Source organism: Fretibacterium sp. OH1220_COT-178 (assembly GCF_003860125.1).
In the GTDB taxonomy this organism is placed as follows: domain Bacteria; phylum Synergistota; class Synergistia; order Synergistales; family Aminobacteriaceae; genus CAJPSE01.
Genome location: NZ_RQYL01000005.1, coordinates 57,672 through 115,342, shown reverse-complemented (window position 1 = coordinate 115,342; position 57,671 = coordinate 57,672). Strand labels below are relative to the sequence as shown.

Genomic DNA, 57,671 nt, shown 5'->3' with positions numbered 1-57,671 from the left:
GGGCATCGCAAGCCTGAAAACGATGGCCGGTATCCGAAAAGAGGAGTACATCCGTGTCTTCACAGAGTTGGAGGCCATTGCAAAAATACAGTCCGTCAAAAGTTCCAATGCTATCGAGGGGATCGTCACCAGTGATGAGCGTATCGCGGCCATCGTCAATCAGAACAGCGCACCGTTGAACCACAACGAAGCGGAAATTGCCGGGTACAGGGACGCCCTGAATGCAATACATCTGGGGTACGAGCACATCCATTTCCGGCAGAGCGACATATTGCGTCTGCATGAAATGCTGCTGTCCGTCGCCGGGCATGAACACGGCGGACGCTACAAGACGGTCGACAACGTCATCCTGGAGGTCGATGCGTCTGGAAACCGAAAGGTGCGCTTTTCCCCCACACCGGCAGCCGAGACGGAGGCGGCCATGGAGCAGCTGGAGCTTGCCTATCTGGAAGCCGACAGCGACGCCGGCATCAATCCGCTTTTGTTGAGTCCCTGTGTGATCCTGGATTTTCTGTGTATCCACCCGTTCCGGGACGGAAACGGAAGAATGTCCAGGCTGCTCTCCCTCCTTCTGCTCTATAAAAGCGGCTATGACGTGGGGAAATATGTTTCTTTCGAGGAGCAGATCAACAATCGCAAGGCATTTTATTACGAGGCCCTGCGGCGGTCCTCCGAGGGCTGGCATACGAATGGAAACACCTATTTTCCGTTTATCGAAAATTTTCTATCCACCTTGTATATGTGTTACAAGGAGCTGGACAAGCGTTTCGCGGTAGTTCACGGGAAAAGGATCACCAAAAAGGCCCGCATCGAAGCGACGGTCCTGAACAGCCTGACGCCGCTCTCCAAGACGGAGATATGCAAGATCCTCCCGGACGTCAGTCCTACGACAGTGGAAGCCGTGCTGGGAGCGATGGTAAAGGACGGGACGATCAGACGAATCGGCGCCGGAAGGGCATCGAGATATATAAAAGCGTAAACGGCAGGCACAGGGCTCGAACATGAAGCGGCTTGCCGCGCACCCCTCGAGTCGAAGGGGTGACGAACGCAGGCGAAACCCCTCAAATATTTGGGGATCGGAAGGTCCGCGAATCGAAGATCGAGGAGGACAAGGGTACCGCCATCGCGGGGGCGAACCCCGGCGGCTCCGTATCCGTCGCAGCGCTTGCGCTCATTCCCTCAACGCCGTGATCGGGACCACGAGCACGCCGTCCAGACGACGGTAGGCCGCGTCCAGCACGCCGCAAAGGACGCAGAGGGCATCGGGCCAGATGACCTTGGGATCCCGGACTATCTCCCTCCGAATCCCCTTCAGGTTCACGGCCGCATCGTTGACCCGTTTCTCGCACAACACGATCGCAAAGCCGCACCAACGTCCATCCGGCCGCTCGATGACCGCGTCGAACCGGCGATTCCCATCATCCCGATAGTGGTAGAGCGCGGCCCCGAAGGACTCCGCATAGATGCGCAGATCCCGCGCACAAAGCGCCTCGAACAAACGCTCGAGCGTCTCCGGATCCTGCATCAGGCTTTCGTGCGTCGCCCCCAGCAGCGCACAGGCAAGGGACGGATCGGAAAAGTGCCGCTTCACCTTCCCTTTGACGCGGGCATACGAGATGATAGGGGCGAGAAACGGCGGCTGGTCGTCCGTAAGGGACAGCCGCCTGAAAAGGTCCAGACAGGCGCGGACGGTATCGAGGTCGACCTCCACGCCCTCGGCAGCCTTGATGTCCCGCATCAGCGCCTCGCCGTCGACGGCCCTGCTCTCGTTCCGGGCCAGCGAGCGCAACACCAGGCGCAGTTCGGATGGGTCGGGCCGGACGCCGTCGTTATGCCTCCGGGCCTGGTCGAGGACGACATTCAGGTATTCCTCCGGCAGACGCGCCGCCCGCTCCGGCGGAAGGTCCCGACTGCCGGGCCATCCGCCGCGGAGGATCAGGTCGACGAGGGTCCCGAGCTCCACCGCTCCGGTCATCTGCGGCCTCATATCCCCGTTGCACAGCTTTTCCAGGGAAACCCTGCCGCTGGAGTCGCCGGACGCGTAGAGGGACAGAGGCCGCAGCAACGCTCGCCGGCCCCCGCTCATCAGGCTGCCTCGCCTCTTCTTTTACGCATATTCAGGCCATACACCGCCAGGATGAGCGAGACCCCCACAAGGTCGCTCGTCGTCCCGGGGATCAGCAGCCCCAGTCCGCCGGCGACCAGGAGCAGGCGCCAGCAGGACCCGATCGGCGCGTTGAGGTAGCCGATCAGCCCGCCGCCGATGCCGAACAGGCCGACCAAGGCGGTCAGGATCATGGGGAGCGCCTCGGAGAAGGTCCCACCGATCATGATGAGCTTGGGGTTGAGCGCGAACATATAGGGCACCAGAAAGGCGGCGATGGCCAGTTTCGAGGCGTTGACCCCGGTTCTGAAGGGGTTGCTCTTGGCGATCGCCGAGCCGGCGTAGGCCGCCAGCGCCACGGGCGGCGTAATGTCCGCGATGATGCCGAAGTAGAAGCAGAACATGTGGGCCGCCAGCAGCGGGATCCCCAGCTGAATCAGGATCGGGGCCGCCACGGTCGAGGTGATGATGTAGTTCGAGGTGGTGGAGACGCCCATGCCCAGCACCAGCGAGGTGATCATGGCGCAGAGAAGCCCCAGAAACACGTTGCCCCCCACGACCTGGAACATCCCGGTGCCGATGCGCTGACCGAGGCCGGTGAGGGTCACCATCCCCACGATGATGCCGGCCGTGGCGCAGGCCGTGGCCACCGACACGATGTTCCGCGCGGACAGGGGCAGCGCCTCGAGCACCCGCCTGGGGGACACCCAGGTGCTCCTCCTCAGGAAGGGGACGACGGCGGCGATCGCGACGCCCCACAGGGCCGACCGGGTGATGGTGAAGCCCGACAGCATGAAGTAGATGATGGCGCACAGCGGCAGGACGAGATGCCCCTTTTGCAGGATGAGCGGCACGGCCGGCGGCAGCTGCGCGCGCGGCAGGCCCCTCAGCCCCTTGCGCCGCGCCTCGAGGTCCACCATGATCCAGATCCCCGAGAAATACAGGACGGCGGGCACGAGCGCCACCAGCATGAGGTGGGAATAGGGCACCCCCACCGACTCGGCGATCAGAAAGGCGGCCGACCCCATCACGGGGGGCATGATCTGCCCGCCCGTGGAGGCCGCGGCCTCGACGGCGCCGGCGAACTCCGGCGCATAGCCGAGGGATTTCATCAGGGGAATCGTGAACGCTCCCGTCGACACGGTGTTCGCCACGGACGAGCCCGAAACGGTGCCCTGAAGGGCCGACGACAGCACCGCCACCTTGGCGGGCCCCCCCACCGCCCACCCCGCCAGCGCGTTGGCGAGGTCGATGAAGAACTGCCCGATCCCCGTCTTCTCGAGGAACGCGCCGAACAGGATGAACAGGAAGATGTACGTCGAACAGACCCCGATGGGGTTGCCGATCACGCCCTCGGTGGTGATGAACAGGTGCGTGATGACGCGCGGCAGCTGATAGCCCCTCTGCGCGAGGAAGCCGGGCATCTCGACCGGGATCAATCCGCGCGAGCCCATCAGGCCGTAGAGGATGAAGCACGACGCGATGATCACGATGGGAGGCCCCACGACGCGCCAGCACGCCAGCAGCACGAGGAACAGCCCCACCCCCGCCATGACGGTGTCGAGGGTCGTGTAGTCGCCGGCGCGGAGCTGGAGGGCCTTGAAATTGCCGATGAAGTAGGCGACGACCGTCAGAAAGGCGACGGAGCAGAGCACGTCCAGGGGGTTGACCTTCCTGCGGCTCGATTTCCTGGTCGTGGGGTAGAGGATGAAGGCCAGGCTGATGGCGAAGCCGAGGTGCCCGTAGCGCAGGATCTGCTGCGGCAGCCGACCGCTCAGCGAGGCGTAGAGCTGAAAAACGGCGAAGAGCACCAGCACCGCCGAGATGAAGATTTCAGTGCGCCCGGAAAAGATGCGGTAGCGCGAGTCCCTTTCCAGCTCGGACAGGTCAACGTTCTCGGGAACTGCGTTCAACTTTTTTCGATCGAAAAAACTCACCCCTGCGGTCCTCCTGTACTGTAAATGAACGTCCACGTATCCCACACGGCAACAGTCAAAAAATCCGGCGGTTCACGGAAGGGTGGAGGGCATCCGTTGAACGGCCGGATTCGGACTCGAAAACAGCAAGCAAAAGGAAGAAAAGCGTCAAGCCCCGGGGGCTTACCTTCCGGGCACCTTCAGCCCCTTCTCCTCGTAGAAACGGGCCGCGCCGGGGTGAACGTTGCCGGGAATCCCGCGGAAGGGATTTTCCAAGGACATGTGCTCGGCCTTCTTGTTCACCGCACGGATCTCGTCGAGGTTCTCGTAGATGGCCGCGGTGATGGCGTAGACGTCGTTCTCGTCAAGGTCGTTCAGCGCGACGAGCATGGACATGACCGCCACCGAGGTCACGGGGTGGCCCAGCTTGTACTGATCGTCCGGGGTCGTGAAGGCGGCGTAGAAGGGGTACTTCTCCAGCAGCATCCCCACGTGCTCGTCGTCGATGGAGATCACGTCGATCCTGCCCGTCAGGGAGAGCTCGGTGACGTTGGCGTTGGGGTACCCGCTACACATGAAGAAGGCGTCGATCTGATCGTCCTGAAGGGCGTTCTTGGCCTCGGACTGGCTGAGGAAGCGCTCGTCGATGTCGTCGTAGCTCATGCCGTAGATGCCCAGGATCTGCCGCGCCGCAACCTCGTACCCCGAGCCGACGGCGCCGACGCAAATGCGCTTGCCCCGCATGTCGGCCACGCTTTTGATGCCGCTGGCCCTGCTGGCCACGATCTGGACCATCTCCGGATAGCAGGCGGTGACGGCGGAGAAGTTCTTCACGGCCCCGTCGGCAAACTGTTCGATCCCGTTCAGCGCGTAGTTGTTGACGTCGGTCTGCACCAGGGACATCTCGATATCGGCCTTCTTGAGGAGCCGCACGTTCTCCACGGACCCGCCGGTGGAGCTCACGGTGATGTTGGAGCCCGTGTGCTTGTTGACCACCTGTGCGAGCGCGTTGCCGAAAGCGTAATAGTTCCCCGTGGCACTCCCCGTGCCCATCAGGAAGCTTCCCGAAACCTTCGGGGGCTCCGCAAGCGACGCGCCGGCGCCCAGGATCAGGGCCACCCCCACGGTCCAGGCCGCCAATGCCTTAACCTTCATTTCCCTTCCCTCCCGAGTGAGTTCTTCAGTTCCAGCAATGGAAAACCGTCAAACGCGCAGAAGACGGCCCTCGAAATATACTATAGCGCGGCGGGCTTTTCAAGCAAGGGAGGACCGGCCAGAACCACCTTGCCTTTCTGTCCCCTTCCCGCGGATTCGGCGCCCGGCCCGGCGTCAGCGTCCCCGCTGCAACAGCGGGGACGAGACGGCCTGAAAATAGCCGTCCAGTTCCTCCGGCGTCTGCCTCATGCCGTTCTCCAGCCACCAGCGCACCATCTCGATGAAGCTCCCGGCGATGTGGTTGACCAGAAATTCCCGGGGAATATCGCCCGCCTCCCTCGCCTCCCCCGGAAGCTCCGTCCGGACCACCTCCTTGATGCCGTTCCTGAAGTCCCGCAGGAACAGGTCGTTGCTCTCCCCGGAGAGGAGGCTCAAAATGTTGCTGTCGTTCTCCCGGAGGTGCGCCAGAATATGGAGGAAGATCGAGACGGGCCTTTCCCCGTCCGAACAGAGCCCGTGCGTGTGCGTCCTGTCGAGGGCGGAAGTGATGATATGGTCGAAGAGCCCGCCGCACAGCGTGCGCAGCAGATCGTCCTTGGTGGCGAAGTGCGAATAGAAAGTGCTGCGGCCGATGTTTGCCCGGTCAATGATCTCCTGAATCGTGATCTTGTCGTAAGGCTCCTCCGCCAAAAGCCTGGAAAACGCCTCCAGCACCGCAACCCGAGTCTTCCGCTGCCGTCTGTCCAGTACTTGCTCCGGCATTCCAACACTCCCCTACAAAACATTTTTTCGGATGTGTCCCGTACGGAACACATCCCCCCAACTGATTCTTCCCCCTCCACATACCGATCATTATAATCGTTAACGAACAAGATGTTTGATAATGACGCCCTCTTTTTTATCCTATTGCCCTCGATCCCCCACGGGACGCCCCGGCCGCGGGAATCGGGCAACCTCTCCAGCCGAAAAGAAGGAGGCAAAATGGAGAATATCATACAGGTCGATGAACTTTGTCATTATTACGGCGAACGATGCCTCTACAGGAGCCTGAGCTTCGGCGTGGCGCCGGGGCAGGTCTTTGCTCTGCTGGGCAAGAACGGCGTCGGCAAGACGACGCTCATCAGCATTCTGATGGGGTTCCTCAGGCCCTTCGGAGGCACCTGCCGCGTCTTCGGGGAGGACTCCCACGCCCTGAGCCCGTCCGCACGCTCGCGGATCGGCCTGCTCTTCGAGGGCTACCTCTGCTACGACTTCCTGACCATCGCGCAGATCGAACGCTTTTATGCGTCCTTTTATCCCCGATGGAACGCGGAGCATTTTTTTGCGTTGATCGAGATCCTGGGGCTGCCGCACACGCACAGGATCCGGAACATGTCCTGCGGGCAGAAGTCGCAGGTGGTTCTGGGCCTGCTGATGGCCCAGGAGCCCGACCTGTTGATCCTGGACGACTACTCCATGGGCCTGGACGCGGGGTACCGCAGGCTGTTTCTGGACTATCTCAGGGAGTACCTGGGGCAGAGCCGGCGAACGGTATTCCTGACATCTCACGTCATTCAGGACATGGAGGACTTCGTGAACGAGGTCCTGTTCCTCAAGAGGGGAGGCGACCATCTGGTGACCTCGATGGCCGATTTTCGAAGGAAGTTTCGCTGCTATCGCCTGGAGCTCCGGGAGGAAGCCCAGGCACCATCTCCCGGCGGAATCATCGAGAACGTCGAACGGCATCGGGGGTTTGCCGATGTCTTCAGCTTCACCGATTTTCCCGCCGTCCGCGAGGCCCTGGCCCGCCAGGGGTTCGATCCGGCGTCCCTCCAAGAATGTCCCATGAGCCTCGAGGACGCCTTTATCGGCTATACGGGGAGGTACTGAATGATTCGGGCCGTTTTGATGAAGGAATACATCAAGCTGCGCTTCCACGGGCTCGTCCTGCTTTTGCTGCACCTGGGGCTGATGGGCTGGATCTGCGTGGAGACCCGCAGACTTTTTGTCCTCGACCACTCCGAGGAGGTATGGTTCAAGATCTTTTACCTCAGGGAGGTCTACTACGGCGGACTCAAATACGCCTTCCTGGTCTCGGGCATCGTGATCTCCTGCGTGCAGTACCTCTCCGAGACGGCAGGACAAAAGCTGCGCCTGTCACTGCATCTTCCCGTCAAACCCCATACGGTGATCTTTGCCCATGTCCTCGCGGGGGCCATGGCTCTGCTGATCCTGACGGGAGTGGACCTGGCCGTGCTTGCCGCTCTGACTCGGGTCTATTTCCCATCGGAGGCAGTCTCGCTGGCCGTGATAACCTCGGCCCCCTGGGCCATGGGAGGGTTCGCCGCCTACCTGGGGGCGACGCAGGTGTTTTTCGAGCCCGACTACCGATTGAAGCTGTTCGACCTCCTGTTGGGCGCAGGGCTGACGAACTTTTTCCTCTTCGACATTCCCCCGGGCCGAGGAGGCCACGTTCTGCTCTGGGGAAGCGGGATCCTGGTCCTTATGCTGTTTGCAGTCCTGCTGCCGGCTTACCGGTTCCGGTATCGGAGGGTCGCCTGATGTTCCGGGCTCCAATGCGCGCACTCAGCACGGCCGCCACGGTTCTCCTGGCCTTCTTAGTTTTTTTCCTGTACGTGCCCCGGCTTTACGACAGGATCTTCGTGCCAGAGGTCGAACGGACGCACCTGCTCTTCAGCCCCGTGAAGAAGCGCTTCGTCTACAGGGAGAGCATCGTCGGGCCCATTCCCGATGAGGCCAGGGCCATGGCCGAGGACCATCATGCGGAGATCGCCTACCGGGACGAGGACGGAGCGTGGTTTTCCCGCGTGGACTTCGAGAAGAGCCTGCCCTTCATCTATTACAAAAACATGGAGCTCTGGGGCCTTCTGCCCCTCACCCTCGAAGGACGCGTCTTCGACCGCGCCGAGATGAAGCGGGAACGCCAGGTTACGGAGCTCCGCAGCCGCGAGATCGCGGACGCTCCGCCTGCCCTGCACTTCCTTATGGACTCCCAGCCCGACGGGGCCCGGCTTGTCCTGCCGGACGACGCCTTCAGGATGACCGCCTCGGAGATGCAGTTCATAGGGACGGACACCAACGCGCCCGTACCGGACCTGACCCGCACGTTCACCGGCGCGCTTTCGGAAGCGGGGTTCGTCTTTCCGGCGCGCTCCGTCCACGCGAACACCAGCATCCTGAAGCCGGTTGATGAGGGGTTCTTCATGGTGGACGCGGAATACTCGGTCTTTCACGTGAAAAGGAGACGGGGCGACGCCGTCGTCGTGCAAACCCCCATCCCGAGAGAGCTAAAAACCCGCCATATCGCCCTGTCGGAGAGCACTCGGGGAGAGTATTATGGGTTGCTTCTGGACGGTTCGGGCGCACTGCACGTCCTGCTGTGCGAGCGGTATCGGACGGTCCCTCTGCCGCTCGAGGGGTACGATTTCAGGACGATGGACTTCAAGCTCATTGTGAATCCCCTCTATCGGGTGGCCGTCTATTCCGACGAGGAGACGATCTTCGGCATCGCCATGACCGCGGATTACGTTCCGGTTCGCTCCTTCCGGCACCGCATGTCCCGCGCCGAGGACACGCTCGCCAAAAGGGTGTCACGCGTGCTCTTTCCCTTCCGGTTCATCGTGGGGACGGAGGGCGAGAGGGCCTCATCCGTGAGTCTACTGATGCCATGGCGCTGACGCGTCGGCCTGCGGGGCAAGCGCAGACGCACGGGGAAGCCGCCCGGCGCACGACTTCATCCGTGCCGATCATCGGGAACATTTATATGGAGAAAGGATGGAAATGATGAAAGGGATCATTGGAACGAGGGCCTTGTCCACATTATGCATGCTCGGCGCCGTCCTGTTCGGATCCGCAGCCTGGGCTCACACGCCCGTCTGCATGTGCTGGGACAATGGGGACGGGACGATCTCCTGCGAGGGAGGCTTTTCCGACGGGTCCTCCGCCGCCGGGGTGGAGCTGAGGGTCGAGGACGAAAAGGGCAGGGTGGTGATTCAGGGCAAGATGAACGAGGACAGCGAGTTCACCTTCGACAAGCCCCGCGGGGAGTTCGTGGTGGTCTTCGATGCGGGCCCCGGCCATGTCGTCAAGATAACCTCGCGTAACATCAAGCAGTAGGACGGGGATTCGAACGGGCCGACCGCGAGGGCGCCATTTCGGAGCACCCCCGCAATCGGCCTGAGATCCCGCGGCATTACGCGGACGCGGCCCGTGGACGCTCCGTCCTCCGCCAGAGCAGGCGGCCGCCCTCCACGTGCGGCTCGGCCCGTCCCGCCTCCGCCAGCGCCGTCAGGTGCGCCCCGACGCAGCACAGGTTCAGGAGCAGGTGGGAGGCGTCCATCGACAACCCGTTCTCCACGGCCAGCCGGGCCAGCACGTCCTCCCGGCTCGAAGGGGACTCCAGGGCCGTCCAGACCGCATCGGCCACCCAGTCCAGCGCCTCCCGGTTCCGCCGCACCAGCTCGCGGATGTCCTGCGAGGCCGGGGCGTGGCAGGGCACGTACCAGGCGGCCGGCTCGCGCTCCAGCCACTCCAGGGTCTCGCGGCCGCGCCGCACGTCCAACATCACCATGAAGCGATATTTGTTCAGGACCGCGGGGTCGAACAGCGCGTCCGCCAGGAACAGCACGTCGTCCGGGGTCCGAACGCCGATCATGTCCAGAAAATGCCCCGGGAGCGGCACGGCCGAGAGCCGCGTGTCGCGGATGGGGCCCGAGTTCCCGATGAACGCCGCACGGGACGGTTTGGCCTCGACGAACTTGTCCCGAATCTGCGGGAACGGGAACGCCCCCCACAAAAACAGGGGCTCCAGGGTGGTGCACTCCGTCAGCGCCGCCTCGATGCGGGTCGCCCAGACCTCGCAGCCCGTGCGCCCCTGGATGAAGGCGTTGGCCCCCACGTGGTCCGCGTTCGAGTGGGTGTTGACGATCGCACGCAGCGGCACGCCGCGCTCCGACCGGATCAGGTTCAGGAGCCTGCGCCCCTGGTCGTCGTCCAGCCCGGAGTCGATCAGGTATCCCCGCCCCTCCTCCTCGTAATAGCCGACATTGACGCGGCCGGGAACGTACCAGGTGCTCGGCCCCAGCCGTCTCAGTTCCAGCTTCATCCCTCGTCCCCCCTCAAGCTCCCCGGAGGCCGGGACGCTAGTCCAACCGGAAGCCGTAACGCTCCGCGATCCAGGCGGGCAGCTCCACGCGCGCGGTCTTCAGGGGATCGACGACCTGGCACACCCTCAGGTCCGCCGCCGCGGAGAGCAGCATCCCCGCCTCGTGCGACTCGATGCCCAGACGCTCCAGCAGAAAACGGTGCATCCTTCGCGTGGCCTCGGCCGCCGCCTCGTCCAGCGTCTCGGCCGAGGCGATGGTCATCAGGCGGCCCCCCTCGGCCAGGAAGGGCGTCGGCAGCACGGCGCCCTTCAGGACCGAGACCCGGACGTCGACCTCGCCGGCGATCTCGACGCCGCAGACGACGATCTCGCCGTCCCCCATGACGGCGTGCAGGTCCCCCAGGGCCAGCAGCGCGCCGGGGACGTTCACCGGAAGGTAGAGGCTGGCGCCCTTCACGATCCTCTTGCAGTCCATGTTGCCGCCATGGTCGCCGGGCGTCCCCGTCACGATGGGGTCCCCCTTCGGGGCGACGCCGATCACCCCGATCATCGGGGCGACCGGAAGCTCGATGCGGTCGTTCAGAACCGCCTTTCCACCCTCGACCCGGACGATCTTCGTGGTCTCGCGGACCATCTCTCGATCCAGGACGCCGAAGCCCGGGACCGTCACCATGACCCCCTGCTCCGCCAACCGAATGTCCAGGATCTCCACCTTCAGGACGTCCCCGGGCAGGGCCCCTCTCACGGCCAGAGGGCCCGTGGCAGGGTTGATCTCGTTCCAGTCAATCGAGCTGAAGAGCTGGTCCGCACAGGCAAGGCCGTTGGCGAAGCAGTCCATGGTCTCGAAGGTGACGACGCTCCCCGACTCCACCTCGGCCGCCGGAGCATGCGCGGACGACAGGGCGAACACGTGATCCTTGGCTGCGATTCTCACTAAGAGCACCTCCTCGTCGATTGCGGGGATTCCCCCGTTCCATTCTATCAGCTTCCCCACCGTAACGACCGTAGGAGACGAAGCAAAAGAAACTATGGTTCATTTTATCTGGTAAAAGCCACAAAACGTATCTTTCATGATAAACTCGGACGCATATTCAATTCCTATCTCATTACCCCAAGGAGGTTCCACCATGAACGAGACGAAAGCCGCGCCCACCCTCAAGCGCTTCAAGATGCCGCACGTCCTGGCGTTTCTGTTGATCATGATTCTGATCATGATCGGCTTCACTTGGGTGATCCCCGCCGGAGAGTACAACCGCGAGGTCGTCAAGACGGAGCTGGGAACGCAGAACCGCGTCGTTCCAGGCTCCTACCACGCCGTGCCGCCGGCCCCCCAGCAGGTCTGGAAGGTGGCGCCCGCTCTGGTCAAGGGATTCCAGGACTCGGCCGCCATGGTCTTCATGGTGCTCTTCTGCGGCGCGGCCATCCACATTCTGGAGAAGACGGGAACGGTGCACGTCCTCTTCCAGCGCTTCAGTCAGAAAAATGCAGGGCAGGGAGCATCTGGCCATCTTCGCGGTGATGCTTCTGATGTCGGTGGGCGGGGCCGTGGGCGCTTTCGCGAACAACGTGCTGGCCCTGATGCCGCTGGCCATCCTGCTGGCGCGCGGGCTCGGCTACGACAGCGTCGTCGGGCTCGGCATGGTCTACCTCGGCGCCTTCGCCGGCTTCAACGTCGGGTGGGGCAACGTCTTTTCCATCGGGATCGCCCAGAACGTCGCGCAGATCCCGCAGTTCTCCGGACTCTGGGTCCGGGTTCTTTTCCACGCCGTCAACCTGCTGCTGACCTACGCTTTTGTCGCCCTCTACGCCAGAAAGGTGAAGCGCGACCCAACCAGAAGCCTGGTTTATGAGGAGAGCGAAATCCTTCCCGCAACGAACGGAATGGAGGATGCCGAACTTCGCTCCATGAACTGGCGACAGATCTGCTGCGCCCTGATCACGGTGGTGGGGTTCGGGGCCATCGTCTGGGGATCCGTCAGCTGGGGCTGGGGCGTCCCGGACTACTCCGCCGTCTTTCTGGGCATGGCCCTGCTGATCGGCCTTGTGGGCGGCCTGGGGGTGGACGGCACGGCGGACGCGTTCGTCAAGGGCTGTGCGACTCTCATCGTCGGCGCCTTCGTCATCGGCATGTCGCGCGCCATCTCCGTCGTGATGGTGGACGGCAAGATCATCGACACCATCGTCCATTACCTGTCGGAGCCCATTTCCCACTACGGCCCCATCGTGGGGGCCAACCTGATGTTCTACGCCAACACGATCATCAACTTCTTCGTCAACTCCGGGTCCGGCCAGGCCGTGGTCGTCATGCCCCTGATGGTGCCTTTGGCGGACCTCGCGGGGATCACCCGCCAGGTGGCCGTCCAGGCGTTCCAGTTCGGGGACGGGTTCTCCAACTGCCTCTACCCGACCTCCGGAATCCTGATGAGCGCGCTGGCCCTCGCGGGCATCCCCTACCAGAAGTACCTCAAGTGGTTCCTCCCGCTGCTCCTGCTCCAGACCGTCCTGGCCAGCGTGGCCCTGACGATTCTCCAGGCCATCGGCTGGAACTGACCTCCGAGTTACCAATCGATCGTATAGCAGATGTCGGGCTTTTGAGACTTTCAAAAGCCCGGCAGTCGCGTATGTGGCGCACGGCAGACTGCCGGCATGGACGACCGAAATAAACGCGCTCAGAGCCGGGGGATCCCGTCGGGCGTGCCGGATGCGGAGTAGAGGAGCTGAGAAAGATAGGAGGCCTCCAGCAGCAGGGTCCCGTTCCCCAGCAGGCCCGGGAACGAAAAGCCCATCGCCTCGGGGAGGTCGGAACAGAGGGCGCGCAGCTCCCCCTCCACCCGGTCGCCGATGCCGTAGAGCACGGCGAAGACCAGGTACTCGTCCCACAGCTCCACCTCGACGGCCCGGCGCTCGTTGATCAGGGTGAAATCCTCGAGGTAATTCCGGAATCCCCGCAGCTGGCGCAGCATCTCGAGCCCCCGGCGAGTCGCCCGGGGCTCCGAGGGCGCCGCGCGTCCCCGACGCAGCAGCCGGTTCCGCTGCACGATCCCGCCGTTCGACAGAAAGTATTCGAACCCCGCGTCCTCCACGCTGCGCCGCCAATCCTCGAACATCATTTTCAGCGCCTGACGGCGCCCCTCCTCGGCGAAATCGCGCCTCCTCGCATCGATGTCCTTGTCGCGACGGACCAGGGCGTCGAAGGCGGAGGAGAGCGACAGATCGAGGGGGACCCTGGTCCCGGCCTCCGCATCCTTGAGCCTGCGGAACGCCTTGAGCAGCTCCATCAGTTTTCTCTCGGGCTCGGAGCGGAGCCCCCTCTCGTCCTCGACGATCGGCAGGGTCGAGGACGAGGGCAGGAGGATCCCGTCCCGAAACCAGCGCAGCACATAGGCGCGGATCAGGTCCGTCAACCTCTTGTGGTCGTGGGAGACGACGTGAGGCTGCATCCAATTGAACAGGCTGGAGGAGAAGAGCTTCCGAAGGACGGAGGCACGGGGAACGGCGGACAGGCCGTAGAAGGCGGCGGCCAGGTCCCCGCCGCAGGGGATCGAGCCGAAGTAGGGCCGGTCCTCCAGCTCCTCGAAGAAGGCGGGCGACACCCGCAGCATCCTGGAGGGCGACCGCGACGCCGAGATGCGAAGAAACACCACGGCGAGGAAGCCGAGCGCAAGAATCCACTGCAGGTAATCGGAAAACTTCGAGAGGCGGCCGCAGACGGACGCCAAACGCACGAGGGACTCCCCGTCCGCATCCCGTCCTGCCCGGCCGGAGTCCCGCACATACTCGAAACGGCCCGACAGGACCTCGTGCGGGTGAAGCACCCCCTTGGGGAGGCGCAGCTTCACGGCGATGTAGTTATCCTCCTTCAGCGGCTGCGAGCTTCGCACGACGACGGTGCCGCTCACCAGCTGGGCGACGCCCCGAAAGCCGTGCGTGCGGACCTCGGCCTGTCCCTCCGCGAGGGGGCCGTCGGCCCGCCGGATACGGACCTGGACCCGACGAGGCATGGGGTCCGTCCCACGGTCGAGGAAGCGCACCAGGAAGCCGTCGGCGTCGTCATAGGCCTTGACCAAGCCCGGGACCGTCCAGGAGACGTAGCAGACGCGCCGCCCCGACGCCGCACGTCCCCAGCGCAGCTCCAGGCCGCGCGCGCCCCGAACGACCCCGCAGCGCCCCTCCTTTTCCGCGGCGCTGCGCTGCGGATTCCACCGCCTGCCCTCATTCTCGAACACGCGCCCCCACTCGTCCGCAACGGAGAAATCGGTCACCTTCACATCGGGATCGAGGGCCAGAAGGAACTCCGTCCCGCCGGCCGAGAGCTCGGCGTCCCACCGCTGCGTGAAGTGCGCGGTACCGTCGCGGTCGAGGGTCACGTTCACGTCCAGGGCATAAACGATGGAGCCCTCCGCGTGCGGAACGAAGGACATGACGGCGAGATAAAGCACCACGGCCAACGGAAACCCGCCCCAAATGCGCCGCCCCGAAGACGGCCCCATGACGCGTGAGCCCCTTTCAGGTCGTTGACCTTCCGTCGATTGAAAAGGAGGTTGAGAGAGCCCGGCAAGGTGTATTCCGGAGTGAACAGCGCCCCGATAGGCGTAATGGATGCCGATTTTGTTCATAGGAAAACCTCCTGTCCCTCGTCCCCGTTCAATCCATCCCCGGCAAGACGGTGTGGCGAGGCCCTCGGGCGGTGCAGCTCGCCGGGGCCCGACGCCGCCTACATCAGCTCCCGAGTGTTGCGATAAAGCGCTTTGTAGCGCTCGAACCCCTCCCCGTAGCGCGCCGCGTTCTCCGGATCCGGGACGTAGGGGTTCGGCGACCGCGTGACGATTCCCCTGCAGGCCGAGGAATACGAATCGAAACACCCCACGCCGACCCCCGCGTTGATGGCTGCCCCCAGCGAGGCCTGTTCCGACATATCGGAGAGGTAGATCTCCTTGTTCAGGATGTCGGCCTGCAGCTGAAGCCAGAGGGGGCTCCTGCTTCCCCCTCCAGAGGCGACGACCTCACGGACCCGGATCCCCAGGGCCTCCAGGACGGCGAAGCACTCCTTGAGAGAATAGACCACCCCCTCCATCGCGGCGCGGATCAGATGGCCCCTCTCGTGCTTCATGGAGAGCCCGAAAAACATTCCCCGGGCACCGGGGTCCATGTGGGGCGTCCTCTCCCCGAGGAGATAGGGCAGGTAGACGAGCCCCTCGCTCCCGGGCGGAACTTCGGCGGCAAGCGCGGCCATGTCCCCGTAGGAGAGCCCCGACAGGACATGGTCCCTCAGCCAGCGCAGGGACAGGCCGGCACACAGGGTCGCCCCCATGAAATACCATTGCCCACGGGCCAGATAATTGAACGTGTGGGAGCTCAGCCCCGGATCGTACCGAGGCTCCGTCAGGAGGCTCAGGACCTGCCCCCCCGTCCCGATGGTCACCGAGGCGACGCCGGGCTCCAAAATCCCGTTCCCCAGGGCCTGCATCACCTGGTCGGCCCCGCCATGAACGACCAGGCAGTCCGTGGACAGCCCCATCGCCTCGGCGGCCGCAGGGGCGAGGGGCCCCGCCACATCCGAGGGGGCGAGGACCTCCGGGAAGAGCTCCACATGCAGGCCCAGTCGCCCTAAAAATTCCTCGGACCAGCATCCCCGGGCCACGTCGAAGGCCAGGGTCCCCGCGGCGTCCGTCCAGTCCGTGGAAATCCGCCCCGTCATCCGGAAGCGGACGTAGTCCTTGGGCAACAGGACGGCAAAGGTCCGGGCGTAGTTCTCCCGTTCGTTCTCCTGCATCCATTTCAGGGAGGCGACCAGGGATCCCGTGTTGACCGTATTGCAGGTGTACCGCCCCAGCGCGGCCCCGAGGGATTCCCGAATGGCCCGAACCTGTTCCGCAGAGCGCTGATCGCACCAGATGATCGCCCTTCTCACGGGCTCTCCGGACCGGGTCACCGGAACCAGGCCGTGCATCTGCCCGGAAAAACCGACGGCCCCGATCTCCCCTCCGCCCAGCCCGGCCTGGCCGACGGCCCGGCGCGCCGTGCGGCAAACGGCGTGCCACCACACCTCCGGATCCTGCTCCGCCCATCCGATCTCCGGGATATCGAAGCGGTATTCCTCCCGACAGACCGAGAGAATCCGCCCCCGGGGATCCAGAATCAGCGACCGCACGCTCGAGGTTCCGACGTCTATACCCATGAGGGCCCGCATCGCAAACCCCCGCCTACCTCTGACCGGCCTTCATCCGCATCAGCCGCTCGGCCGCTTCGACGATGCTCTGCCTGTCGATGCCGTACTTCGCCTTGAGGTAGTCCACCGTGCCCACCTCCCCGCAGGTGTCGGGGATCCCCAATGTCACGAAGGGGACGTTCAGGCGTTCCCGGGCGATCACGTCGGCGACGGCAGCCCCCAGGCCGTTGAGCGCGTTGTGGTTGTCCACCGTCATCAACGCCCCCGTCCTCTCGGCCTGCCGGATCACGCACTCCCGATCCAGCGGCTTGAGCGTGAACATGTCCACCACCTCGGCCTCGATCCCCCGGGAGGAGAGGAGCTCCGCCGCGGCCAGGGCCTCGGGGATCGAGACGGCCCCGGCCGCGATGAGGGTCAGGTCCCTTCCCTCCCGTACCCGTTTGGCCCGTCCCAGCGTGAAGCGCTCCCCCTCAAGGTAGACCTGCACCTTGGTCTTGCGGAAAAGCCGCATGTAAAAGGTCCCCGGAGCGGAGAGGATCTGGGGAAGCACGTCGCGGATCATGACCGCGTCCGTGAAGTCGACGATCTGCATCCCCGGGAGGCTGCCCATGATGCCCAGATCCTCGTAGGCAAGGTGCGTGCCTCCGTTTGCGGCGTTGCAGATCCCCGGGTCGCTCCCGATGATCTTGACGTTCTGCCGCGAATAGAGGCAGGAGACGAAGACCTGATCCGTTGCGCGTCTGGAGGCGAAGGAGGCGAAGGAGTGCACGACGGGGACGAAACCCATGGAGGACAGCCCGCCCGCCACGCCCATCATGTTGGCCTCCTGCACCCCGCAGTTGAAAAAACGGTCGGGGAACCGCTCCCGATACCGGAACAGCCCCGAGGACCGCGAGAGGTCCGCGTCCAGGACCACGACGCTCTCGTCCTCGCCGGAAAGACGGCACAGCTCCTCCACCAACGCATCCCTGAGCTCCAGGGGCCCCTCTCCCAATCTATACGCCATCGTCGTTCGCCTCGATTTCGCCGATCCTCGCCGAGATCTCCCTCTCGGCAAGCGCAAACTGCTCCTCGCTTATCTTCAGATGATGGACGTTCGGCCTGCCCTCCGAGACGCTCCACCCCTTGCCCTTCACCGTCTCCAGAACGATCGCGGAGGGACGGGCCTCACCCTTGGCCGCCCCCACCGCATCGTAAATGGCCCGGACATCGTGCCCGTCGACCGTCCGGGCGTGCCACCCGAACGCCCGGAATTTTTCCTCCAGGTCCCCGACGTCCATGACGTCGCAGGTATAGCCGTCCAGCTGCTGGCGGTTCCGATCGATGAAGGCCACCAGGTTGCCCAGCTTGAAATGGGCGGCGAACAGGGCCGCCTCCCAGACCTGCCCCTCGTCGCACTCCCCGTCGCCCAGGATCAGATAGGTGTACCGCGACAGCCCCTTCAGGCGCATTCCCAGGGCGATCCCGGCGGCCAGGGAGGCCCCCTGGCCCAAGGAACCGGTGCTGATGTCGATTCCGGGCGTATCGAGGCAATTGCAGTGGCTGGGCAGCCGGGTGCCGTTCCTGTTCAGGGTCGTGAGCTCCCCGAGCGGGAAAAATCCCTTGAGGGCCAGTGCGGCATAGAGGACCGGGCCGCAGTGCCCCTTCGACAGCACCACCCGGTCCCGGTCCATGCGGCCGGGGTCGGACGGGAAACAGGTCAGGACATCCTCGTACAGCACGGCCGCCAGCTCGGCCGCCGACAGCACGCCGCCGACGTGTCCGCAGCCCTCGGAGGCCATGCACCTCATGCTTTCCAATCGGATCCTCTCGGCGAGGATCCGGGTTCGGCAAACGTTCACGGGCATTCTCCCCTCGATCGAATATGGTCTTGCGAGTATGGTGTTGCAGCGTCCGCTCCGCGTTCCGGCTATTTGACGATGACATCCGAGCCGGACTTGTCCGCGTTCAGGTTGATGGCAACGATGATGAGGGCGCCAAAGACGATCTGCTGCCAGAAGGCATCGACCCCCACGACGTTCAACCCGTTCTGAATGAGGATGACCAGCACGACGCCGATGAGGGTCCTGTGGACGCCCCCCCTCCCGCCGGTCAGGGCGGTTCCGCCCAATACGACCGACGCGATGGCCAGAAGATTCAGGGTCAGCCCGATGGTCGGCAGACTGCTTTTGAGCTTGATGGCGTAGAGCACGCCCGCGAGGGCGCTCCCCACCCCACTGGCCATGAAGGCGAAGAGCTTCGCCCGCTCGAGGTTCAGGCCCATCTTTCGGGCGGCGGGCTCGTTCGCGCCGACGGCGAAGATCTCACGCCCCAGCACGGTCCTGCGCTCGACAAAGTGAAGCCCCAGAAGGACGAGAAGGGAAAGGACGAAGAGGATGGGCATCCCGAGCACCAACGTTTTGGTCCAGGCAATGCGCGGCCATGCGGGGATCGGTATGCCCTTCGGGGCGCCTCCCGAGATCAGGAGCGCGAAGCACTGCCACACGGCCGAAGTGCACAGCGTGACGATGAAGGACGGCACCTTGAGCCGCGTGAACAGCAGCCCGTTCACCATCCCCGCGGCCAGCCCGACCAGGACCATCGCCGGGATGACGACGTTGCCGTAGTCTCCGATGTAAAGCCCCGTGATCACGCAGGTCAGAGTGCAGAGCGACCCCGTGGAGAGGTCGATCGACCCCAGCAGCAGCACGAGGGTCACGCCCGCGGACATCAACAGCAGAGGGGCGGTATCCGTAAGGATGTTCCTTACGTTGAGCGGCCCCAGAAAGTGAGGGTTGATCCAGGTGAAAGCGGAGGTCACGCCGACCACCCCCAGGATCCCGAGGTACCGGCTCAGGAAGAGCAGAACGCGATTTCGAGAGACGGACATACTCCGATGCCTCCTAGTTTCAAAAAACGGGACGAGCGGAAGACCCTTCTCGCCCCGCCCCCGCGGCGAGAGCCCGCGGAGAGGGCGAAGCCCCTACATCATACAGCGTACGATCTCGACCTGAGAGGGTTTTGCATCCGCAGGGCTGTCGAAGCTGCGGCTGACGAGCCCGTCCTTCATGACCAGGATGCGGCTCGAAAGCCCTATGCACTCGTCCAGGGTATCCCCCAACAGGATGACGGCGATCCTCCGAGCCGTCATCTCCCGGATCAGCTCGTAGATCTCCTCCTTGGACCCCACGTCCACCCCGCGGGTCGGATGGTTCAGGATCAGGATTCGGGCCCCGCTCAACATGGCCCGGGCGAAGACGACCTTCTGAGCGTTCCCGCCGCTGAGACGGCCCATGCGCTCGAAGATCCCCGAACATTTGATCCGGAGCTTGTTCACCCATTCCCCGGCGACCGAACGGCGCCTCCGCTCGGAGATCACCCCATAGCGGCTGACCGCCCCGAGGTTCGAGAGCACGATGTTGTCGGAGACGCTCATGATGTCGACCATCCCCTCGACGCGGCGCTCCTTGGGGATGGCCAGGACGCCCCTGCGCAATGCCTGACGCGGCGACCCGAGCCGACAAGGCACGCCCCCGATCGCGATGCTCCCGGAGCTGGGTCCGACATCGCCCACGAGGACGTCGCAGAGGGCCTCCTTTCCGGATCCCTCAACGCCGCAGATCCCCAGGACCTCGCCCTCATGGAGCCGGAAGGAGACGTCGCGGAACACGCCCTTCAGCGACAGCCCCTCCACCTCCAGCAGAACCTTTTCTCCGGGGATCGTCTGGAGGTGCGTCCTGAAATACCGATCCGTCGTCTCCCGTCCGACCATCTTCTCGTACAGGAGCGCGGCATCGGCGGCGGAACGGGGCAGGCAGTCGGCCCGCCGGCCGTCCTTCATGACATAGATGCGGTCCGAGATCTCGAGGACCTCGTCGAGACGATGGGAGACGAAGACCACGGAGTTTCCCGCGTCGCGCAGGCGGCGGACCTCCAGGAAGAGCTGTTCGACCTCCCGCTCGTTCAGCACGGAGGTCGGCTCGTCCAGAAGGATGAGCGCACGGCCGCCCGCGCCGGCGACGGCATTGAACACCTTGGCGATCTCCACCATCTGGCGCTGGGCGAAGCTCAGGTCCATGACCGGCCGCATCGGGTCGACCGAATCCAGCCCCATCTCGCGAAGGGCCTCCCCCGCGGCACGGTTCATCCTGGACCAGCGGATGAAGCCCCGCTCGCGGAAGGCATCCTCCCGCCCCAGATACATATTCTGAGCGACGGTCAGGTTGCGGACCAGGGACTGCTCCTGGAAGACCATGCCCACCCCCATGCGGTTGGCCTCGATCATGTTGCGGCACCGGAAGGGCCGCCCGCGAAGGGTCATGCTCCCCTCGTCGGCGGCCTCCACCCCGGCGAGGATCCGCAGCAGCGTGGACTTCCCCGCCCCGTTCTCCCCGATCAGCCCCATCACCTCTCCCGGCCGGATATCGAGGTCGATGTCCTTCAACACCGTATTGGGGCCGTAGCGCTTGGCGATTCCCTCCGCCCGAAACAGAATCTTCTCGTCCATCTCCGTTCCCCTATTTGACGACGACCCTGCGTCCCCGCGAGACGCTGAGGGCTACCGCAAGGATGATGATCACGCCCTTGATGGCCTCCTGTTTGTAGGGGTCCACTCCGATCAGGATCATGCAGTTCTGGATGACGGTGACGATGACGACCCCGACCAGCGCGCGGAACATGCCGCCGCTGCCCCCCGCGAGGGAGACCCCGCCGACGACCAGAGCCGTGATGGTCGTGAAGAGGTTGTCCTTGCCGATGATCACCTCGCCCCGATTCAGGCGAATGGCGCCGAGCACCCCCGCAATGGCGGCACAGCAGGCGCACCAGGCAAAAGCCTCGATCTTCACCCGATCGACACGGATTCCGTTGGAGCGGGCCACCGCCTCGTTGTCCCCGATCGCATAGACCGCCCTGCCGAAGGCCGTGGAGTTCTGCAGGAAGCACCCCGCTCCGAAGACGAGAAGGGCGATCCAGTTCAGGTAGGGAATGTGCAGGAACGAGCCCTGTGCGATGGAGGCGAAGAGGGGGTCGGTCACCGTCGCGGGCATCCCCCGGTAGGACAGGACCCCCAGTCCGGTGGCCACGCTCCCCATGCCGAAGGTGACGATAAAGGAGGGGATGCGGAGCTTTACGTGCAGAAGGCCGCTGAGAGCGCCGAAGAGCGTCCCCGCGGCGATCGTGATGGGGATCGCCCAGAAACCGAGGTCCATGGCGTTCTTGGAGTTCGCGACCATCAGGGTGACGATGGAGCCCGAAAAGCCCATCACCCCCTCGATCGAGAGATCGATGCTCCCGACCAGGATAACGAAGGCCAAACCGGTCACCAGAACCAGAGGGATGGAGGACTGGTTCAGAAGGTTTCTCAGATTGGCCAGGCCAAAGAACCCCTCCACGAAGACGGAGCCCAGGAGGGCCAAAGCGATCAGGACGATCAGCGGCGCCGTCCTCACCAGGTGTTCGCGCCTCCGCTCCGCGTTGATCCTGTCGACGAACTCCTCCGCGATCGTCTTCGCCTGCGGGGCCTTGCAAATGGATTCCTCTCTCATGCAAAAAATCTCCTTATGGAAAAGGGGGACCATCCGCAGAAGGTCCCCCCAAGGATCGTGTTGCTATTGCGCGAAAGCCGAACGAACGCGTCCTTTAGGTAATGAAGGGACCTGCGTCCTACTTTCCGTCCAGCGCCATCGGCCGGGCTATGGCGAAATCGAGGTTGTCGAAGTCGTAGACCGGCCGGTTCTCCACGAAATCCTTCCTGTAGGCAGCCAGGTTGTCCTTGTTGACGAAATAACCCTCCGTGTAGAACAGGCGCTTCTCGGCCGGCATCTTCGAGGGATCGATCTTGCCGGTGTGGGCCGCATACGTGTAGGCCGCGCCGTAGCCGCCCTGGAGGTAGCCGTTGTTCGCGACGGTACAGACCATGTCCCCGGCCTCGATGGCCTCGAGCGCCCCCGAGACGCCGTCCACGCCGCAAACCTTGACCTTGCCGTTCAGCCCCTTGGCCTTCAGCGCCTGGATGGCGCCCAGGGCCATCCCGTCGTTCGCGCACCAGATCCCATCGACCTCATTGAACTTGGCAAGCCAGGTCTCCGTGATGTTCAGAGCCTTCTGGGGGTTCCAGTCGGCGACCTGCATATCCAGCAGCTCGACGTCGGGGTTCTCCTTCAGGGCCTTCTGAAAGCCCTCGTAGCGTTCCACCGCGGAATCGTTGCCCAGCTGGCCCTGCAGCGCCAGAATTTTTCCCTTGTTGGGCGTCTTGAAGTTCCTGAAGAGATCGATGGCGATGTCGTAGCCCTGCTTGACGCCATCGACGGACTGATGGGCCACATAATACTTGTAGTTCATGGGGTTGAGCCCTTTGGCCAGGTGCCAGACGCTGGTCCAGTAGACCCCCGCATCCTCACAGACCTCGGCGATGACGGCCGTGTTGGGAGCGTTGCTGGGGTCGACATAAAGGATGCACTCGCCCGGATGGCTGGCGATGAAGGCCTTGATGCCGTTCAACTGTTTCTCGTCGTCGCCGTCGCAGGTCAGGACCTGCACCTCGGCAACGCCCTCGGGCAGGGTCTTGGCAAATTCCTTGCCCCCCTCCGCCTCCTGGTTCCAGTACTCGTTGTCCGTGGAATGGATGCACATGCCGATGTAGACCTTCTTGTCCGCCGCTTCGGCGGGAATCCAGCCGGACAGGGCGAGCAGAGCCAGGACGAAAAGGAATGCACACGAGAACAGAGCGCCTTTCTTCAGGAACATGGACTTTTCCTCCTCAGGATCCCTCGGAAAACGGGAATTTAAAAAACGCCGAACATCCCACCTCAAGTCCAAAAACTCATGAAGCCGCCTGCATTTTAGAGTAGATTCACCACACCGTCAAGCGAGGGGCGGAATCGCGCCGGTCGCAGGAACATCTTTCATCGCTCCGGCAGGGCGGGCCGTCTGCGGGCCGTCCGTCGCTACGCCCGCGGGCGGCACCTCCTGCGGCCCACCAGCCCGACGGCAAAGCTCAGCGCGCCGATCAGCAGCATCACCGGCAGGGTGATCCCCACCGGGGAGCTGTAGGGCAGGAGCAGCCGATAGAGGGCGAAGCCCGCCGCCCACAGGACGGCGTTCCTGAGGTCCAGCGCGCAGCCGGGATCGATCTCCCGCCTGCCGAAGAGCCAGTAGTCCGTGAACAGGATCGCGAACAGGGGGGCGAACACCGAGCCGATGAAGAACAGGAAGTTCTCGTACTGCGTCATGGGCACCGACGTGGCCAGAACGGTCCCGAGCACGCAAACGAAGACGGCGATCACCTTCTCGTTCAGGCTCTCGCTGAGGTTGGCCGCGCTCACCCCGGCCGAGTAGACGTCCAGGAAGGTCGTGGTGACGGTGGAGAACAGGACGATCAGCAGGGCGACGAGCCCCAGTCCCGCCGAAAGCAGGATCTGCGCGATGTCGGAGGTCCCCGCATAGAGGGCGGCCCCCAGGCCGATGGCGAACATCAGCACGCTTCCGGCAAAGTAGCCCAGCACGCTTCCCGCCGTGCCCGAGAACGGACGCCGGAGCCTTCGGGTGTAGTCGGAGATGAGGGGCAGCCAGGAGAGCGACATGGCGACGTTGAGCTCCACGGCCGCTCCGAAGGACATCGGCTCCCCCGCCGGAGCCCCCAGGGGCGGACGCCCGAAGACCGTGAAGCCCAGGACCAGGGAGAGCACGAAGAGCATCGTCACCACGACGACGTTGACCCGCGCCAGATTCCTGATGCCCATCAGCACCCAAAGGGCGATCAGAAGTCCGATGACTGCGCAGCCCAGGACCTCGTCCCGGAACCCCCAGAGCTCCCCCGTGATGCCGTCCATGGCCTTGGCCCCGCTGACGATCATGATGGCCGTCCAGCCCAGCAGCTGCATCAGGTTGAGGACGGAGAAGGCGTAGGAGCCGTACCGGCCGAAGGAGATGCGGACCGACCGCGCGGCGGACAGGCCGCTTCGCGCACCGATCAGCCCGGCGGGGAGGAGCAGTGCGGCCCCGATGACGTGCCCCAGCAGGATCGCCCCCATCCCCCTCTCCAGCCCGAGGGGCGCCAACAGCGCCCCGGTGAGGATCTCGGCGATGGAGACGGCGGCCCCGAACCACAGGAGCGTCTGGCTGAAGGTGGATACCCTGTCGGCCGTGGTCATGCCTCCACCTCCCTCTCCATCCCCTTCAATCCCTCACGGTAGAGATCGTAGAAATGGTGCGTGGGGCCATGCCCCTTGCCGATGGGCAGCGCGTGCTCGATGGCCGTGGTGACGTAGCGCTTCGCCCGTGCGACGGCCCCGGCGACGTCGTGTCCGAGCGCCAGGTTCGCGGCGATGGCCGACGAGAAGGTGCAGCCCGTGCCGTGCGTGTTCCTGGTGTCGATGCGACGCGCCTCGAAGCGCCGGAACTCCGTCCCGTCGAACAGGACGTCGACGGCGTCGCCGACGGCGTGGCCTCCCTTCACCAGAACGTTCCGGCACCCCATGGCATGGATGAGGCGCGCCGCCGTCTCCATGTCGGCCCGAGAGCCGATCTTCATGCCGGCGATCCGCTCGGCCTCCGGGATGTTTGGGGTCAGGACCTCCGCAAGGGGGACGATCGTCTCGATCAACGAGCCCACCGCGTTCGGGTCCATCAGGGCGCAGCCGTTCTTGGCGTACATGACGGGGTCGATCACCACATTCCGGGGCGCGTAGCGCCTCAGTCCCGCCGCCACGGCCCTCATGCAGTCCGGCGTGGAGAGCATCCCCACCTTGACGGCATCCACCTCGATATCCTCGAAGACGGCGTCCATCTGCTTTTCGATCATATCCGGCGTCACATCCTGGATGGCGATCACCCGGCTGGTGTTCTCCGCCACCACCGAGACGACGACGCTCATCCCGAAGACCCCGTGGGCCGAGAACGTCTTCAGATCCGCCTGGATCCCCGCCCCTCCGCTGCAGTCGGAGCCCGCTATGCTCAATACTTTCTTCATGGCGAAAACGCCTCCTTTCAATAATAAAAGGGCGCCCTCCGAGTCAAGGAAGGCGCCCCGAATCCAACGAAACGCTGTGCGCTTACGGCTTTGCTTCCCTGCGCCGGTATTAACCGACAGGTTCAAGGGGTCAGGTTTTAACCTTCTCAACGAACTTCAGTTCCCCCGCAAACGATATTCGACTGTGAGTCGAATTTTAGGGCAAGGCAGGGATAAAGTCAAACGCCGGGCCCCTTCCGTCGAAGGGAACGACGGGAAGCACGCCCGTTCTGCAGGGCCGGGATTCCCCCGGAAAACCTTACCTTGTCGGGGCCGTCGGCGTTTGATATAGTAGCGCTGCGCTGCGAGAGGCCCCCGACATCCGCGGGGGGAGCCCGAGGCCGCGGCGTGGGGAAGAGCTCGCCGCCCCGTTCCGACGGCAAAATTCGGAAGGAAAGAAGCTGATCCTTATGAATTACGGTCGCACGTACAACTTTTCCGCCGGGCCGGCCATGATGCCCGAGCCCGTTCTGGAGGAGATCGCCGCCGAGATGATGAACTGCCGCGGAAGCGGCATGTGCGTCATGGAGATGAGCCACCGTTCCAAGGCCTTCGAGGACATCCTGGCCGAGGCAAAGGCGGATCTGCGCAAACTCATGGGCATTCCGGACAATTACAGGATCCTTTTCGTCCAGGGCGGCGGACACGTGCAGTTCGCCATGGTCCCCATGAACCTGATGAAGAACGGCGTCGCCTGCTGCGTCGAGACCGGCGCCTGGTCCCAGAAAGCCATCGCCGAGGCACGGAAGTACGGCGAGGTGCGGATTGTCGCGTCGTCCAAGGACAGGAACTTCTCCTACATCCCCGACTGCTCCAGCCTAGACATCCCCGAGAATGCGGACTACGTCTATATCTGCGAAAACGAGACCATCCACGGCACCACCTATTACCGGCTCCCGGATGCCCGGGGCAAGGTCCTGGTCTCCGATCAGTCCTCCATGTTCCTCTCCCGCCCCTGCGAGGTGGACCGATACGGGCTCATCTGGGCCGGAGTGCAGAAGAACGTCGGCCCCGCCGGCATGGCCGTCGTCATCATCCGGGAGGACCTGATCCGGGAGGATCTGGCCCCGACCGTGCCGACCTACCTCAGCTACAAGATCCATGCCGACGCCGACTCCCTCTACAACACCCCCAACTGCTGGGCCATCTACTGCTGCGGGAAGATCTTCAGGTACCTTCTCGATATGGGCGGCCTGGCCGAGATGGACCGGCGCAACCGCGAGAAGGCCGCGATCCTCTACGATTTCCTGGACCGCAGCACTCTCTTCCGGGGCACGGTGTCCAAGGAGGATCGCTCCCTGATGAACGTGCCGTTCGCGACGCCCAGCAAGGAGGAGGACGCGGAGGTGGTGGCCGCCGCCAAGGCCACAGGGTTCGACAACCTCAAGGGTCACAGGAGCGTCGGCGGCCTGCGCGCCTCCATCTACAACGCGATGCCGAGGGAGGGCGTCGAGGCCCTGGTCGATTTTCTTCGGCAATACGAGGCTCGGCGCTCGTAAAAACTCCGTTCCGTCGGATTTTTTCGACTGCGGCGCCGTTTCGCGGCACGCTCCGGCGAACGGCCAAGACCGTTTTTTCGGAAAGGGGAATTTCCTATGTCCATGAGAATCTTGGTCACCGACGGGATGGACGCGGGCGCGGCGGCAAGGCTTCGCGCGGGCGGCCATGAGGTCGTGGAGCGGTTCTACGATCCGGAGGCCCTGGGGCCGGCGCTCCGGGAATTCGACGCCGTCATCGTCCGCTCCGCCACAAAAATCGAGCGGCCCCAGATCGACGCGGCAAAGGGGGGCCGCCTCAGACTCATCCTCCGGGCCGGCGTGGGCGTGGACAACATCGACGTCGACCACGCCGAGGCGGCGGGCATGCAGGTCCGGAACACGCCCCGCGCCTCCTCCAACGCCGTGGCGGAGCTGGCCGTCGCGCTGCTCTTCTCCTGCGCCCGCCACATCTCCATCGCAGGCCACACCATGAGGGAGAACAGGTGGGAGAAGAAGGCCTACTCCAAAGGCTTCGAGCTGGCGGGGAAAACCATGGGCGTGATCGGATACGGCCGCATCGGCCGGATGGTCGGGGAAAAGGGGCAGGCGCTGGGCATGAACGTCCTCTCCGTCGTCCACCGCAACAAGCCCGAGGGCGCGGAGAGCGGGACGATGCGCTTCGTCCCGATGGACGAGCTGCTCGCGCAGTCCGATATCGTCACCCTGTGCGCGCCCGGCGGGGACAAACCGCTGGTGGACGCCGCGAGCATCTCCAAGATGAAGGACGGCGTCGTCATCATCAACGTCTCCCGCGGGAGCAACGTGGACGAGGCGGCGCTGCTGGACGCCCTGAACTCCGGAAAGGTAAGGGCCGCAGGCCTGGACGTCTGGCTCGACGAGAAGGAGCCCAACTGGGCGCTCGCCCGGCACCCCTCCGTCTCCTGCACGCCCCACATCGGCGCCGGCACTGGGGAGGCCCAAAAGCGCATCGGCGCGGAGCTGGTGGACATCATCGAGGGCCTTTCCTGAAGCGATGCGGACGGAGGAGCGAACGATGAACGGAATATTCAGGACGGCGGACATCCTCGTCCCCGCGGGCTGCGACATGGCCAAATGGAGCGTCGTCGCCTGCGACCAGTTCTCCTCCCAGCCGGGCTACTGGGACGCTCTGGACGGGTACGTCGGGGAGGCGCCCAGCACCCTGCGGCTGATGCTGCCGGAGGCGTATCTGGATCGGAGGGACCCGCTTGCCGAGGCGAGGACCATCAACGCGACCATGCGCCGATACCTCGACGCCGGCGTACTCCGGGCGCTGCCGGACAGCTGCATCTATCTGGAGCGCACGTTGCCGGACGGCCAGGTCCGGCGGGGCATCGTGGCCGCGCTGGACCTGGAGGCGTACGACTACACGGCCGCCTCGGCCTCGCCCGTCCGGGCCACCGAGGGCACGGTCCCGGACCGTCTGCCCCCGCGGGTGCGGGTGCGGCGCGACGCACCGCTGGAGATGCCGCACATCATGGTGCTGATGGACGACGAACGGGACGACGTCCTGGGCCCGCTGGAGGCCGGAAGATCGGCGCTGCCGACGGTGTACGACTTCAGCCTCAACTGCGGCGGCGGGCATCTGCACGGCCGGCTGGTGAGCGGGGACGACGCGGCCGCCCTGCTCCGGGAGGTGGACGCCTACGCCCGGTCGATATGCGAACGCCGCGCGGGAGCGGCCCCGGCGGCCTTCGCCATCGGGGACGGCAACCACAGCCTCGCCGCAGCCAAAAACTGCTGGGAGGAGCTCAAGAAAAGCGGGCTCCCGCCCGAGCGGCTCGAGAGGCACCCCGCCCGCTTCAGCCTGGTGGAGCTGGTCAACATCCACGACGACGCCATCCGCTTCGAGCCGATCCACAGGGTGCTGTTCGAAACCGGCGCGCAGGGCTTCCTCGACGCCGCCAAGGCGTTCTGGTCCGAGCGCGGCCGGGCCTCGGGCTCCGTGCACACGCTCCGGCTGCTCGCCGGGCAGCGGGAGGAGCGCATCGCCGTCGGCGGCATGACCATCGGACAGATCATCGGGGCCGCGGAGGATTTCTGCCAGGGCTACGCCGCCGCGCACGGCGGGCGGATAGACTACATCCACAACGACGATACGGCCCTCGAGATGGGCGGCCGCCCCGGCGGCGCAGCGATCCTGCTGCCGAAGATGGAGAAGCACGAGCTCTTTGCGTCCATCGTCCGCTCCGGTCCGTTCCCCAAAAAGAGCTTCTCCATCGGCCACGCGGAGGACAAACGGTACTACCTGGAGTGCAGGAGAATTCAGGAAAGCTGACGCAGGCCCCGCAATTCGAGGCCCTCTCCACAAAAGGCGGGGCCCGGATCGAATGAAGTCCGGGCCCCTTGCGCTCCAAGAGGTGAAACCGCTATGCGGGAAGATTCAGGAACAGGCTGAAAGGCCGGCCCCCGACTCGGGGGGCCGCCTTTTTTTGTTTGCTGCCGTCACCGGCGCGCCCGGCGCCGGCGCACGCCCGGCAGCACCAGGGCCGCAAGGCCCAGGGAGCCCAGGAGGCCCCACCCCGCGCTGCACCCACCGCCGGAGCGCTCCGTCGCAGGCTCGGACCCCGGCGTGTCCGGCGGGGTCTTGCTCGGAGGCGTGGTGGTTGGCGGCGTGGTGGTCGGAGGCGTCGCGCCGCTCTGCCACGAACCGACGTCCGTGGGGCCGCTCGACGGGCGGAAGTACCCGCGCTGGTCCTTCGCCGGGACCACCACGGTGAGCCCACAAACGTGTGCGTCCCCACCGGCAGGCCCTTGCCGATCGCCGAGCTGTTCGTGCCCAGTGCGTAGAACCTCAGGTCGACGGACGCCACGTCCGGGCTCCCCCCCGGGGGGCCCAAAGCCGAAAACCGCCGCAAAATTCCCGCAACCCGTTCCTGCTTCCATTACAGGCCATCCCGGCGCGGCGCGCCACCCCCGCAGGGGTGGGGTTCGGGGTGGGTTTTGCCGCTTACGCCCTTTTGCTATAATGGCATCGGGCTCGAAGGGGGGCGGTGGCGATGGCCTTCAGGGATACGGCATCGAAAGATCAGGGCCAGACTCGGATGGACGGACGCGCGGAGAAGGCGGACTCGGACCTCTTCTACTCCCCTCGTTCCGGGACCAGGACGCAGATCCTCCGAGACATCGGCCGGGGGCGGGTCTGCCCTTTGGTCGACGTCCTCTTCAAGTTCCTCTTCGGGAGGCCGGACCGTTCGGAGCTCTTTCTCGACCTGCTCAATGCCCTGATGTTTCCGGACGGAGAGCGGGCCTTCTCGTCGGTCTCCTTCATCAACAACGAGCTGTCGCCCCTGCGCGCGTCCGGGAAGGGCAGCCGACTCGACATCGCTGCGCGCCTGGACGGAGAGCTGGTCAATCTGGAGGTTCAGGTCCGACCCGACCCGGACTACCTGAAGCGGACCCTCTATTACTGGGCCTTGCTGTACTCCGCGACCCTGGAGCGCGGGGCGGACTATACCGAAACGGTGCGGACGATCTCGCTGAACCTTCTGGACTTCGAGCTCTTTCCGGAGGAGCGGGGGTGCCGCAACAGCTACTCCATCCGCAACGACGCGAGCGGCCGCCGACTCTGCGAAGACCTTCAGATCGTGTATTTCGAGTTGCCGAAGGACAGGATGGAGAGGAGGGCCGGCCGGCGCCCCCGCAACAAGCTGGAGCGCTGGCTGGGCTATCTTGACGGGATGCGAGGTGACGAGATGGGCCGAATCGCGGAGGAGGAACCGAGGATCGGGGAGGCTCTGCTTCTGGAGCGCGAGTTTTTTCAGGACCGGGACCAGCGTTTGGCGTACATCGTGGACCTGATGAACCGGTGGGACGAAGACCGCTACAGGGAGAGGCTCGAGGCCGCAGCCCTGGCGAAGGGATGGGCCGAGGGCGAAGCCAAGGGAAGGGCCGAGGGTGAAGCGAAGGGAAGGGCCGAGGGAAGGGCCGATACCGCACGGCGGATGTTGGCGCACGGCCTGTCCTCGGAGCAGATTGCGGAGTACACGGGTCTGTCCCCGGACGAGGTGGAGTCCCTGAGGAACGCCCGGCCCTAACCCGTCCCGGCCGGCGAATCAGAACCACCGGCTGAGCCGGTGGTTTGCACCGGCCCTGTAAGGGCCCCATACCGGCAGCCCTGACGGGCCCTGAAGTTACGCCGCCCGCAACTTCGTCTCCGGCTGCCCCTAAAGGGGCCCGTTATTTGCCTTCTCTTACCACAGCTTCACCCGTAAACGGGTCATACATCTCCTTCAGGTTCAACTCATCATTGACCTTATCCTCCGACAACTGCGTTCGAATATACTCGGCTATCCGCTTTTGATTCCTTCCCACCGTATCCACGTAATAGCCTCGGCACCAAAATCGACGGTTCCCGTAGCGATATTTCAAGTTCGCAAATCGGTCGAAGATCATCAACGAACTCTTGCCCTTTACATAGCCCATAATTTCAGACACGCTGTTTTTCGGTGGGATGCTGACCAGCATATGAATGTGATCCGGACACAATTCCGCCTCGATAATCTCTATTCCCTTGCGCTCACACAAGGTCCGGATTATCTTGCCTATCTCCACTTTGTAGCGACCGTAGACTATCTGGCGGCGATACTTCGGCGCAAACACTATATGATATTTACAATTCCAACTCGTGTGTGCTAAGGTTCCCTTGTCCACCTTTTCCCTCCTGTATCGTGATGCGGATCGACGTCCTTTCACTTTACTTGAGGGAAAACTCTTCTCATAGCTAGAAGCTACCTGAACCCCCGGCGGAGCCGGGGGTTTACGAAAAGACAACAAAAGGACGGCCCCCGACTCGGGGGGCCGCCTTTTTTTTGTTTGCTGCCGTCACTGGCGCACGCCCGGCGGCACCAGGGCCGCAAGGCCCAGGGAGCCCCAGCCCACACTGCCCCCCACCGCCGAGGTGGGGTTCGGGGGCTACGGGGCCTGGCCCCGGCGTATTCCCCCGTACTGCAGGGGCCCGAAGCGGGGTTTTGCCGGTTGACGCCCCTCCGCGAGGCGGTCTATCATTACCTCCATCCTGCCGAAAGAACCAGGAAAACAGACTCCGGAGGCACGTTCGCCATGTGGTGGAGCACAAGACTTTTTCTGATCGACATCCTTCCGGCCCTGTATTTTCGTCTCGCCTTCAACCGTGCGGGGCAGGGCCACCTCGGCGCCCTCCTCCTGGGCGGGGCCGCCGATATCGGGGTCATCGCCCTCTGGGTCCTGACGACCGCCTCGCTTCAGGCCCGCACCCGCTCCAGGAGCGTCTCCGTCCTGTCCTCGCTCCTCCTGTGGGGGTACTACGGCCTCGTGACGGCCTACTTCTCGGCGATGCACGCCCTGCCGACCCCGGAGCAGGCAAAATACCTCCTGGACCCCCATTTTCTTCTCGCCTCCCTGGACGCCTCGGCCCTCCCCGCCCTCCTCGGCGCCGTCCTCCTCGGCGCGCTCCTTGCGCGCCTGGACCTGCGCCTCGTCCGGCTGCGGGGCCGGGCCCCGGCGGCGCTCGCCCTGCTCCTGTCGGCGTCCCTTCTCGTCCCCGGGCCCGGGGGGAACGGAAATCCGCTCGTCACGCAGATCCGGTCCTTTCTCTCCAGAGGCGCCGGCCTGCCCGGGGGCCTGCCTCGCCTCGCGCACGACCTCTCCGGGGTCCCCCTCACGGCGGGGCCGGACGAGCCCCCCAACGTCCTGCTCGTCGTTCTGGAGGGCATCCCCGGCGGCTACGTGAGCCAGAACGTGACGTTCGTGAACGGATCGTCGGACTTCACCATGCCAAAGACCAGCCGCTGGGCCGAGCGGGGCCTCAGGGTCCCCAACTTCCTCTCGCACCGGAACCAGACGATCAACGGCCTCTACTCGATGCTCTGCGCGGACTACCCCCGGCTCACCGACGGCACCCCCATCGTCCAGGAGCTGCTCGCCCGGCCCGAGACCGCCTCCAACGACAGCCTGCCGGGCGTCCTGGCCCGGAACGGCTACAACACGACCTACCTCCAGGCCGCCGGGCTGAGGTTCATGGACAAGGACCGCTTCATGAAGCGGATCGGCTTCGGCGAGGTCCTGGGCGAGGAGTGGTTCGAGCCCGACTCGAGCGCCTTTTTCACCCGATGGGGCATCAACGACCGGGACTTCCTCCTCCAGAGCCTGAGGAAGATCGGGGAGCTGAACGAGCGGCGCAGGCGCTCACGGGAGCGGGGAGAATCCGCGCCCTGGTTCCTGACGTTGCTGACCGTGGGGACGCACCATCCCTACACCCTGCCGGACGACTACGCCGGGGGCGAGGGGCTTCCCCCGAAGCTGAGGAGCGTCGCATTCCTGGACGACGCCGTCGACCTGTTCCTGTCCCGGCTGGAGGAGGAGGGCGTCCTGGAGGACACCCTGGTCATCCTCACCTCGGACGAGTCGCACGGCATGAACGCCGACATCCTGCTGGCCGGCAACTGGGGGCTCTGCGTGGCCCTGCCGCCCCGGAAACACGGCACGCCCCCCGTGTCCGCGGTCAACGAGGGGCTCTTCGGACTCGCCGACCTGCCCCTGTCGATCCTCGACTACGCGGGGCTGGCCGCCTCGGCCGACGCGATCGGAGGACGCAGCATCTTCCGCGACTACGCGGCCTCCGAACGGCGGGCCCTCCCCGGTTCCTGGGGGGACCGCTTCTTCATCGTGTCGGGCGACGCCCTCCTGATGAAGGACTTCGGCCCCGGGGATTTCGTGAAATACACCGTCTCCGGCTCGCCCTTCGCCCTCACGAACGGTGCGAAGGCGGAGCCCCTGGGGTCCGGGACGTCGCTGCTCTCCTGGGCGGCCCGGGCCTTCGAGCAGGACGCGGGGAAACGGAGCGGATCCGCGGTCTGGCGCTTCCTTCCGGACGGGTCGTCCTTCCGGGCCCCCGCCTGGGCCGCCTCCGAGGACCCGCCCGGCATCGAGTCCAAGATATGGCTCTCCGGTGGACAGTACATCCAGCTTGAGAAAGGCGGCCGATACGTTCTGGACCTCGAGATCGCCGCGCCGAGCTCCAACGACGCATCCGTACGGCTCGATTGGATGGTGCACGGACTGGACGGCCCCTGGCTCCTGTCCGGCGAGAACTGCCCGCTGCCCGTCCTGGGGCCGGGGGAACGGCTCAGGCTCTCCTGCTCCGTCGAGATACGCAAGGACTTCATGCTGGACTCCGCGCGCCTGGCCGCACGGGCGCTGGCGGGCTCCGCCTCGCCCGGCGCCCGGGTCGAGGTCGGGACCTTCGCGCTGCGGCCGGTGCCCCCGGAGGGCCCGGCGCCCACGGGCAGGACGCTCTACGACGGGGAGGAGGCGCTCCTGACCCTCGAACGGTACGAGGGGCCCAAGGGCGGGCTCCCGTAGCCCGGACTACCGTCGTCGAATGCTCACTGCACGCCGTCCGGCCGGGGCAGCAGGGCACGGCTCCAGACCCGCACCGTCGGGGCCGGGTGCTCCAAAAGCGCGGTCAGTCGCGCACGGAACCGAAGCGCGGCGGCCGGAAAGCGCTGTTTCATCGCGCTGAGCAGGGGCACCAGCACGCGGTCGTCGTCCTGGTGGATCAGGTGGAGCAGGGCCCCGTTCGACGGGGCCACCCCCTCGGGCCAATACCGCAGAATCAGGGCAACCCCGCTCGGCGCCACCCTGCCGAGATAGCGGTCCATAAGATCCGGGTCCGGCCGCTTCCCCATCCGCAGCCCCAGCAGGGCGGAGATCAGACAGTCCGGCAGGGCGTCGGCACGACGCACCAGGCCCTCCGCCAGGCGTCTTCGGCTCCCGGCACTCAAAGGGAGCCCCGCGACCAGCCGTGCCGTACGGTCGTCGACCTCCCACCGGCACAGGACCTCCCCGATGGCCTGAAGGACCTCGTCCCGGTCCGCCAGGGAGCCGAGGCTCCCCAGGACCAGGTGCCGTACGGCAAGGACCGAGGAACCCAGCCGGGAGACGATGTCCCGAACCTGGAGCCGGTCCGCGGCCCCCTCCATGCGGGCCAGACGCTCGGACAACGCCTCCTCGTAACGGGCAAAGACGCGGTCGATGCGCTCGTCCCGCACCCGGGCCCGGCGCTCCTCCTCACGCCGCTCGGCCTCCCGGGCGGCCTCAGCCTCCGCCTCGGCGCGTTCGGCGCGTCTGCGGTACCAGGCGAAGAGGTCGGGCCAATGGCTACCATCCGACTCCGACGGCCGCTCGGGGCCGGCGGAGGGAAAGCGCCTCAGCTCCTCCGCGGTCAGTCCCTTCAAAAACGTATAGGCCCCGGTGATCTCCTGGAAGCGATACGCCCCCTGCCCTCCCGCCACGTCCGGATGGCAGGTGCGCGCGAGCCGGCGGAACGCCGAGCGCACGTCCGCGGGCGTCGCCCCGGGGGCGAGCCCCAACACCCGCAAATTGTACGCGATCTCCGCCGAAAGATTCATGTGTTCCTCATATCAGGGCGCTCCGATCTCCCAACGCGCTTCCCCCGGAGGCTTCCGGAGCGCCCGACGGGGCAATGCCGCCGGCTCGGGGCCCGGCGGCGAACGCCCGGGAGGATGCGGCACGAAGGCGCTCAGGATACCGCATTTTCCAGGTCCTTGACAAGCCCCTCCATCAACGCCATGGTCTCGGCGTCGAAGGGCATCCCCTCGATCCGGCGCATCAGGGCATGCAGCCGGTCCTGCTGCTGCTCGGAGAGCGCGGTCTCCACGGCGGCCAGGGCCAATTTCAGCTCCTGCATCCGCCGCGCGCTCTCGGCCGCAACGTCCCTGGGCGACCCATTCCCCTTGGGGAACAGAGGGATTTCCACGCGTTCGCCCGTGTCCCGGCGAAGCTCCGCCTCGAGGCAGCCCGAGGCGGAGATCTCGCAGGTGAGGCGGAGCTCCTCGCCCGATCGGACGCCGAGCTCCAGCGAGGCCAGGCGCACCCCTCCCTCCCGCAGCTCGTTCGGGGACTGGATCAGCTCCAGCCTGGCCCGGCCGGAACGGACCGCCCTCAGGGGCACCACGGCGCGGACGGGCAGCGTCGAGTCCGAGGGGATGACCCGGGTCGGGACCCCTTCCCAGACCGCCGTCAGGTCCCCGGAGAGGGCGTCCAGCAGCAGGCGCTCTCCCCCCGAATGGGCGTAGAGCGCCGCGCCGCACACCACCGCGTCCTCGCCGCAGAGGCCGAAGCGCTCCGGGGCCGCCACCTCCTGCTCCAGGATCTCCCGAAGCAGGGGGATCCGGCTGGAGCCCCCGGCCAGGAGCAGACGCGCCGGATCGTGCCGCTCCCAAAGCCGGCGCACGATGTGGACGAGGCGCCGGATGGGGAAGCGCATCAGGCGCTCCATGTCCTCGCGCTGCACCGTCAGCGCGGGCAGGGGACGCTCCCCCAGGGGCGGCGGGATCCATTCGAAGGAGAGGCATTCGGACAGGGCGATCTTCACCCGCTCCGCCTCCATCACCAGGGTGCGCCAGCGCGGATCGCTGGGCGGCAGGGGCTCCAGAAGAAGACGCTCACGGAGCCAGTCCGCAAGCGCAAGGTCGAAATCATAGCCGCCGATGCCGTCGCTCCCGACGCTCTCCAGAACCTGCCAGACGCCATCCCCGCTCTCGACGACGGAGAGGTCCACCGTGCCGGCCCCGAAGTCCAGGACCAGAAACCGGCCCTCCCCGCCAAAGGACAGGGCGGCCGCGGTCGGTTCCGCCACGACGCGGGCCTCGTGCAGGCCCGCCGCCCTCGCGGCGCGGACCATGGCCTCCCTCTGGGTCAGAGAGAAACAGGCGGGGACCGCCAAAACGCAGGAGGAGACGAACGTGCCCAGCCGAACCTCGGCATCCTCCCTCAGGGCGGCGATCAGCGGCACCAGCAGCTCCTCCGCCGACCGTCGACGCCCCTTCACGACGGCCTGAAAGGGCGTGCCCACGCGCCGCTTGACGTCCCACCACACGGCCTCGGAACCGCGCAGGGCCAGGCGCACCGCATCCTCGCCGACGCGCCACTCCCCGTCCCACCCCACGACGGAGGGGGTGGACAAGGTTCCCCAGCGGTTCGTCACCGGCACCACGGCGCCGGCCCCGTCCACGAAGGAACAGAGGGCGCTGCGCGTGCCCAAGTCGATGCCGATGGAGACGCGCTCGCCCTTCACACGAGACATCCCCTCAGCTCCCCCCCCGCCTCGGACTCGATCCTGACCTCTAGGAGCCTGCCGGGGACCGCCTCTCCCGGCCAGGCCGCCTGCAAGAAGTGCGGGGTGTAACCCCGCCGTCGGCCGTCCTCCGCCAACACCGGGAGGATACGGCCGACGAAACGGCGGGCGTAGGCGCTCAGAAGCGCTTCGCCGAGCTCGATGGCCTCCCCCGCCCGATCGGAGAGGGCCGAGGCATCCACCCGCCCCCCGAACGCCGCGGCCGGCGTCCCCCGGCGCGGGGAAAAGGGAAAGACATGGGCCCGACCGATCCCCGCACGACGCATCACGCGGAGCGTGTTTGCGAAGGCGGCGGAATCCTCGCCGGGAAAGCCCACCAGGATGTCGCTGCTGATATGGAGGTCCGGCCCCAGCCGCTCGCGCACGCGGTCGCAGACTTGGATGAAGTCCGAGGCCGTATAGCCGCGCCGCATCCGCCCCAGGACCGCATCGTCCCCGCTCTGCAGGGGAAGGTGCAGGTGCGGACAGAAGATCGGACTCTCCGCAAGGGCGTCGAGGAGCGGAGAGTCCAGCGTGAAGGGCTCGATCGACCCCAGGCGCAGCCGCGCGAGCCCCGTCAGGCCCGAGAGAGCGCGCACCAGGGCCGCGAGCGACGACCCCGTATCCCTACCGTACATCCCGAGGTGGATCCCGGTCAGGACCACCTCGGAACATCCGGCGTCCAGGAGGCGCCGGACCTCGTCCATCGTGTGCTCCACGGGGCGGCTGGTGGATCGGCCCCGCAAAAACGGGATGATGCAGTAGGAACAAAAGTGGTCGCACCCCTCCTGAACCTTCAGGAAGGCGCGCGTATGAAGGCCCTGCCCCGAGGCGGGGAGCTCCTCCCATTCCCGGCCCCGGGCGAGGTCGGACCGGAGATCGCAGAACGAGCGCCCGTTTTGGAGCATCGACTCGACGGCCTCGGTCAGCTCGGCCTTCCTTCGGTTCCCCACCAGGACGTCGACCCCCAGGTCCTGGGCCTCGTCCGCCCCCACGCCCTGCGCCCAGCAGCCGCAGACCGCGACGATCCCCCGCTCTCCGACGGCCCGCCTCGCGCGCCGCACCGCCTGGCGGCATTTGCGGTCGGCCTCGGCCGTGACGGAGCAGCTGACGATGACGGCGGCGGAACAGCCCTTCGCCTCGCGCACCACATGCGCCCCCCGCGCCTCGAGATCCCCCGCCAGGAAATCCCCCTCGCAGAGGTTGGAGCGGCACCCCAGAACATGGATCCAGACGGGCAGGCCCCTCAGGCCGAGCGTGCGGTTTGCGCTCACGCGAGCCGAGCGGGCCGCGCCCGGCAGCCCCACCAGTCGCCCAGATGCAGCTCGCGCTCCAGGCTCAGCCCCGCGGCGGAGAGGGCGGGCAGGAAGACCTCGCGCTCCGCGGCCGTCATGCCGGAGAAGATCGCCGCCCCCTCGGGCTTGAGCACGCGGCGCACGTCCGGCAGAAGCGCCGTGTTGGGCTCCAGAAGGATGTTGGCCGTCAGGAGGTCCGCGCTCGTCTCCACGCCCTTCAGAAGGTCCCCGACGGCCAGATCGCACAGGATGGGGGCCAGGCCGTTCAGCTCCATGTTGCGCCGCACCTCGTCGAGCGTCGCCGGGTCCAGGTCGCGCGCCACGGCGTACGCCGCCCCCAGCTTCAGCGCGGCGATGAAGAGGATGCCCGTCCCCGTGCCGACGTCGACGATCGTATCGCCCTTGCGGACGACATCCTCCAGCAGATCCAGCGCGATGCGCGTGCTCTCGTGATAGCCGGTCCCGAAGGCCGACGCCGGATAGATCAGGATCGGGAGGCGCCCCTCGGGCGCGCGGTCCCTGTGCCACGGGGCCATGACCAGAAGTCCCTTCCCCGCCTCCAGCGGCGGGAAGGCGTCCAGATGCTGCGTGTGCCAGGGGCGGTTCTCCACCTTGCCGTGCGCGCGCAGGACGATTCCCGGAAAATGGACGAGGAGCTCCCCCAGCTCGGCGAGCAGGGGCCCGATCTCCCGGGAGCTGCGGTAGGCCGCACGAAGCACCGGCCGCCCCTCCTCAAGGACGATCTCCGACCCCATGGCCCCGGAGATCGAGGCCAGGTCGAACAGGCGCTCCTCCTCCCATGCGGGGTCGCCGCCCTCCTCCCCCGCAAACTCCACGCTCCACCAGAAACCGGGGCCCTCACTGCCGGGGCCCGGGACGTCGAACAGATCCTCTGAAAACAATCGAATCACTCCCAAAACGTCGGCCGTGCCGAAGGGAAGCCCCGACAGGCCATTTTCCTTATTTTTCCCTCTTATTTTACTACGCCCCGCGAGGAGCGGGGCCCGCGGCGCGGGCAAAAACACGACCCGCGGGGGATGGCCGCCGCGAGCCCCCTGCTCCCACGGACGCGGCCCCGTCGGAGCCCGGGTCCCAATTCACTCGCACATCTCGCCGTTTTTCCTCGAGCGGACATGCTGCAGCACCCGCTCGGCGGAGGCGTTCAGGATGAGCTCCTCGGGAAACCCGATCTCCTCCAGCATCGCCACGGCCGATGCGGTCCTCCCGACATTCCACGGCGAGTGCGCGTCGGAATTGACCGCGATGGAGACACCCCATCGGGCGCAAAGGGCCGCGATGCGCCGGGCGTTCTCCCTGTTCTCCCGCCTCAGGCCAAACGCATGGTGCTCGTTGAGCTCCACGATCTTGTTGTTCGCCCCCAGGGCCGGGATCACCCGCTCGGCATCGAAGGGAAACTCCGGTGAGTCGGGGTGTCCGATCATATCGATGAGGGGGTTCTCCGCCAAGGCCAGGTACAGGTCCGTGTAGGACGCCCCGGGCTCGGGAAACAGAACGTTGTCGTGCAGGCTCGCGATGACCCAGTCCAGCCGACGCAGAAGGCGGTCCGGGAGATCCAGCGCGCCCCGCCGGTCCAGGACGTTGGCCTCCACCCCCCGAAGGACCGTCACCCCTCCGACCCTGCGCGGAATGGATCCGAGATTGGAAAAATAGATGGCCTGACAGCTCCCCGGCATGGCCGGAGCGTGGTCGGTGATCGCGATCAGGTCCAGCCCCTTCTCGGCCGCCCCCTCGATCATCTCCTTGACCGAGCCGTAGGCGTGCCCCGAGGATATCGTGTGCGTGTGGAGATCGGCGCGCAGCGAGATCAAAAACATACCCCTTTCCTTGTCGAACGTCCCCGGTCGGGGACCTTTTTTTGCAACCCCTCCATTCTTTCACAGATCGAACCGACGCTCAAGGCTCGCGCCCAAAAAACGGGGAGCGGATGAGGTCCGCCCTCACCCGCTCCCCGCGGCAAACTCCGCCCTTCGCCGCCGGCCCGCCGCTACTCGAAGAGTTTTTTGTAGGGCCCATAGCCCTCCTTATCCAGATCCGCAACGGGGATGAAGCGCAGCGAGGCTCCATTGATGCAGTAGCGCAGCCCCCCCTTGTCCTTGGGACCATCCTCGAACACGTGCCCCAGATGGCTGTCGCCCGCGCGGCTTCGCACCTCGGAGCGCACCATGCCGTGGCTCGTGTCCATCAGCTCGCGGACGACCTCGGGGTCGATCGGCTTGGAGAACGCGGGCCAGCCGCACCCCGAGTCGAACTTGTCCGTGGAGGAGAAAAGCGGCTCTCCGGTTACGATGTCGACGTAGATCCCCGGCTCCCAATGCTTGTCCAGGGGGCTGGAAAAGGGCGCCTCCGTGGCGGAGTTCTGCGTCACCCTGTACTGGAGGTCCGTCAGCTTCTCCCTGAGCTCCGCGTCCGAGGGGCGGACATAGTCCGACCGCTCCTTGGGACGGGCCGGGGCCTCGGGGATATCCTTCAGGCGGTCGAAGTTGACGTGACAATAGCCGCCGGGGTTCTTCTCCAGGTACTTCTGATGATACCCCTCCGCGGAGTAGAAACTCTTGAGGGGCTCGAGCTCGACGGCCAGGGGCTGGCCGTGCTTCTTTCCCTCCTCCGCGAAGACCCGCTCGGCGACCGCCCGATCCTCCGCGGCCCAGGGGCCGGCCAGATAGACCCCCGTCCGGTACTGCGTGCCGAAATCGCCCCCCTGGCGATTCTTGCTGGTGGGGTTGATGATGGAAAAAAAGGCCGTCAGCAGCTTCTCGAGCGGCAGGCGGGAGGCGTCGTAGCGGACGCGCACCGCCTCGGCATGCCCGGTATCCCCGCGGCAGACCTCCTCGTAGGTCGGATTGGAAGTGGAGCCGTTGGCATAGCCGACCTCGGTCTCGGCCACGCCCGGAACCCTGTCCAGGAAAGCCTGAACGCCCCAGAAACATCCGCCCGCCAGGAAGACCTCCCTGAGATTTGCGGACTCGAACTTCAACCCCTCGTTCGGGTTCTTGGGAAGCCCTCTCCCAGCACCGCCTGCGCTCGCCATGCGTGTACCTCCCCAGAGCAAAAGAATCCCAGCCACCAAAAGCGCCGAAAACAAGCCATAACGCAAAACGCCATCTCCCTTCCTGCGGCAATCGCAGCCCGATGCCGCAAAGCCGGCGCGGCCCAAGGGGCCGCAACTCGTCTGCCCGGTAATTATGCCAGTCTCCCCGCCAACGCCCTTCCGTCGTTTTAAGGATATGAGGGCCCGCAAACACCAATATCCCGAAAACGGCGGAAGGGCGGCCGCAATACGGTAGGGAAAACCCTCCCGGACTGGATTACAAAACCGGCTGAAAAATGATAGAATGGGGCGGCTCTCATGAAATCTCCCACCCCCTTTTCCGCGAAGTCCGGCGGATATGGGCCAACACACGAAAAGGAGGAGCGAGGCATGCGAACGCCTCCCCATCGGCAAGGATCTGCCTAAAGCCCTGTCGTCCGAGGTCCGGGGAAAGTTTGCGCCGCAGGACATGAGGAAAAAAACTTCAGCTCAAGCCGACTCCAAGACGGAGAGCAACCCCAAAGCCCCCCTGGCGGAAAAGACGGCGGGAACAACGGAGAAGGGCCACGCCTCGGCTGCCCTGCCGACGGAGGCCCCTTCGCCGCGCCCCAGGAGAAGAAGGAAGCCCGCGGAAAAGGCGGCGGAAAGGACACAGGAGCCTCCGGCCCCCTCGCAGCAGCCGCCCGCAGAGCCCAAAGGCGCACGCACCCCGGACGGAGGCGCCTCTGCGTCCGCCGAGGCATCCCCCATGGGCGCGGATAAAAAGGGGGGCGCCGAATCGTCCCGCCCAGGAAGGCGTCCCTCAAAAAACAATACCGATACCAATAAGAATACCCTAAAGAGCATCAACCCTTTGCACTCCACCCCCCAAGAAGCAAACAAAAACAGTACCGGTAACAAAAACAACACAATCAAATCGATTGACAAAAACGATACCGGTATCGATAAAAAACAAAAAAAAGAGACGCAACCCCTCAGAAAAACAGAAAAAAACAATACCGGTAATGTAAACGACCGGAAAAAGTCGAAAGAAGATCCTCAGAGCGAGGCCCGCGACGACAAACCCCGCATCCAAAAAGAGAATAAAAACAATACCGGGCAAAAAAATAGCCCTCAAAAAACAAAGAGCGGCGGCCAACAAAGCAAAAAAGAGAGAGATAAAAGCAATATCGATATAAAAAACAAGACCCAAACCGAGAGCGATAAAACCGATACCGGTATTAAAAAAACCAAAGAAAAAGGAGCTTTTTTGCCCCACCCCACCTCTCCCCGGGAGGCAAGAACCGCGAGAGGGCGAAACATCAACAACAAAAACAATACCGGTATAAGGAATGATCCTCTGTCAGAGGACGGCAAAAGCAATACCGGTATTAAAAATACCGAGAAAAAAGAGGCGCTTCCACCCCGCCCCTCCTCGTTCCGGGAAGCGCGCCCCTCGAAGGGGCGAAAAATCGGCAATAAAAACAATACCGGAATCAATAAAGACACCTCGAACAGGAGTTCCGATAGCGATACCGGGAATAAAAACCCTACCGGAACACCTCCGCCTTCCCCTGCTCCGTCCGTTTCAGCCGTCCCCCCAAAGCCCTTGCCGACGCCGGAGGGAGCGGGCCGGGGGAGGAGGAAAAAGAATCCCTATGTGCCCACCGAATATGGGTCCGTACAGATGATGTCCTCGCTACACGGCTTTGCTCCGCTGGGCATGCTCTTCGTGTTGATGGACGTCCTGAAGGGAAGGGAGGAGGGGCTGATCCACATCAATCAGCTGGCTCAGGCTCTGTCCATAGGCAAGCCTTCCCTGCTGGCCCAGCTCGAGAACCTGGAGGCGGCGGGATTGCTGCGCACCCTCTCCAGCTCACGCATGGGACGGCACATCGAGCTGCTCTCCCCCAACATGGTGCGCCACGTGGAGGAGGCGCTCGACGAGGGCTCCGCCGTCTTTCCCAGCGTGCTCTCCAGCACCATCGTCATGGGCGGCGCCGACCCCGAACAGGAGGCCGGGGGGCAGTTCTCCGTCAAAAAGCTGGAGGGGCTCGCCCGATATCTCCAGAGGCGCGGCGTCGAGATCGTCTCCATACCCGACGAGTCCGACCTGGACCCGCGCGTTTCGCAACTCGCGGCCTTCCTGGGGAAATACCTCTCCTACGTCCTTCCCTTTTACGACACCCTGAAGGCCACCCTCAACGAGGGGGAGGAGTTCTCCTATTCCATGGCGGGGCTGCACAGCCGCGACGTGACCCATACCCTGAACTTCTGCCGGATGCTTCAGGAGGTGGATTTTCTGGCCTCGTACACCTACCGGCGGGCCCCTCACTGCAAGATCGTCGCCCGCGTCAACCGTACGCCGACGGCGATCAACTTCCTCACCGGAGGGTGGCTCGAGCACTTCATCCGCGACAAGGTCGTCTCCATCCTCACGACGCACCCCGCAACGCTCGACCTCCCCTACGCGTTCATGAAGAACCCGCGCATCATCCTGCCGGGCGAGGAGGACTTCGAGCTCGACCTCCTTTTGAGCATCGGCGAGAGGATCTTCTGGATCGAGGCCAAGACCGGAGAGTACATGGACTTCCTCCCCAAATACTCCCGGGTTTCGAAGGTGCTGGGGCTGAACCGCAACACCTCCATGCTGGTCAGCGTGGACACCCTGGCCCCGGCCGACAACCTCTCGGCCCGCTACGAGCTGAGTTGCTGCAACCTGGACGAGTTTGCCGACGTCTTCAGGATCAACCTGGTCCGGGAGCTCCAGCAGGGAGCGATACGGCGCCGGAGAGGCTGAGAGAGGAACGATGCCGCGAGGGGGGAAGCCCGAGGCTTCTCCCCTCTTTTTTGCGCCCGCAACGACCCCGGCCGGAGAAGCGCAAAAAAACTCCAAGCTCATTGCCAATGAGTCATAAACAGCCCTTTGTCATGTGGAGTATGGCAATGACTTACAGGTAAGACTTGCGATTACACAACTTGTATAGCGTAGCACAGTCATAGTGAAACCATCATCGGATACAAAACCGGTCAACCGTCCTTTGGCAATAACTTATCCGCGGGCTCCGCGTTTTGCTCTCCCGTGCCCTCGTCCAGGCAATAGAAGCTGATGATCGGCCTCTCGACCTCCTCGAACGCCCAGTGCACGTAACGCACGTAGTCGGCGACCTCGCGCGCCGTGCCGCGGGCGAAAAGAGCAAGAAGCCTGCGGTGCTGAACCCAATATTCCCTCTCCCATAGGGACAGGTCCGCCGACTCGGAGGAGAGCTCGCGGGTCGCCCAGATCGGAAAATGATAGAGGCGCTCCCGGTTGCTCCTTAAAATCCGCAGCAATTCGGCGTTGTCGCAGAGATTGAGCGCCACCTCGTGAAACGCCAGATTGTTTTCGTGGCAGCGGCTGTAATCGCCCTCGGCAATCAGGGCCTCCGTCCTCTCGATGATCTCCTCCATCCTCTTCAGCTCCAGCTCCCCGACCATCGGAAAGACCATCTCAAACGCCGCGGCCTCCAAGGCTCCCGATATCTGGTAGATATTTCTGATCACGTCCCGGGTCAGAGGATTGACCACCACCCCCTTGCAGGGAATGATGGAGACGAAACCCTCCGCCTCCAGCTGCATCAGCGAGTCGCGCAGAGGCGTTCGGCTGACGTCGAGTTTGGCCATCAATTCGGCCTGATTGACAAACTCTCCCGCCTTCAGCCTGCCCGAGATCAGCAGTTCGCGCAGATAATCGTAGACCTGCTTCCTCAATGGGGTGGGACGATCGAATCTCATGGGGAAATGCCTCCGGCACCACAAATTCGAAGCGGCATAGGCCTCCTCCCGCGACGCCGCCAATGGGATCGGCAACATCAGGGCTTCCGGGTATCCCCTTCGGTTCCCCTGGACTCGATGCCGGACTCATGACGCATCTCAAGCTCCGCGTCGCGGGCCTTCGCTATCTTCCCACGCGGCCCCCCTCAAGGTCAAGAGCATCGCTTTTTTAAGCGGCAGGAAAAGCATTTCGCTTTCCCGGAAAATGGGTATTTCTATTGACAAGAAATTAAATTGGAATTATCATGCGATATACAGCATATCGTTGAGCTTCTTCACATCTGACGGCATCACAAATCTATGGATACCACCATCCCCTTATCCCCGCCGGCGGACCGTCTCGTCCGTGGAGATGAAGGTCGATATCCGGGTTCGCTTCAGGAGGATCCTATTATGGATTGTGTCGTTCTGGACGGAAAGAGCCTATCCATCACCGACCTGGCCAATATCGCAAATCACGGGGCCCTCGTCGGCATCGACTCCAAGGCCATGGAGCGTGTCAAGGCGTCCAGAGAGCTGGTCCACAAGCTGTGCGACAGCGAAAAGCCCATCTACGGCTTCAACGCGGGGGTCGGATGGAACAAGGACGTGCGCATCGAAAGGGATTTCTACAGGCAATTCAACACGGACATGATTCGCTCCCATTGCATCGCCATTCCCCCGGAGGCCTCCGAACAGGAGGTCCGGGCGACCATGGCGGTGAGGCTGAACGCACTCCTATGGGGATGTACGGGCTCGAGCCCGGACATCCCCGTCTTGATGGCCGCGATGCTCAACGAGGGCATCCACCCGGTCATTCCGGAACGCGGATCGCTGGGCGAGGCGGATATCGGCAGCCTGGCCCACCTCGGGCTCGCCATGATCGGAGAGGGCAACGTCCATTACAGAGGCAAAAGGATGTCGGCCGCCGAGGCCCTTCGGGAGGCGAACCTGGAGCCGATCTCCACGGGGCCGAAAGACGGCCACGCGATCATCAGCTCCAACGCCCTCGCGGCCGGCCAGGGAGCCCTGGTTCTCCATGCGTTGCAGGAACTGATCGAGACCGCGGAGATCGTCTACGCCGTCTCCCTGGAGGCGTTCAATGGAAACACGACGCCGCTCGACCCAAAAGTTCAGTCCGTCCGCCCATTCAAGGGACAGAACGAGAGCGCCGCGAAGATCCGTTCGTATCTGAAGGGCAGCTACATTTACGACGAGGACCCCGACAGGCCTTTGCAGGACCCCTTGTGCTTCCGCGACGCGGCACACGTCCATGGAGCGGTCCGGGAGGCGATCGACTATGTGCGCTCACTGCTGACCGTCCAAATCAATTCCTCCGACGACAACCCCTGTCTTTTGCTGGAAGAAGGCAGAATCGTCTCGTGCGCGAATTTCGAACCTCTGCCCTGGGTGCTGGGCTTCGAAATGTTGGGGATCGCCCTGTCCCACGTGTCGAAGGCATCCTGCCTCAGGTCCATAAAACTCTGCACCCCCGCATTTTCGGGGCTTCCGCGATTTCTTTCCCCCCATCCCCGAACCATCTGTTTCGGGACGCTGCAAAAAACTTTCGTCAGCCTGGACAACGAGATCAGAAATCTCATCAACCCGAGTTCCATGGACGGATTTTGCGTTGCGGGCGAGATCGAGGACCGTTTCACCAACGCCCCCTTCGTCGTCCAGAAGATCCGAAAAGTATTGGACAACCTGCGTTACATCCTGGGGATGGAACTGATGCACGCCGTTCAGGCCCTCGACTTCAGAGGGGATAAACGGATCAGCGAAGCCGCAAAGGCCTGCCATGCCGAGGTTCGCCGATCCATCGCATTCTACGTGACCGACAGACCCCTGACCGACGATATCGAAAAGGCTCGTCGCCTGATCGCTTCGGGAGCCCTGTTGAAGGCCGTTGCAGACGTGCGATGACACGACCGGAGGGAAACGTCATGGATATCTCCTTCAAGATCAACGGGACTTCGATGACCCGAAAGGTCTCCCCCACAAAGAGACTGATCGACTTTCTTCGCAACGACCTGGGGATCACCAGCGTAAAGGAGGGGTGTTCCGAGGGGGAATGCGGCGCATGCACCGTGATTCTCGACGGAAAGGCCGTCACCTCCTGCACCGTGTTTACGGGACAGATCGATGGAACCGAGATTGTGTCGATCGAGGGACTGGCGCCATCGGGAGATCTGGATCGGCTCCAGGAGGCCTTCGTACGGAACGGAGCCATCCAGTGCGGCTTTTGTACTCCGGGCATGATTTTGTCCTGCAAGGCGCTCCTTATGGAGAATCCGCATCCCACATCGTGGGAGATCCGCAGGGCCATAGAGGGCAATCTCTGCCGCTGCACGGGCTATGAGAAGATCGTCAAAGCTGTGGAGGAACTGGTGCGATGGGACAATACCGAGCGCCCCGAACGATAGAAGAACTCGCCGGCCTCCTCTCCCGGGCGGACCCCGGCACCTTCTTCGTCGCGGGAGGGACCGACCTGACGATCAAGCTGAGGAAGCAAAAGACCTTCGACTTCAACCTGATCGACCTGTCGAGGGTGGAATCCCTCTCGGACATCGACAAGGATGAAGGCTCACTGCGCATCGGCGCTGCGGTCACGATGACCGATCTGGCCCGAAACCCCCTCGTCGTACAATCCCTCAACGCCATGAGGACGGCCGCCTCCCGGATGGGCTCGACACAGATCAGAAACCGGGCCACCATCGGCGGCAATGTAGCCAACGCCTCCCAATGCGCCGACCTGTTGACCGTCCTGATGGCCTGCGGGAGCCTCTGTGAAATTCTGAGCGGCAGCAAGGGGCTGCGAAAGGACAGGATCGATAACATCGTGATCGGCCTTGGCGAGACGACCCTGGCTCGAGACGAGGTCATCACGCGTTTCATCGTCCCCATCCCCGCCGGCCTGTCCGGCTTTGCCAAGATAGGGTCACGGAAGGCCGTAGCGATCTCCAAGTTGAATTGCTGTCTGATCGCCGAAGAGGAGGGCAAAAGGATCAAGAATCCCGTCATCTGCCTCGGCGCCGTAGGGCCGAAGCCCGTTCGGGCCTCCCTGCTGGAGGCGGCCCTCGAAGGCAGGCCCTTCAGGGGAGAGGTCGTCCATGGCCTTCAAGATGCAATCCGGCGACAGATCGAGACCCTGATCCCGACGCGGGCGTCCAGGCATTACAAAAAGGAAGCGGCCATCGGCCTGCTCGAGGATACCATCGACGACTGCCTTGCCCTTGAAGGAGGAATGGGCCGTGAATGACCTCAAATACGTAGGAAGGAGATTGGTGCTGGAGGACGCTGTCGAAAAAGCCACCGGCAGGACACGATACATCTGCGACATGAACCGTTACGGTATGCTCCACGCCAAACTCCTCTTGAGCGAAAGGCCCCATGCGGACATCCGCATCGACAAAACGGAGGCCCTCGAGACGGAGGGGATCGTAAAGATTTTTACCCACGAGGACGTCCCGAAGGTCAAATACAATTCCAACCGAAAATGGTTCAAGGGCTTCGAGACCCCGGAGGACGAATACATCCTGAACGAACGTGCGCGTTTCGTCGGGGACCGCCTGGCGCTTGTCGTCGGAGAATCCATGGATGCCGTCAACCGGGCACTCTCTCGCCTCAAGGTGGAGTACACCGACCTCGAGGCCGTCGTCAGCATCGAGGAAGCCAAAAGGGACCGCGTCAAAATACACGGCCGGTCGAACTTGTGTTTTCAGAAAGAATACAGCTGCGGCAACTGGGAAGAGGCTTTGAAGCAGGCGGATTACATCGTGGAGGACCGGGGATCCACGCCACGGATACACCACGCTGCAATGGAGCCCCACATCTGCCTTGCCGAGATCGACGACGGCGGCAACCTCGTCGTCTGGACGCCCTGCCAGTTCATAACGCTGTCGCAGTACACCATCTCTCATTGCCTGTCGATCCCCCTCGAGCGGATTCGAGTCATCAAGGCGACGATGGGCGGTTCCTTCGGAGGAAAAAGCAATTCCATCCTGGAGCCGGTGTGCGCCTTTGCCAGCCACACCCTCAAACGCCCCGTAAAGCTCTGGATGGACCGGCAGGACGCGATTGTCGCAACCCGCGTCCGCAATCCCACGGAGATGAGGATCAGAACGGCCATCCGTAAGGACGGACGCATTCTGGGCCGGTCCATCGAGGCGGATATCAACGGCGGAGCGTACTATACGAACGCCACGGCGATCGTGACCACCATAGGCAAGAAGGCCTTTCGTCTCTACGACATCAAAAATCAGGTCTTCCGCGGAAGGTCCTATTACACCAACACCCAGATCGGCGGAGCGTGCCGCGGATACGGTTCCCCGCAGCTCCAGGGGCTGACCGAGATCAATATCGACAATGCCGCCGCGAAAATTAAAATGGACCCCTGCGAATTCCGCCTAAAAAATCTGGTCTATCCGGGCATGGAGGATCCCCTCGGGGCCCCGTCCGTCGGCAACGCCCGGATCCGGGACTGCATCGAGCTGGGCATGAAGGAATTCCGCTGGCTCGAACGCAGAAAAAACGTAAGGGAGCGGAACACCCCGCGCTACGCTTTCGGCGTCGGCATGGCCTGCGGCGTCCATGGCAATGGCTACATGGGGGTCTATCCGGAGTTCACCGATGTCCTGGTCTCCATGACAAAGGGCGGCCACGCGATCTTCAGGGTCGGCCTGCACGAACAGGGCTGCGGCACCCTGACATCGATGCGGCAGATCGCCGCCGAGGTCCTGGACATGCCTATCGAGAGGATATCCGTAACCGAGGCGGACACCTTCATTACCCCCTACGACGCAGCCGGGACCCAGGCCAGCCGGGTGACGTTCGTTTGCGGAGGAGCCGTAAAAATGGCCGGAGAACGGATGAAGAACGAGCTCATCGACTGCTACTGCAGATTGACCGGCTCCGTCCGGGAACACGTCGTCACCGACGACGGATTCATCCGCAACACGGAGAACGGTCGGTCCCTCTCCTACGGAGAGGTCGCCGCGCTCTCGGAAAGAGAACTTCTGAAAACGCTCGATCAGCACGTGCACTACGAGGCCCCCGCAAATCCCGGGAGCTACAGCGCATGTTTTGCCGAGGTGAAGGTCGACAGGTTCACCGGACTGGTCGAGATCACGGATCTGCTTGCGGTCCAGGACGTGGGCAAGAACATCAACCCGACTCTGGTGGAGGGGCAAATCGAAGGAGGAGCCCAGTTCAGCCTGGGAATGGCACTCTACGAAAACCTGGCCGTCGACGAAAAGGGCTATGTACGATCCCGGAACTTCTCGAAATACCACATCATCAACGCCCCCATCATGCCGCAGGTCAGGGTGCGCACCATCGAAGCACACGAACCGGAGGGGCCGTTCGGAGCGAAGAGCGTCGGCGAGCTGGCATCGGTCGCCCCCGCCCCCGCCGTCCTGAACGCCATCAACTTCGGCCTCGGGACGAACATCACCGTCTACCCGGCCACCCCGGAGCGTATCGTCACCGCCATCCGACAGCTCGAGACCGAGAGGAGGGAGGGGTAGAGGACAGGACTCGCACTGCATCTTCATGCCGTAAGCTCCCAGGCGCACCGAGAGAAAAGAGCAGCAGAGGCAGGAGGAGGATCTCATGTTAAACGTCGTGGACAATATCGTCATCGTTGCAGCAGTGGTCATTATCGTCGCCATAGGCGCCTACTTCTCGAAGGCGGTCACCGATATGGAAAGTTACTACCTGGCGAACCGGAGTCTGCCCTGGTCCCTGGTCGTGGGGACGCTGATGGCCTCGTGGTACGGCGGAACGGGCGTTGTGGGAACGATCGGCTACGCCTCGGTATTCGGCCTTGCCTCATGGTTCATCTGGTCCTTCGGAGCCCATGCCGTTCGTTTTCCGCTGGCGCTGTGGGTCGGTCCCAGAATCCATATCCGCGCGGACGTGACGATCCCGGATATGATTCAGGCCCACTACGGTAAATTCGCGGCCGTCTTCTGCTCCTGTCTTCTGTTCTTCTATTGCACGTCCATAGCGGAGATCACCGCCACCGGCTATATCGGCATCGCCGCCTGGAACGCCAACCGCTTCCTGATCGGCCTCATCGTCGTCGTCATCACCCTTCTGCTGACCGTCCTCGGAGGCCTGATGGGCGTTGCGGTGACCGACATGATCTTCTTCTTCCTCATGGTATTCAGCGTTTGCGTCGTCTTTCCCCAGATTTTTTCCGATGCCGGCGGCATGCAGGGCATTCGGACGGCACTGGCCTCAAAGCCCGAACTGGTGCATCCCATAGCGGGCATGCCCTTCACAAAAGCGGCCATGCTGCTCGGACTTTGTCTGAACGTCTATGCCGACCCCAGCTTCTATCAAAGATTTTCCGCCTCCAATTCGGCCAGGACGGGCCGCCGCGCCATGCTGACCTGCTTCGTCATATGGCTGGGCTTCGACCTCGTCGCCATCATGTGCGGCGTCATCACCAGGGTTCTTCACCCGGACGCCATCCCCGAGGTCGCCTACGTCCACATGGTCCTGTCCAAACTCCCCCAAGGCGTCCGCGCACTCTTCATCATAGGCTTGTTCGGCGCCGTCATCTCGACCCTCGACAGTTACTACCTGATCGGCGGGACGACGCTCGCGAAGGATATCTATGGCAGAATATTCTTCAGAAAAGACGTGGACGACAAGAAACTGATAACCCTGAGCCGCATCGGAGCCCTGCTCCTCGGAGGGATGGGGTTGACCCTCGCCTTCCGGTTCAAGATGGTCTTCGACGCCGTCGTGTTCCTCTCCAGCCTTTGGATGTCCACCGCCTTCGTACCCGTCCTCATGGCCATCATGTACAAGGGGAAAAAGACGGTGTGGTCCGGAAGATGCTCCCTCGTCCTGGGGTGCCTGACGTTTATCGTCATCAGGCAGCATCCCATCCCGCTTCCTGGGGGCCTGGGAACGCTCGAGCCACTGCTGGCGGCGATTCCGGTTTCCTTCCTCGCCTGGTTTGTCGGCAATCGATTCGGCACGGATATCAGCGATCGCAGGAACATCATTATAGGAGGCTGACGACAATGCAGGACGAAAAACTCAATACGACCCCCTCTGTCGGCGACGAGAAAATCCAATGGTCCGGCCTGGACGGTTTTCTGGTATTGCTCTACTTCGTCGAAGCCCTCGTCTTCGGGTACTGCCTGCTGTACGACGTCGATTTCATGATCGGAACCGTGGCCCCTTATTTTACGTTGGGCGTGACCACAATGATCTTTCTGAAATACATCCTGGAGGTCTTTTCCTTCTCCCGCCAAACCCGGAAGAGCGCATCCAGGTAAAATCCTTGAGGACGTCGCCCGCCCCACGAGGGACTGTATTGAATCCTCGTCGCCCCCTCGCGGGCGACGTCCTTTCATGCTTTCGAACGGGACTGTGGAGACCAAGATGAAAATTCGAGCGTTCGCAGAAAAGCTGAGCCTGGAAGAGGCACAAAAGAAAGCGAGCAGGGGCAACGGCTTCTTCGGGCGTCTTTTCCTCGGGAAAGACGTCGCGGTCCACATGAAGACGATCTATATCGAGAACAAGATCATCACGTACAGAGTTTCGTCCGCACCCAACTGGATCTCCCGAATCGTACGCAGGTCGGAGTCCGGTCGGCACTCCGACTTTCTGATTCAGATGATCGCCAACGGCTCCACTTGCGGGGTCTCCTATTACGATCCCCAAGGGGTGGAGATAACCGACATGGATGTCGACGAGGAACAGATCCAGCTTTCGGATTTTTCGGACTCGGCTCTGGCCGTCCGGGGCAATGCTTTGGCCAGAAGGATCCTGAAAAGGCGGATCGGCGGACACATCACCCTGGAGGTGGAGAGTATCGAGAGCGTATTCAGGCCTTATCATGTCGCCTTTTACGGAGAACTTCGCGAGGGGGCCAAAGTCCGGTACATCCCCTTTCCTGCGGACGGGTGCACCGTGAAGCGCACCTTCTGACGGGGAAAAGCGTGGGCGTCCTTACCGGCCGGACGCCGGCAAACGAGGGATAAAACCATCGTGAAAACGACTCCCTGCCCCCATCGTATCGGTGCACTCCGTTTGCGAACGAGCAGGAAGAAAAAATACAGCCCAAGAGAAACGCCCATCAATCATGGCAGAGGGAGGAGTGAAGGGAATGAAGATCTGGGAAACGATCGTCGAAACTTTCGAGATTCCGGAGGAGGCCCGCCCGTTCATAGAGGTTTACCTGACGGATACCGATGTCAAGGCCATCGAGCTCATGGGGGCCGGGAGCTATCTGCCCGAGGACCTGTTCCGTCTCCTGAAGCCCATTGTCGAAGATCCCCAGGCCTACACCCAGGACGCCTATTCCCGGGGAATATTCAACAAGACCGCGGAACTGGGAGAGATCGGCTACAAGGTGGGCACCTTCGCCAAATGCATCACCTACCTGGCTCAATACGATCCGGAAGCCTGGAAAAAAATTCCTGCGGAGGTCCGGGAAAAAATCGATGTCTGGTACGTGAACAAGTACGCGGAGGAGGCAAAGCCCCGACTCGAGGAATCCCTGCGCAATCCCTCGAAGCTCATAGAAAATGCTTTTTTCTACACGCTCGAGGAGACCCTGGCCCTGATCGATCGGCAGGAGCAGGAGGAGTTCTGCGTTTTTCCCTGCAACTGCAAGGCCCTTGCTTTGAAGTGCGAGGGCAGGAAACCGTCGAATGTTTGCCTCGGCTTCCATTACAAATCGATCAATTCGGATTACGACAGGGGGCACGGCAAGCTCATCACGAAGGAAGAGGCCAAGGCCTTGGTGCGCATGGCCAATAAAAACGGACTGATGCAGACCACGGAGACCGAGTGGGGCATCTGCAACTGTTGCGGATGCTGTTGTTACCCGATTCGTTCCTCGCAGCAGATCGGAGCGAAGGGGCTTTGGCCCAAAAAGATCTACGACATCGTCTGGGATGAAGAAGCCTGCATCCGCTGTGGAAAATGCGCCAGGATATGCAATTTCGGCGCCTTCACCCAGGATGCCGAAAAAAGGATCTCCTTCGATCGGGAAAAATGCTGGGGCTGCACCATTTGCATGAACAATTGCCCCAAGGGCGCGATATCCATCGTCAAGGCCCAATAGGCCCTATGCCCCACGGCACCGGCACCGGAGGTTTGGCGTGAGCCTGGAAAGATCGCCGAATGGAGCCCATGGCCTTGTTTCTGAGGATTGAAGATTCATCGAGCACGATTCGGCATCGAACGAAAGGGGACGAAAATGCGGGCGGGAGAGATCGGGACGGTCACGCTGGGAGATCGGCTGGCGCTTTCGGACGTTGTGGCGGTGGCCCGCTGCGGAGCGCACGTCGAATTCTCCCCGGAATACAAAGAAAGGGTCTCTGCCTGCCGCAGGTTGGTGGAGCGCTTCTCCGACGAGGAACGAGTGGTCTATGGCGTCACCACCGGGCTTGGCGATAATGTCAATCACTATGTGAGTAGGGAAGAGCGCGCTCGTTTTCAGCGCGACACCATTTTGTCCCACGCGGTGTCCGTGGGAGAACCGCTCGAAAAAGAGTGCGTCCGGGCCATGATGTTGGTTCTGCTTCAACATTTGGGAACGGGGCATACCGGAATACGTTTGGAGACCGTGGAGGTTTTGAGGCGCATGCTCAATGCCGACATTGTGCCCCATGTCCCGGGGCACGGTTCGGTCGGGTATCTCGGGTTGGAAGGGCACATCGCTCTCGTCCTGATCGGCGAGGGCAGCGCCTGGTACAGAGGGAAACGACTTCGGGGCGGCGACGCGCTCGTGCAGGCCGGAATCCAACCCATCGACATCGGAGCCAAGGAGGGGCTGAGCCTGGTATCGGGGACCACTTCGGTCACCGCGCTGTCCGCATTGGCCGCTTACGACGCCTCCATCCTCGCCCTGACGAGCGATGTGATCGGGGCCATGTCCCTCGAGGGACTGAAAGGCAACCTGGGCGCGATGCATGAAATGCTCATGGGGACCAGGCCGCACCCCAACCAGGGAGCCGCCGCCGCGAACGTCCGGAAGGTCCTGGAGGGGAGCGGGATACAAAAAAAATACGCTGGTTACAGGGTTCAGGATGCCCTCTCCCTGCGCTGCATCCCCCAACTCCATGGCGCGGTCCGCAAACTGATCGGCGACAGCGTGGAAACGCTGGAGATCGAACTGAACTCCACGGTGGACAACCCGCAGATTTTCGAGACGGAGGACGGTGCCGGAACGGCTTTGATGGGGTGCAACTGCGACGGAGCCTATGCGGGAACCGCCGCGGATGTCCTTTGCATCGCGATGGGCAATCTGGCCAAGATGTCGGAACGCAGGCTGGACCGGCTGGTCAATCAGCACGTCAGCGAACTTCCGGCCTTTCTGACCCCCACCCCCGGCATAAGCAACGGCTACATGATTCCCCAGTACACGGCGGCCGGGCTGCTCGGAGAAATACGACTGAAGGCCCACCCCGCGACCGTGGACAGCGTGCCGACCTGCGCCCTTCAGGAAGATTACGTTTCCATGGGATACAACGCCGCCATCAAAGCCTACGAAAGCGTCGGGCTCGCACGGTACATCCTGGCCATCGAACTGATGAACGCCTGCCAGGCACAGGATTTTTACGACGACCCGAACCCTTCCCCCGCGACCAAGGCCGTACGGGATCTCGTGCGCGAGAAGGTGCCCTTCCTGACGAAGGATCGCGCCATGCACGAGGACATGGAGTACATCGCCGCACTGATACGGGACGGGACGATCCTCGACAGGGCGGAAGCGTTTGCCGGCCCTCTTCGCTTCTGACGAAAATTTTCCGGTCCCGCCCTCTCCGGCTCCCGCCGCCCCAAGCCATTTCCAATACGCCGAAGGCCTCCCCGGGGGGAGCGGGTGGCGGACCGGCAGGGCCAGGCGACGGACGCGGGGTCGTCGCCCCGCGTCCGTCGCCTTTTCCGGCCGAACGAAACGGTCCCCCTGCCGCGGCTATCGTCCCTCCTCCGGGAACGAGCCGGGGAAGAGCCGCTCGGGGGGCAAAGACCCATCGCTCCGCTCCCAGTACCCCATGCGCATCTTCTCGTAATAGGCCTGCGCCCGATCGCGCAGTTCGGCCTCGTCGACGCCCGGGATCACGCGGTCGCGCATCACGAAGCGGCCATCGATGATCGAATGGCGCACCTCCCGCGAGGTCCCGGAGTTGACGATGGTCCGCAGCGGGTCGTCGATCGTACCGACGTCCAGCCCGTCGAGGTCGAGGACGATCATGTCCGCCCGTGCCCCCACCGCGATGCGGCCCAGGTCCTCGCGGCCCAGAGCCAGCGCGCCCCCCAGGGTGGCCGCCTCGAAGAAGTCCGCGTAGGTGTTGCCCTCCAGGGAACGATCGACGCGGCGCGCCATGATGCTGCCAATGCGGATGTTCGCCAACATGTCGGGCGGGAAGGTGTCCGTGCCCATCGCCATGTTGACCCCCGCCCTGCGGTAGCGCCCAAACGATTCCAGCGCCACCCCCGATCGGGCGTAGACCAGGGGACAGTGGATGACGGTCGTCCCCGTGCGGGCCAGCAGCGCCACGTCGTCGCCCGAAGGCCCATCCTGGATGTCGCCGTATCCCGGAACGTACAGGGCGTGCGGGATCAACGTCGTCCGGCCCAGAAAGCCTATCTTGTCCAGATACTGGAGCGGCGTGAGCCCTTGTTTCCTACGGATCCAGCCGTACTCGAAGGAGCCCTGGGCCGCGTGCAGACGAACGCCACAATGTACTTTGCGCTCAGTTTTGTCCTCAATTCCGAAAGCCGCTCCTTTCCCGACAAGGGCCCGAAAGCCGCCTAAGGCCGGCTCGGGAGCGAGTCGTAATCCACCCGCTGCTCGTCCAGCCAGCCCTGTGCGTGCCCCCAAAAGGTACTCGGCAACGCCATGTGCCGTTCCAATCCGGCGCGCTCGATCAGACGGCGAGCCTCCGCCTCCCCCTCGCTCAGCACCTCGTCCTCGTCCACGGACAGAACGCGGCGCCCCTCCATCAGCACGCGTCCGGCCACGACGACGGTCTCCACGTCGTGCCCCACGGACTCGCAGATCACGCGGTGCACCGGCATGACGTTGGGGACCAGGTGAGGCTGCCATAGGTTGATGACGGCGATGTCCGCCTGCTTCCCCGGCTCGAGCGAGCCGATCTCGTCGTCCCAGCCCAGCGCCTTGGCGGCATCGATCGTGATCATCTCGAGCGCCTTGCCGTTGGGAATCAGGAAGGGGTCGCGGCAGAGCATCCGCTGGATCAGCTGGGTCTGCCGGGCGGCCTGAAGGAGGTCGAACGGCGTGGACGGCGAGTTCCCGTCCGTCGTGATCGCGACGTTGGCCCCCAGCCCGATCAACTCGGGGATCGGACAACGCCCGTTGATCTGTCCGTAGCCGGGCGCGCTGGTCACGTGGGTCCCCGTCTCCGCCAGGATCATGGCCTCCTCGAAGGAGATGCCGGTGCAGTGCTGGATATGCACATCCGGCCCCAGGAGGGCGTGCTCGCAGCGCCGCG

50 protein-coding genes, 1 pseudogene and 1 riboswitch (2 of these 52 cut by a window edge) are annotated in these 57,671 nt (G+C 63.9%); of the genes and pseudogenes, 22 read left to right on the top strand and 29 right to left on the bottom strand.

Annotation, left to right across the window (positions count from 1 at the left end; translation table 11 throughout):
* Positions 1-979 carry the 3' portion of a Fic family protein gene (locus tag EII26_RS03610; RefSeq protein WP_124887779.1) on the top strand. It extends 68 nt beyond the left edge of the window, so 979 of the gene's 1,047 nt are visible here — the last part of the coding sequence; its start codon lies beyond the left edge, outside the window; its stop codon occupies positions 977-979.
* 192 nt (positions 980-1,171) lie between these two features.
* Here EII26_RS03610 and EII26_RS03605 read toward each other — a convergent pair whose 3' ends face one another.
* The 4 genes from EII26_RS03605 to EII26_RS03590 all read right to left on the bottom strand — a co-directional run bounded on the left by EII26_RS03605 (position 1,172) and on the right by EII26_RS03590 (position 5,937).
* Positions 1,172-2,065, bottom strand: a complete 894-nt coding sequence (locus tag EII26_RS03605) for a DUF4143 domain-containing protein (protein WP_158612136.1) — start codon at positions 2,063-2,065, stop codon at positions 1,172-1,174.
* 20 nt (positions 2,066-2,085) lie between these two features.
* Positions 2,086-4,041, bottom strand: coding sequence for a TRAP transporter permease (locus tag EII26_RS03600; RefSeq protein ID WP_124887777.1), 1,956 nt, complete (start codon positions 4,039-4,041; stop codon positions 2,086-2,088).
* A gap of 162 nt (positions 4,042-4,203) precedes the next feature.
* Positions 4,204-5,175 carry a TAXI family TRAP transporter solute-binding subunit gene (locus EII26_RS03595; RefSeq protein ID WP_124887776.1) on the bottom strand — a complete coding sequence of 324 codons (972 nt, stop codon included), beginning with the start codon at positions 5,173-5,175 and terminating at the stop codon, positions 4,204-4,206.
* 174 nt (positions 5,176-5,349) lie between these two features.
* Positions 5,350-5,937, bottom strand: a complete 588-nt coding sequence (locus EII26_RS03590) for a TetR/AcrR family transcriptional regulator (RefSeq protein WP_233572584.1) — start codon at positions 5,935-5,937, stop codon at positions 5,350-5,352.
* Between the two features lie 219 nt (positions 5,938-6,156).
* Here EII26_RS03590 and EII26_RS03585 point away from each other — a divergent pair, with 219 nt between their 5' ends.
* The 4 genes from EII26_RS03585 to EII26_RS03575 all read left to right on the top strand — a co-directional run bounded on the left by EII26_RS03585 (position 6,157) and on the right by EII26_RS03575 (position 9,291).
* Positions 6,157-7,044, top strand: a complete 888-nt coding sequence (locus tag EII26_RS03585; protein ID WP_124887775.1) for an ABC transporter ATP-binding protein — start codon at positions 6,157-6,159, stop codon at positions 7,042-7,044.
* Positions 7,045-7,716 carry a hypothetical protein gene (locus tag EII26_RS13070; RefSeq protein WP_158612135.1) on the top strand — a complete coding sequence of 224 codons (672 nt, stop codon included), beginning with the start codon at positions 7,045-7,047 and terminating at the stop codon, positions 7,714-7,716.
* Positions 7,716-8,852: a DUF4857 domain-containing protein gene (locus EII26_RS13065; protein ID WP_158612134.1), complete on the top strand. Its 1,137-nt coding sequence runs from the start codon at positions 7,716-7,718 to the stop codon at positions 8,850-8,852. The genes EII26_RS13070 and EII26_RS13065 overlap by 1 nt, the downstream gene beginning before the upstream one ends.
* A gap of 148 nt (positions 8,853-9,000) precedes the next feature.
* Positions 9,001-9,291 (top strand): hypothetical protein, encoded by a 291-nt coding sequence (locus EII26_RS03575; protein WP_124887773.1) that lies wholly within the window; start codon positions 9,001-9,003, stop codon positions 9,289-9,291.
* A gap of 76 nt (positions 9,292-9,367) precedes the next feature.
* Here the strand turns inward: EII26_RS03575 and EII26_RS03570 are convergent, their stop codons facing one another.
* On the bottom strand, positions 9,368-10,279 hold the full coding sequence (locus EII26_RS03570; protein WP_124887772.1) for an MBL fold metallo-hydrolase: 912 nt from the start codon (positions 10,277-10,279) through the stop codon (positions 9,368-9,370).
* 37 nt (positions 10,280-10,316) lie between these two features.
* On the bottom strand, positions 10,317-11,213 hold the full coding sequence (locus EII26_RS03565; protein ID WP_199735046.1) for an acetamidase/formamidase family protein: 897 nt from the start codon (positions 11,211-11,213) through the stop codon (positions 10,317-10,319).
* A 136-nt stretch (positions 11,214-11,349) separates the two neighbouring features.
* Here EII26_RS03565 and EII26_RS13660 point away from each other — a divergent pair.
* Positions 11,350-11,709, top strand: a pseudogene (locus EII26_RS13660) (hypothetical protein); the annotation flags it as partial.
* 52 nt (positions 11,710-11,761) lie between these two features.
* Positions 11,762-12,829 carry a YfcC family protein gene (locus EII26_RS03555; RefSeq protein WP_124887770.1) on the top strand — a complete coding sequence of 356 codons (1,068 nt, stop codon included), beginning with the start codon at positions 11,762-11,764 and terminating at the stop codon, positions 12,827-12,829.
* Positions 12,830-12,948: 119 nt separating this feature from the next.
* On the opposite strand, the gene EII26_RS03550 is transcribed toward EII26_RS03555, so the two are convergent.
* The 10 genes from EII26_RS03550 to thiD form a co-directional block, all read right to left on the bottom strand.
* Complete coding sequence (locus EII26_RS03550; RefSeq protein WP_233572592.1) at positions 12,949-14,721, bottom strand: DUF2207 family protein; 1,773 nt, start codon at positions 14,719-14,721, stop codon at positions 12,949-12,951.
* Positions 14,722-14,993: 272 nt separating this feature from the next.
* Positions 14,994-16,457, bottom strand: a complete 1,464-nt coding sequence (gene xylB, locus EII26_RS03545; protein ID WP_199735044.1) for a xylulokinase — start codon at positions 16,455-16,457, stop codon at positions 14,994-14,996.
* A gap of 25 nt (positions 16,458-16,482) precedes the next feature.
* On the bottom strand, positions 16,483-17,454 hold the full coding sequence (locus EII26_RS03540) for a transketolase family protein (protein WP_124887767.1): 972 nt from the start codon (positions 17,452-17,454) through the stop codon (positions 16,483-16,485).
* On the bottom strand, positions 17,444-18,289 hold the full coding sequence (locus tag EII26_RS03535; protein ID WP_233572583.1) for a transketolase: 846 nt from the start codon (positions 18,287-18,289) through the stop codon (positions 17,444-17,446). The genes EII26_RS03540 and EII26_RS03535 overlap by 11 nt, the downstream gene beginning before the upstream one ends.
* A gap of 68 nt (positions 18,290-18,357) precedes the next feature.
* The gene (locus EII26_RS03530) at positions 18,358-19,317 is read right to left on the bottom strand and encodes an ABC transporter permease (protein WP_124887765.1); all 960 of its coding nucleotides are present in this window, start codon (positions 19,315-19,317) and stop codon (positions 18,358-18,360) included.
* A 93-nt stretch (positions 19,318-19,410) separates the two neighbouring features.
* Positions 19,411-20,934, bottom strand: coding sequence for a sugar ABC transporter ATP-binding protein (locus tag EII26_RS03525; RefSeq protein ID WP_124887764.1), 1,524 nt, complete (start codon positions 20,932-20,934; stop codon positions 19,411-19,413).
* Positions 20,935-20,944: 10 nt separating this feature from the next.
* The gene (locus EII26_RS03520) at positions 20,945-21,973 is read right to left on the bottom strand and encodes an ABC transporter permease (protein WP_158612131.1); all 1,029 of its coding nucleotides are present in this window, start codon (positions 21,971-21,973) and stop codon (positions 20,945-20,947) included.
* 118 nt (positions 21,974-22,091) lie between these two features.
* Complete coding sequence (locus EII26_RS03515) at positions 22,092-23,174, bottom strand: sugar ABC transporter substrate-binding protein (RefSeq protein ID WP_124887762.1); 1,083 nt, start codon at positions 23,172-23,174, stop codon at positions 22,092-22,094.
* Positions 23,175-23,374: 200 nt separating this feature from the next.
* Positions 23,375-24,580, bottom strand: coding sequence for a putative hydroxymethylpyrimidine transporter CytX (cytX, locus tag EII26_RS03510; RefSeq protein WP_124887761.1), 1,206 nt, complete (start codon positions 24,578-24,580; stop codon positions 23,375-23,377).
* Positions 24,577-25,398: a bifunctional hydroxymethylpyrimidine kinase/phosphomethylpyrimidine kinase gene (thiD, locus tag EII26_RS03505; RefSeq protein WP_124887760.1), complete on the bottom strand. Its 822-nt coding sequence runs from the start codon at positions 25,396-25,398 to the stop codon at positions 24,577-24,579. The genes cytX and thiD overlap by 4 nt, the downstream gene beginning before the upstream one ends.
* A gap of 77 nt (positions 25,399-25,475) precedes the next feature.
* Positions 25,476-25,575, bottom strand: a riboswitch (TPP riboswitch).
* 272 nt (positions 25,576-25,847) lie between these two features.
* Here thiD and serC point away from each other — a divergent pair.
* The 3 genes from serC (at position 25,848) to EII26_RS03490 (ending at position 29,232) form a co-directional block, all read left to right on the top strand.
* Positions 25,848-26,936: a 3-phosphoserine/phosphohydroxythreonine transaminase gene (gene serC / locus EII26_RS03500; protein WP_124887759.1), complete on the top strand. Its 1,089-nt coding sequence runs from the start codon at positions 25,848-25,850 to the stop codon at positions 26,934-26,936.
* Between the two features lie 96 nt (positions 26,937-27,032).
* A complete protein-coding gene (locus tag EII26_RS03495) occupies positions 27,033-27,944 on the top strand; it encodes an NAD(P)-dependent oxidoreductase (RefSeq protein WP_124887758.1) in 912 nt (303 codons plus the stop codon).
* Positions 27,945-27,969: 25 nt separating this feature from the next.
* On the top strand, positions 27,970-29,232 hold the full coding sequence (locus EII26_RS03490) for a DUF1015 domain-containing protein (protein WP_124887757.1): 1,263 nt from the start codon (positions 27,970-27,972) through the stop codon (positions 29,230-29,232).
* Positions 29,233-29,399: 167 nt separating this feature from the next.
* Here the strand turns inward: EII26_RS03490 and EII26_RS03485 are convergent, their stop codons facing one another.
* The gene (locus tag EII26_RS03485) at positions 29,400-29,669 is read right to left on the bottom strand and encodes a hypothetical protein (protein WP_124887756.1); all 270 of its coding nucleotides are present in this window, start codon (positions 29,667-29,669) and stop codon (positions 29,400-29,402) included.
* Between the two features lie 284 nt (positions 29,670-29,953).
* Between EII26_RS03485 and EII26_RS03480 the strand changes: the two genes are divergently transcribed.
* Positions 29,954-30,991, top strand: a complete 1,038-nt coding sequence (locus tag EII26_RS03480) for an Rpn family recombination-promoting nuclease/putative transposase (protein ID WP_124887755.1) — start codon at positions 29,954-29,956, stop codon at positions 30,989-30,991.
* 142 nt (positions 30,992-31,133) lie between these two features.
* On the opposite strand, the gene tnpA is transcribed toward EII26_RS03480, so the two are convergent.
* Positions 31,134-31,607, bottom strand: a complete 474-nt coding sequence (tnpA, locus tag EII26_RS03475; protein WP_124887754.1) for an IS200/IS605 family transposase — start codon at positions 31,605-31,607, stop codon at positions 31,134-31,136.
* 408 nt (positions 31,608-32,015) lie between these two features.
* Between tnpA and EII26_RS03470 the strand changes: the two genes are divergently transcribed.
* Complete coding sequence (locus EII26_RS03470; RefSeq protein ID WP_124887753.1) at positions 32,016-34,295, top strand: LTA synthase family protein; 2,280 nt, start codon at positions 32,016-32,018, stop codon at positions 34,293-34,295.
* A 23-nt stretch (positions 34,296-34,318) separates the two neighbouring features.
* Here EII26_RS03470 and EII26_RS03465 read toward each other — a convergent pair whose 3' ends face one another.
* From EII26_RS03465 to EII26_RS03430, 8 genes are all read right to left on the bottom strand, one after another.
* Complete coding sequence (locus EII26_RS03465; protein ID WP_124887752.1) at positions 34,319-35,344, bottom strand: J domain-containing protein; 1,026 nt, start codon at positions 35,342-35,344, stop codon at positions 34,319-34,321.
* 131 nt (positions 35,345-35,475) lie between these two features.
* A complete protein-coding gene (locus EII26_RS03460; protein ID WP_124887751.1) occupies positions 35,476-37,041 on the bottom strand; it encodes an Hsp70 family protein in 1,566 nt (521 codons plus the stop codon).
* Positions 37,029-38,378 (bottom strand): MiaB/RimO family radical SAM methylthiotransferase, encoded by a 1,350-nt coding sequence (locus tag EII26_RS03455; protein ID WP_158612130.1) that lies wholly within the window; start codon positions 38,376-38,378, stop codon positions 37,029-37,031. Before EII26_RS03455 ends, EII26_RS03460 begins: the two co-directional genes overlap by 13 nt.
* Positions 38,342-39,268, bottom strand: a complete 927-nt coding sequence (locus EII26_RS03450; protein ID WP_233572582.1) for a 50S ribosomal protein L11 methyltransferase — start codon at positions 39,266-39,268, stop codon at positions 38,342-38,344. Before EII26_RS03450 ends, EII26_RS03455 begins: the two co-directional genes overlap by 37 nt.
* 195 nt (positions 39,269-39,463) lie before the next feature.
* A complete protein-coding gene (locus EII26_RS03445) occupies positions 39,464-40,201 on the bottom strand; it encodes a phosphatase (protein ID WP_124887749.1) in 738 nt (245 codons plus the stop codon).
* Between the two features lie 170 nt (positions 40,202-40,371).
* Positions 40,372-41,415: a peptide-methionine (R)-S-oxide reductase MsrB gene (gene msrB, locus EII26_RS03440; RefSeq protein WP_124887748.1), complete on the bottom strand. Its 1,044-nt coding sequence runs from the start codon at positions 41,413-41,415 to the stop codon at positions 40,372-40,374.
* Between the two features lie 489 nt (positions 41,416-41,904).
* Entirely contained in the window at positions 41,905-42,165 is a 261-nt protein-coding gene (locus EII26_RS03435) for a hypothetical protein (RefSeq protein ID WP_124887747.1), read from the bottom strand.
* Between the two features lie 85 nt (positions 42,166-42,250).
* Positions 42,251-42,673, bottom strand: a complete 423-nt coding sequence (locus EII26_RS03430) for a hypothetical protein (RefSeq protein ID WP_124887746.1) — start codon at positions 42,671-42,673, stop codon at positions 42,251-42,253.
* A gap of 381 nt (positions 42,674-43,054) precedes the next feature.
* Here EII26_RS03430 and EII26_RS03425 point away from each other — a divergent pair, with 381 nt between their 5' ends.
* Positions 43,055-44,194, top strand: a complete 1,140-nt coding sequence (locus tag EII26_RS03425; protein WP_158612129.1) for a hypothetical protein — start codon at positions 43,055-43,057, stop codon at positions 44,192-44,194.
* Between the two features lie 230 nt (positions 44,195-44,424).
* Here the strand turns inward: EII26_RS03425 and EII26_RS03420 are convergent, their stop codons facing one another.
* On the bottom strand, positions 44,425-45,168 hold the full coding sequence (locus EII26_RS03420; RefSeq protein WP_158612128.1) for a GntR family transcriptional regulator: 744 nt from the start codon (positions 45,166-45,168) through the stop codon (positions 44,425-44,427).
* Between the two features lie 432 nt (positions 45,169-45,600).
* Between EII26_RS03420 and EII26_RS03415 the strand changes: the two genes are divergently transcribed.
* From EII26_RS03415 to EII26_RS03375, 9 genes are all read left to right on the top strand, one after another.
* Entirely contained in the window at positions 45,601-47,109 is a 1,509-nt protein-coding gene (locus EII26_RS03415) for an HAL/PAL/TAL family ammonia-lyase (RefSeq protein ID WP_124887743.1), read from the top strand.
* A 20-nt stretch (positions 47,110-47,129) separates the two neighbouring features.
* Positions 47,130-47,609, top strand: a complete 480-nt coding sequence (locus EII26_RS03410) for a (2Fe-2S)-binding protein (RefSeq protein ID WP_124887742.1) — start codon at positions 47,130-47,132, stop codon at positions 47,607-47,609.
* Positions 47,579-48,445: an FAD binding domain-containing protein gene (locus tag EII26_RS03405; RefSeq protein ID WP_124887741.1), complete on the top strand. Its 867-nt coding sequence runs from the start codon at positions 47,579-47,581 to the stop codon at positions 48,443-48,445. Before EII26_RS03410 ends, EII26_RS03405 begins: the two co-directional genes overlap by 31 nt.
* Positions 48,438-50,711 carry a xanthine dehydrogenase family protein molybdopterin-binding subunit gene (locus EII26_RS03400; protein ID WP_124887740.1) on the top strand — a complete coding sequence of 758 codons (2,274 nt, stop codon included), beginning with the start codon at positions 48,438-48,440 and terminating at the stop codon, positions 50,709-50,711. The genes EII26_RS03405 and EII26_RS03400 overlap by 8 nt, the downstream gene beginning before the upstream one ends.
* An 85-nt stretch (positions 50,712-50,796) precedes the next feature.
* Positions 50,797-52,218 (top strand): sodium:solute symporter family protein, encoded by a 1,422-nt coding sequence (locus EII26_RS03395; protein WP_124887739.1) that lies wholly within the window; start codon positions 50,797-50,799, stop codon positions 52,216-52,218.
* Between the two features lie 5 nt (positions 52,219-52,223).
* Positions 52,224-52,481, top strand: a complete 258-nt coding sequence (locus EII26_RS03390) for a hypothetical protein (RefSeq protein WP_124887738.1) — start codon at positions 52,224-52,226, stop codon at positions 52,479-52,481.
* Between the two features lie 220 nt (positions 52,482-52,701).
* Positions 52,702-53,136, top strand: a complete 435-nt coding sequence (locus EII26_RS03385) for a hypothetical protein (RefSeq protein ID WP_233572581.1) — start codon at positions 52,702-52,704, stop codon at positions 53,134-53,136.
* Positions 53,137-53,314: 178 nt separating this feature from the next.
* The gene (locus tag EII26_RS03380; protein WP_233572580.1) at positions 53,315-54,277 is read left to right on the top strand and encodes a 4Fe-4S dicluster-binding protein; all 963 of its coding nucleotides are present in this window, start codon (positions 53,315-53,317) and stop codon (positions 54,275-54,277) included.
* A gap of 87 nt (positions 54,278-54,364) precedes the next feature.
* A complete protein-coding gene (locus tag EII26_RS03375; protein ID WP_233572579.1) occupies positions 54,365-55,954 on the top strand; it encodes an HAL/PAL/TAL family ammonia-lyase in 1,590 nt (529 codons plus the stop codon).
* Positions 55,955-56,131: 177 nt separating this feature from the next.
* On the opposite strand, the gene EII26_RS03370 is transcribed toward EII26_RS03375, so the two are convergent.
* Both EII26_RS03370 and EII26_RS03365 read right to left on the bottom strand, forming a co-directional pair.
* Positions 56,132-57,040 carry an amidohydrolase family protein gene (locus EII26_RS03370; RefSeq protein ID WP_233572578.1) on the bottom strand — a complete coding sequence of 303 codons (909 nt, stop codon included), beginning with the start codon at positions 57,038-57,040 and terminating at the stop codon, positions 56,132-56,134.
* Positions 56,971-57,671, bottom strand: the end of a protein-coding gene (locus EII26_RS03365; protein WP_124887839.1) for an amidohydrolase family protein. The gene runs 817 nt beyond the window's last position; only the last 701 of its 1,518 coding nucleotides appear in the window; its start codon lies beyond the right edge, outside the window; it ends in the stop codon at positions 56,971-56,973. Before EII26_RS03365 ends, EII26_RS03370 begins: the two co-directional genes overlap by 70 nt.

Bases quoted from the DNA above. Each gene is read 5' to 3' on its own strand.
- EII26_RS03590 (WP_233572584.1), bottom strand. From the start codon at position 5,937: ATGCCGGAGCAAGTACTGGACAGACGGCAGCGGAAGACTCGGGTTGCG.
- EII26_RS03575 (WP_124887773.1), top strand. From the start codon at position 9,001: ATGCTCGGCGCCGTCCTGTTCGGATCCGCAGCCTGGGCTCACACGCCC.
- EII26_RS13070 (WP_158612135.1), top strand. From the start codon at position 7,045: ATGATTCGGGCCGTTTTGATGAAGGAATACATCAAGCTGCGCTTCCAC.
- EII26_RS03555 (WP_124887770.1), top strand. From the start codon at position 11,762: ATGCAGGGCAGGGAGCATCTGGCCATCTTCGCGGTGATGCTTCTGATG.
- EII26_RS03540 (WP_124887767.1), bottom strand. From the start codon at position 17,454: ATGGCGTATAGATTGGGAGAGGGGCCCCTGGAGCTCAGGGATGCGTTG.
- EII26_RS03465 (WP_124887752.1), bottom strand. From the start codon at position 35,344: ATGAATCTTTCGGCGGAGATCGCGTACAATTTGCGGGTGTTGGGGCTC.
- EII26_RS03585 (WP_124887775.1), top strand. From the start codon at position 6,157: ATGGAGAATATCATACAGGTCGATGAACTTTGTCATTATTACGGCGAA.
- thiD (WP_124887760.1), bottom strand. From the start codon at position 25,398: ATGAAGAAAGTATTGAGCATAGCGGGCTCCGACTGCAGCGGAGGGGCG.
- EII26_RS03420 (WP_158612128.1), bottom strand. From the start codon at position 45,168: ATGAGATTCGATCGTCCCACCCCATTGAGGAAGCAGGTCTACGATTAT.
- msrB (WP_124887748.1), bottom strand. From the start codon at position 41,415: ATGGCGAGCGCAGGCGGTGCTGGGAGAGGGCTTCCCAAGAACCCGAAC.
- EII26_RS03380 (WP_233572580.1), top strand. From the start codon at position 53,315: ATGAAGATCTGGGAAACGATCGTCGAAACTTTCGAGATTCCGGAGGAG.
- serC (WP_124887759.1), top strand. From the start codon at position 25,848: ATGAATTACGGTCGCACGTACAACTTTTCCGCCGGGCCGGCCATGATG.
- EII26_RS03520 (WP_158612131.1), bottom strand. From the start codon at position 21,973: ATGAGAGAGGAATCCATTTGCAAGGCCCCGCAGGCGAAGACGATCGCG.
- EII26_RS03460 (WP_124887751.1), bottom strand. From the start codon at position 37,041: ATGTCTCGTGTGAAGGGCGAGCGCGTCTCCATCGGCATCGACTTGGGC.
- EII26_RS03470 (WP_124887753.1), top strand. From the start codon at position 32,016: ATGTGGTGGAGCACAAGACTTTTTCTGATCGACATCCTTCCGGCCCTG.
- EII26_RS03395 (WP_124887739.1), top strand. From the start codon at position 50,797: ATGTTAAACGTCGTGGACAATATCGTCATCGTTGCAGCAGTGGTCATT.
- EII26_RS13065 (WP_158612134.1), top strand. From the start codon at position 7,716: ATGTTCCGGGCTCCAATGCGCGCACTCAGCACGGCCGCCACGGTTCTC.
- EII26_RS03490 (WP_124887757.1), top strand. From the start codon at position 27,970: ATGAACGGAATATTCAGGACGGCGGACATCCTCGTCCCCGCGGGCTGC.
- EII26_RS03445 (WP_124887749.1), bottom strand. From the start codon at position 40,201: ATGTTTTTGATCTCGCTGCGCGCCGATCTCCACACGCACACGATATCC.
- EII26_RS03515 (WP_124887762.1), bottom strand. From the start codon at position 23,174: ATGTTCCTGAAGAAAGGCGCTCTGTTCTCGTGTGCATTCCTTTTCGTC.
- EII26_RS03435 (WP_124887747.1), bottom strand. From the start codon at position 42,165: ATGGGGGATGCCTCGGCGGACGCAGAGGCGCCTCCGTCCGGGGTGCGT.
- EII26_RS03570 (WP_124887772.1), bottom strand. From the start codon at position 10,279: ATGAAGCTGGAACTGAGACGGCTGGGGCCGAGCACCTGGTACGTTCCC.
- EII26_RS03410 (WP_124887742.1), top strand. From the start codon at position 47,130: ATGGATATCTCCTTCAAGATCAACGGGACTTCGATGACCCGAAAGGTC.
- EII26_RS03525 (WP_124887764.1), bottom strand. From the start codon at position 20,934: ATGGACGAGAAGATTCTGTTTCGGGCGGAGGGAATCGCCAAGCGCTAC.
- EII26_RS03495 (WP_124887758.1), top strand. From the start codon at position 27,033: ATGTCCATGAGAATCTTGGTCACCGACGGGATGGACGCGGGCGCGGCG.
- EII26_RS03415 (WP_124887743.1), top strand. From the start codon at position 45,601: ATGGATTGTGTCGTTCTGGACGGAAAGAGCCTATCCATCACCGACCTG.
- EII26_RS03405 (WP_124887741.1), top strand. From the start codon at position 47,579: ATGGGACAATACCGAGCGCCCCGAACGATAGAAGAACTCGCCGGCCTC.
- EII26_RS03385 (WP_233572581.1), top strand. From the start codon at position 52,702: ATGAAGACGATCTATATCGAGAACAAGATCATCACGTACAGAGTTTCG.
- xylB (WP_199735044.1), bottom strand. From the start codon at position 16,457: ATGGGTATAGACGTCGGAACCTCGAGCGTGCGGTCGCTGATTCTGGAT.
- EII26_RS03530 (WP_124887765.1), bottom strand. From the start codon at position 19,317: ATGTCCGTCTCTCGAAATCGCGTTCTGCTCTTCCTGAGCCGGTACCTC.
- EII26_RS03390 (WP_124887738.1), top strand. From the start codon at position 52,224: ATGCAGGACGAAAAACTCAATACGACCCCCTCTGTCGGCGACGAGAAA.
- EII26_RS03480 (WP_124887755.1), top strand. From the start codon at position 29,954: ATGGCCTTCAGGGATACGGCATCGAAAGATCAGGGCCAGACTCGGATG.
- cytX (WP_124887761.1), bottom strand. From the start codon at position 24,580: ATGACCACGGCCGACAGGGTATCCACCTTCAGCCAGACGCTCCTGTGG.
- EII26_RS03595 (WP_124887776.1), bottom strand. From the start codon at position 5,175: ATGAAGGTTAAGGCATTGGCGGCCTGGACCGTGGGGGTGGCCCTGATC.